Origin of the sequence: Pseudomonas sp. MYb118, assembly GCF_040947875.1 — a bacterium.
Lineage (GTDB): Bacteria > Pseudomonadota > Gammaproteobacteria > Pseudomonadales > Pseudomonadaceae > Aquipseudomonas.
This window is the reverse complement of record NZ_JBFRXN010000002.1, coordinates 3,298,454-3,355,468: the sequence shown is the minus strand read 5'-3', so window position 1 is coordinate 3,355,468 and position 57,015 is coordinate 3,298,454. Positions and strand designations below refer to the sequence as shown.

The 57,015-nt window shown below is 61.7% G+C and carries 53 protein-coding genes (2 of these 53 only partly in view); 30 read left to right on the top strand and 23 right to left on the bottom strand.

The window, feature by feature from the left end:
- Positions 1–526, bottom strand: the 5' portion of a protein-coding gene (locus ABVN20_RS21180) for an L-threonylcarbamoyladenylate synthase (RefSeq protein WP_368557638.1). Its footprint begins 104 nt before the window's first position; 526 of the gene's 630 nt are visible here — the first part of the coding sequence; its start codon is at positions 524–526; its stop codon lies off the left edge, out of view.
- Between the two features lie 13 nt (positions 527–539).
- Complete coding sequence (locus ABVN20_RS21175; protein ID WP_368557637.1) at positions 540–1,403, bottom strand: PHP domain-containing protein; 864 nt, start codon at positions 1,401–1,403, stop codon at positions 540–542.
- 87 nt (positions 1,404–1,490) lie between these two features.
- Between ABVN20_RS21175 and ABVN20_RS21170 the strand changes: the two genes are divergently transcribed.
- The 6 genes from ABVN20_RS21170 to ABVN20_RS21145 all read left to right on the top strand — a co-directional run bounded on the left by ABVN20_RS21170 (position 1,491) and on the right by ABVN20_RS21145 (position 5,755).
- A complete protein-coding gene (locus ABVN20_RS21170) occupies positions 1,491–2,087 on the top strand; it encodes a septation protein A (RefSeq protein ID WP_368557636.1) in 597 nt (198 codons plus the stop codon).
- Position 2,088: 1 nt separating this feature from the next.
- Entirely contained in the window at positions 2,089–2,388 is a 300-nt protein-coding gene (locus ABVN20_RS21165) for a YciI family protein (RefSeq protein ID WP_008156126.1), read from the top strand.
- A gap of 111 nt (positions 2,389–2,499) precedes the next feature.
- Positions 2,500–2,913, top strand: coding sequence for a translation initiation factor 2 (locus ABVN20_RS21160; protein WP_368557635.1), 414 nt, complete (start codon positions 2,500–2,502; stop codon positions 2,911–2,913).
- Positions 2,914–2,920: 7 nt separating this feature from the next.
- Positions 2,921–3,598: a response regulator transcription factor gene (locus ABVN20_RS21155; RefSeq protein WP_368557634.1), complete on the top strand. Its 678-nt coding sequence runs from the start codon at positions 2,921–2,923 to the stop codon at positions 3,596–3,598.
- Between the two features lie 158 nt (positions 3,599–3,756).
- Entirely contained in the window at positions 3,757–4,206 is a 450-nt protein-coding gene (locus tag ABVN20_RS21150; protein WP_368557633.1) for a Spy/CpxP family protein refolding chaperone, read from the top strand.
- Positions 4,207–4,414: 208 nt separating this feature from the next.
- A complete protein-coding gene (locus ABVN20_RS21145; protein ID WP_368557632.1) occupies positions 4,415–5,755 on the top strand; it encodes an ATP-binding protein in 1,341 nt (446 codons plus the stop codon).
- Positions 5,756–5,914: 159 nt separating this feature from the next.
- Here the strand turns inward: ABVN20_RS21145 and ABVN20_RS21140 are convergent, their stop codons facing one another.
- Positions 5,915–6,478 carry an NAD(P)H nitroreductase gene (locus tag ABVN20_RS21140; RefSeq protein WP_368557631.1) on the bottom strand — a complete coding sequence of 188 codons (564 nt, stop codon included), beginning with the start codon at positions 6,476–6,478 and terminating at the stop codon, positions 5,915–5,917.
- 121 nt (positions 6,479–6,599) lie between these two features.
- On the opposite strand from ABVN20_RS21140, the gene ABVN20_RS21135 reads away from it, so the two are divergent.
- Positions 6,600–8,054, top strand: coding sequence for a TrkH family potassium uptake protein (locus ABVN20_RS21135; RefSeq protein ID WP_368557630.1), 1,455 nt, complete (start codon positions 6,600–6,602; stop codon positions 8,052–8,054).
- Here ABVN20_RS21135 and ABVN20_RS21130 read toward each other — a convergent pair.
- Entirely contained in the window at positions 8,011–9,072 is a 1,062-nt protein-coding gene (locus tag ABVN20_RS21130; RefSeq protein ID WP_368557629.1) for an AraC family transcriptional regulator, read from the bottom strand. The genes ABVN20_RS21135 and ABVN20_RS21130 overlap by 44 nt on opposite strands.
- 160 nt (positions 9,073–9,232) lie before the next feature.
- Here ABVN20_RS21130 and ABVN20_RS21125 point away from each other — a divergent pair, with 160 nt between their 5' ends.
- A complete protein-coding gene (locus ABVN20_RS21125) occupies positions 9,233–9,544 on the top strand; it encodes an Mpo1-like protein (protein WP_368557628.1) in 312 nt (103 codons plus the stop codon).
- Between the two features lie 37 nt (positions 9,545–9,581).
- The gene (locus ABVN20_RS21120) at positions 9,582–10,172 is read left to right on the top strand and encodes an HD domain-containing protein (protein WP_368557627.1); all 591 of its coding nucleotides are present in this window, start codon (positions 9,582–9,584) and stop codon (positions 10,170–10,172) included.
- A 50-nt stretch (positions 10,173–10,222) separates the two neighbouring features.
- Here the strand turns inward: ABVN20_RS21120 and ABVN20_RS21115 are convergent, their stop codons facing one another.
- On the bottom strand, positions 10,223–11,038 hold the full coding sequence (locus tag ABVN20_RS21115; protein ID WP_368557626.1) for a UDP-2,3-diacylglucosamine diphosphatase: 816 nt from the start codon (positions 11,036–11,038) through the stop codon (positions 10,223–10,225).
- Positions 11,039–11,173: 135 nt separating this feature from the next.
- On the opposite strand from ABVN20_RS21115, the gene ABVN20_RS21110 reads away from it, so the two are divergent.
- Positions 11,174–11,938, top strand: a complete 765-nt coding sequence (locus ABVN20_RS21110; RefSeq protein WP_368557625.1) for an AraC family transcriptional regulator — start codon at positions 11,174–11,176, stop codon at positions 11,936–11,938.
- A 90-nt stretch (positions 11,939–12,028) separates the two neighbouring features.
- Positions 12,029–12,922 carry a DMT family transporter gene (locus tag ABVN20_RS21105; protein ID WP_368557624.1) on the top strand — a complete coding sequence of 298 codons (894 nt, stop codon included), beginning with the start codon at positions 12,029–12,031 and terminating at the stop codon, positions 12,920–12,922.
- Here the strand turns inward: ABVN20_RS21105 and ABVN20_RS21100 are convergent.
- The 4 genes from ABVN20_RS21100 to recQ form a co-directional block, all read right to left on the bottom strand.
- The gene (locus tag ABVN20_RS21100; protein WP_368557623.1) at positions 12,916–13,203 is read right to left on the bottom strand and encodes a SelT/SelW/SelH family protein; all 288 of its coding nucleotides are present in this window, start codon (positions 13,201–13,203) and stop codon (positions 12,916–12,918) included. The two genes, ABVN20_RS21105 and ABVN20_RS21100, sit on opposite strands and share 7 nt — an antisense overlap.
- Positions 13,204–13,247: 44 nt before the next feature.
- The gene (locus tag ABVN20_RS21095; protein WP_368557622.1) at positions 13,248–15,041 is read right to left on the bottom strand and encodes a FimV/HubP family polar landmark protein; all 1,794 of its coding nucleotides are present in this window, start codon (positions 15,039–15,041) and stop codon (positions 13,248–13,250) included.
- Between the two features lie 127 nt (positions 15,042–15,168).
- Positions 15,169–15,603, bottom strand: coding sequence for a MarR family transcriptional regulator (locus ABVN20_RS21090; RefSeq protein ID WP_368557621.1), 435 nt, complete (start codon positions 15,601–15,603; stop codon positions 15,169–15,171).
- Positions 15,604–15,732: 129 nt separating this feature from the next.
- Positions 15,733–17,859 (bottom strand): DNA helicase RecQ, encoded by a 2,127-nt coding sequence (gene recQ / locus ABVN20_RS21085; RefSeq protein ID WP_368557620.1) that lies wholly within the window; start codon positions 17,857–17,859, stop codon positions 15,733–15,735.
- Between the two features lie 399 nt (positions 17,860–18,258).
- Here recQ and ABVN20_RS21080 point away from each other — a divergent pair, with 399 nt between their 5' ends.
- The 3 genes from ABVN20_RS21080 to ABVN20_RS21070 all read left to right on the top strand — a co-directional run bounded on the left by ABVN20_RS21080 (position 18,259) and on the right by ABVN20_RS21070 (position 20,574).
- Positions 18,259–18,846 (top strand): UPF0149 family protein, encoded by a 588-nt coding sequence (locus ABVN20_RS21080; RefSeq protein WP_368557619.1) that lies wholly within the window; start codon positions 18,259–18,261, stop codon positions 18,844–18,846.
- Positions 18,847–18,886: 40 nt separating this feature from the next.
- On the top strand, positions 18,887–19,252 hold the full coding sequence (locus ABVN20_RS21075; RefSeq protein WP_368557736.1) for a YbaN family protein: 366 nt from the start codon (positions 18,887–18,889) through the stop codon (positions 19,250–19,252).
- A 146-nt stretch (positions 19,253–19,398) separates the two neighbouring features.
- A complete protein-coding gene (locus ABVN20_RS21070) occupies positions 19,399–20,574 on the top strand; it encodes a hypothetical protein (protein WP_368557618.1) in 1,176 nt (391 codons plus the stop codon).
- 68 nt (positions 20,575–20,642) lie between these two features.
- Here ABVN20_RS21070 and ABVN20_RS21065 read toward each other — a convergent pair whose 3' ends face one another.
- The 4 genes from ABVN20_RS21065 to ABVN20_RS21050 all read right to left on the bottom strand — a co-directional run bounded on the left by ABVN20_RS21065 (position 20,643) and on the right by ABVN20_RS21050 (position 33,246).
- A complete protein-coding gene (locus ABVN20_RS21065) occupies positions 20,643–22,928 on the bottom strand; it encodes an autotransporter outer membrane beta-barrel domain-containing protein (protein WP_368557617.1) in 2,286 nt (761 codons plus the stop codon).
- 214 nt (positions 22,929–23,142) lie between these two features.
- Complete coding sequence (locus tag ABVN20_RS21060; RefSeq protein ID WP_368557616.1) at positions 23,143–24,780, bottom strand: hypothetical protein; 1,638 nt, start codon at positions 24,778–24,780, stop codon at positions 23,143–23,145.
- Positions 24,781–24,828: 48 nt separating this feature from the next.
- A complete protein-coding gene (locus tag ABVN20_RS21055; protein WP_368557615.1) occupies positions 24,829–25,110 on the bottom strand; it encodes a hypothetical protein in 282 nt (93 codons plus the stop codon).
- 276 nt (positions 25,111–25,386) lie between these two features.
- Complete coding sequence (locus ABVN20_RS21050) at positions 25,387–33,246, bottom strand: retention module-containing protein (RefSeq protein ID WP_368557614.1); 7,860 nt, start codon at positions 33,244–33,246, stop codon at positions 25,387–25,389.
- A 591-nt stretch (positions 33,247–33,837) separates the two neighbouring features.
- Between ABVN20_RS21050 and ABVN20_RS21045 the strand changes: the two genes are divergently transcribed.
- From ABVN20_RS21045 to ABVN20_RS21035, 3 genes are read left to right on the top strand one after another with little or no spacing between them, the layout of a single operon-like run.
- Positions 33,838–35,196 carry a TolC family outer membrane protein gene (locus ABVN20_RS21045; protein ID WP_368557613.1) on the top strand — a complete coding sequence of 453 codons (1,359 nt, stop codon included), beginning with the start codon at positions 33,838–33,840 and terminating at the stop codon, positions 35,194–35,196.
- 18 nt (positions 35,197–35,214) lie between these two features.
- Complete coding sequence (locus ABVN20_RS21040) at positions 35,215–37,374, top strand: type I secretion system permease/ATPase (RefSeq protein WP_368557612.1); 2,160 nt, start codon at positions 35,215–35,217, stop codon at positions 37,372–37,374.
- Positions 37,375–37,383: 9 nt separating this feature from the next.
- Positions 37,384–38,739: an HlyD family type I secretion periplasmic adaptor subunit gene (locus ABVN20_RS21035; protein ID WP_368557611.1), complete on the top strand. Its 1,356-nt coding sequence runs from the start codon at positions 37,384–37,386 to the stop codon at positions 38,737–38,739.
- Between the two features lie 116 nt (positions 38,740–38,855).
- On the opposite strand, the gene ABVN20_RS21030 is transcribed toward ABVN20_RS21035, so the two are convergent.
- Entirely contained in the window at positions 38,856–39,452 is a 597-nt protein-coding gene (locus ABVN20_RS21030) for a tRNA-uridine aminocarboxypropyltransferase (RefSeq protein ID WP_368557610.1), read from the bottom strand.
- Positions 39,453–39,465: 13 nt separating this feature from the next.
- Positions 39,466–40,362: a LysR family transcriptional regulator gene (locus tag ABVN20_RS21025; RefSeq protein ID WP_368557609.1), complete on the bottom strand. Its 897-nt coding sequence runs from the start codon at positions 40,360–40,362 to the stop codon at positions 39,466–39,468.
- Positions 40,363–40,676: 314 nt separating this feature from the next.
- Between ABVN20_RS21025 and speB the strand changes: the two genes are divergently transcribed.
- The 6 genes from speB to ABVN20_RS20995 all read left to right on the top strand — a co-directional run bounded on the left by speB (position 40,677) and on the right by ABVN20_RS20995 (position 46,279).
- Positions 40,677–41,627, top strand: coding sequence for an agmatinase (gene speB, locus ABVN20_RS21020; RefSeq protein WP_368557608.1), 951 nt, complete (start codon positions 40,677–40,679; stop codon positions 41,625–41,627).
- Between the two features lie 9 nt (positions 41,628–41,636).
- On the top strand, positions 41,637–42,059 hold the full coding sequence (locus ABVN20_RS21015) for a nuclear transport factor 2 family protein (protein ID WP_368557607.1): 423 nt from the start codon (positions 41,637–41,639) through the stop codon (positions 42,057–42,059).
- Between the two features lie 52 nt (positions 42,060–42,111).
- A complete protein-coding gene (locus ABVN20_RS21010; protein ID WP_368557606.1) occupies positions 42,112–43,617 on the top strand; it encodes a cytosine permease in 1,506 nt (501 codons plus the stop codon).
- Between the two features lie 164 nt (positions 43,618–43,781).
- A complete protein-coding gene (locus ABVN20_RS21005) occupies positions 43,782–45,161 on the top strand; it encodes a sodium:solute symporter (RefSeq protein ID WP_368557605.1) in 1,380 nt (459 codons plus the stop codon).
- Between the two features lie 85 nt (positions 45,162–45,246).
- Positions 45,247–45,972: an MBL fold metallo-hydrolase gene (locus tag ABVN20_RS21000; protein ID WP_368557604.1), complete on the top strand. Its 726-nt coding sequence runs from the start codon at positions 45,247–45,249 to the stop codon at positions 45,970–45,972.
- A 55-nt stretch (positions 45,973–46,027) separates the two neighbouring features.
- Positions 46,028–46,279 (top strand): phosphopantetheine-binding protein, encoded by a 252-nt coding sequence (locus ABVN20_RS20995; RefSeq protein WP_368557603.1) that lies wholly within the window; start codon positions 46,028–46,030, stop codon positions 46,277–46,279.
- 75 nt (positions 46,280–46,354) lie between these two features.
- On the opposite strand, the gene ABVN20_RS20990 is transcribed toward ABVN20_RS20995, so the two are convergent.
- Together ABVN20_RS20990 and ABVN20_RS20985 are read right to left on the bottom strand one after the other, a co-directional pair.
- Positions 46,355–46,483, bottom strand: coding sequence for a PA1414 family protein (locus ABVN20_RS20990; RefSeq protein WP_007914492.1), 129 nt, complete (start codon positions 46,481–46,483; stop codon positions 46,355–46,357).
- A gap of 139 nt (positions 46,484–46,622) precedes the next feature.
- Positions 46,623–47,516, bottom strand: a complete 894-nt coding sequence (locus tag ABVN20_RS20985) for a LysR substrate-binding domain-containing protein (RefSeq protein ID WP_368557602.1) — start codon at positions 47,514–47,516, stop codon at positions 46,623–46,625.
- Between the two features lie 103 nt (positions 47,517–47,619).
- On the opposite strand from ABVN20_RS20985, the gene ABVN20_RS20980 reads away from it, so the two are divergent.
- Entirely contained in the window at positions 47,620–48,801 is a 1,182-nt protein-coding gene (locus tag ABVN20_RS20980; RefSeq protein WP_368557601.1) for an MFS transporter, read from the top strand.
- Positions 48,802–48,803: 2 nt separating this feature from the next.
- Here ABVN20_RS20980 and ABVN20_RS20975 read toward each other — a convergent pair whose 3' ends face one another.
- Positions 48,804–49,193, bottom strand: a complete 390-nt coding sequence (locus ABVN20_RS20975) for a DUF2177 family protein (RefSeq protein ID WP_368557600.1) — start codon at positions 49,191–49,193, stop codon at positions 48,804–48,806.
- A gap of 46 nt (positions 49,194–49,239) precedes the next feature.
- Positions 49,240–50,076, bottom strand: coding sequence for a S1 RNA-binding domain-containing protein (locus ABVN20_RS20970; RefSeq protein ID WP_368557599.1), 837 nt, complete (start codon positions 50,074–50,076; stop codon positions 49,240–49,242).
- A 356-nt stretch (positions 50,077–50,432) separates the two neighbouring features.
- On the opposite strand from ABVN20_RS20970, the gene ABVN20_RS20965 reads away from it, so the two are divergent.
- The 3 genes from ABVN20_RS20965 (at position 50,433) to ABVN20_RS20955 (ending at position 52,458) form a co-directional block, all read left to right on the top strand.
- Positions 50,433–50,612, top strand: a complete 180-nt coding sequence (locus tag ABVN20_RS20965; protein ID WP_368557598.1) for a hypothetical protein — start codon at positions 50,433–50,435, stop codon at positions 50,610–50,612.
- A gap of 197 nt (positions 50,613–50,809) precedes the next feature.
- Positions 50,810–51,526 (top strand): TorF family putative porin, encoded by a 717-nt coding sequence (locus ABVN20_RS20960; protein ID WP_368557597.1) that lies wholly within the window; start codon positions 50,810–50,812, stop codon positions 51,524–51,526.
- Positions 51,527–51,591: 65 nt separating this feature from the next.
- Complete coding sequence (locus tag ABVN20_RS20955; protein WP_368557596.1) at positions 51,592–52,458, top strand: DUF6279 family lipoprotein; 867 nt, start codon at positions 51,592–51,594, stop codon at positions 52,456–52,458.
- A gap of 146 nt (positions 52,459–52,604) precedes the next feature.
- Here the strand turns inward: ABVN20_RS20955 and ABVN20_RS20950 are convergent, their stop codons facing one another.
- Positions 52,605–52,994, bottom strand: coding sequence for a transcriptional regulator (locus tag ABVN20_RS20950; protein WP_368557595.1), 390 nt, complete (start codon positions 52,992–52,994; stop codon positions 52,605–52,607).
- A gap of 177 nt (positions 52,995–53,171) precedes the next feature.
- On the opposite strand from ABVN20_RS20950, the gene ABVN20_RS20945 reads away from it, so the two are divergent.
- On the top strand, positions 53,172–53,906 hold the full coding sequence (locus ABVN20_RS20945; RefSeq protein ID WP_368557594.1) for a DUF899 domain-containing protein: 735 nt from the start codon (positions 53,172–53,174) through the stop codon (positions 53,904–53,906).
- A 77-nt stretch (positions 53,907–53,983) separates the two neighbouring features.
- On the opposite strand, the gene ABVN20_RS20940 is transcribed toward ABVN20_RS20945, so the two are convergent.
- Positions 53,984–54,400 (bottom strand): DUF2846 domain-containing protein, encoded by a 417-nt coding sequence (locus tag ABVN20_RS20940; RefSeq protein ID WP_368557735.1) that lies wholly within the window; start codon positions 54,398–54,400, stop codon positions 53,984–53,986.
- 8 nt (positions 54,401–54,408) lie between these two features.
- Positions 54,409–54,837, bottom strand: a complete 429-nt coding sequence (locus tag ABVN20_RS20935; RefSeq protein WP_368557593.1) for an Sbal_3080 family lipoprotein — start codon at positions 54,835–54,837, stop codon at positions 54,409–54,411.
- 120 nt (positions 54,838–54,957) lie between these two features.
- On the opposite strand from ABVN20_RS20935, the gene ABVN20_RS20930 reads away from it, so the two are divergent.
- Positions 54,958–55,233: a hypothetical protein gene (locus ABVN20_RS20930; protein WP_368557592.1), complete on the top strand. Its 276-nt coding sequence runs from the start codon at positions 54,958–54,960 to the stop codon at positions 55,231–55,233.
- Positions 55,234–55,391: 158 nt separating this feature from the next.
- On the opposite strand, the gene ABVN20_RS20925 is transcribed toward ABVN20_RS20930, so the two are convergent.
- Positions 55,392–56,738 (bottom strand): DEAD/DEAH box helicase, encoded by a 1,347-nt coding sequence (locus tag ABVN20_RS20925; RefSeq protein WP_368557591.1) that lies wholly within the window; start codon positions 56,736–56,738, stop codon positions 55,392–55,394.
- A 192-nt stretch (positions 56,739–56,930) separates the two neighbouring features.
- On the opposite strand from ABVN20_RS20925, the gene ABVN20_RS20920 reads away from it, so the two are divergent.
- Positions 56,931–57,015: the beginning of a mechanosensitive ion channel family protein gene (locus ABVN20_RS20920; protein WP_368557590.1), read on the top strand. The gene runs 1,214 nt beyond the window's last position; 85 of the gene's 1,299 nt are visible here — the first part of the coding sequence; its start codon is at positions 56,931–56,933; its stop codon lies beyond the right edge, outside the window.

Here is a 57,015-nt window from a genome sequence, read left to right as displayed (position 1 = left end):
AACCGCCGTCGATGATCAGCTCCACCTGATGCTCCAGCAACTGGCGCATCTCGTAGGGGTCGCTCAGCGGGTCGGAGTCGCCCGGCATGATCAGCGTCACGCTCATCAGCGGCTCACCCAGCTCGGCAAGCAGCGCCAGGGCAATCGGATGGCTGGGCACACGCAGGCCGATGGTGCGTTTTTTCGGGTGCAGCAACAGCCGCGGTACTTCACGGGTGGCATTGAGAATGAAGGTGTACGGCCCCGGCAGGTGCGCCTTGAGAATACGGAAGGTGCCGGTGTCGATCTTGGCGAACAGCCCCAGTTGCGACAGGTCGCTGCAAATCAGCGCGAAGTTGTGCTTGTCGTCCAGTCCGCGCAGGCGGCGCACGCGTTCCACGGCAACCTTGTCGCCGATCTGGCAACCAATGGCGTAGGACGAGTCAGTGGGATAAATCACCACCCCGCCCTTGCGGATGATCTCGACAGCCTGTTTGATCAGACGCGCCTGCGGGTTTTCCGGATGAATCTGGAAAAATTGACTCACATTCTCTACCTGTTCAGACGACGGCAATAATTGGGTCATGTTTGAACCGACACCACAGTGGCGGCAGATCCTCCGGGAGCGGGCGATATTCGCCGATCTCGGACCAGCCTCCAGGGCCATGAAAATCACTGCCGGCGCTGACCAGCAGGCCAAACTCGCGAGCCAGGATGGCAAGACTGCCCACTTGCTCGGCGGGCTGATGGCCATTGACCACTTCGAGTGCCTGGCCTCCCGCTTGAATATAGTCAGAAATCAGCCGGCGACGCTTGCTGCGCGTGAAATCGTAGTGCCAGGGATGCGCCAGGCTGACCCAGGCATTCGACGCGCGCAGGGTTTCGACGGTTTCCTCCAGGGTCGGCCAGTGTTGCTTGACGTCCCCCAGCTTGCCGGCGCCCAGCCATTTGCGGAACGCCTCGGCGCGGTCCTTGACGAAACCTTCGCGCACCATCCAGTCGGCGAAATGCGGACGGGCCGGTGCGTTGCCGCTGTCGCCCAGCTCCTGCTGGATGGCACGGGCGCCTTCCAGTGCTCCCGGGAAGCCCTTGAGCGCCAGTTTGCGGCTTATTTCTTCAGACCGCAGCCAGCGGCCATCGTGCAATCGGGCGATGGCCTCGACCAAAGGCGGCGCCTCCACGTCAAAAGCGTAACCCAATATGTGAATGGTCGCGCCGCCCCAGGTGCAGGACAGCTCGACGCCATTGACCAGTTGCATCCCCAGCGCCGTCGCCGCACTGCGCGCCTCCGCCAGCCCCTCGACGGTGTCGTGGTCGGTCAGGGCCAGCACTCGCACGCCTTTCTCGTACGCACGCGCCACCAGGGCAGCAGGCGCGAGCGCGCCATCGGAGGCGGTGCTGTGGCAATGCAAATCGACATTCACGGGGATGTATGACCTCAAATCAGCTGGCGCTATCGCGCGCCCATATGTTTGTTATTATGCCGCCACATCCTGCTTCTGGCTGCCACTGTGAAACAATTCATCGACTTCATCCCGCTTCTGCTGTTTTTCATCGTTTTCAAAATTGACCCTCGCGTCGTCGACATCGCCGGTCATCAGGTCACTGTAGGCGGTATCTACAGCGCTACCGCGATGCTGATCATCAGCTCCCTGGTGGTCTACGGCACGCTGTTCATCAAGCAGCGCAAGCTGGAGAAGAGCCAGTGGCTGACCCTCATCGCCTGCCTGGTCTTCGGCAGCCTGACCCTGGCCTTCCACAGCGAAACCTTCCTGAAATGGAAAGCCCCGGTGGTCAACTGGCTGTTCGCCCTGGCCTTCATCGGCAGCCACTTCATCGGTGACCAGTTGCTGATCAAGCGCATCATGGGCCACGCGCTGACCCTGCCGGACCTGGTCTGGACACGCCTGAACATCGCCTGGATCGCGTTCTTCCTGTTCTGCGGCGCTGCCAACCTGTTCGTCGCATTCACCTTCCAGGACTACTGGGTCGACTTCAAGGTCTTCGGCAGCCTGGGCATGACGGTGCTGTTCCTGGTCGCCCAGGGCATCTATCTGTCGCGCCACCTGCACGATGCCGACACCACCACGCCAAAAACCGAGGACTGACATGCTTTACGCAATCATTGCCACAGACGTCGCCAACTCCCTGGAAGCCCGCCTGGCCGCACGCCCTGCACACCTTGAGCGCCTGCAAGTGCTCAAGGGCGAGGGCCGTATCGTACTGGCCGGCCCGCACCCTGCGGTCGACAGCAATGATCCGGGCGCGGCGGGTTTCACCGGCAGCCTGATCGTCGCCGAGTTCGATTCCCTGAGCGCAGCCCAGGCCTGGGCCGATGCCGATCCGTACATCGCCGCCGGTGTCTACGCCAACGTTTCGGTCAAGCCGTTCAAGCAAGTCCTGCCTTAAAGTCCCGCCGCGCGGTGAACCTTCCCGATTCATCGCGCTCTCAATCGCTCATTATTCTCGTTTGCCTGCCGACAACCTGCCCAATACTCGATTGGAATTTCAGGAGTTGCCATGCGCAAAGGTCCGTTGTGTGTGTTGTTGGTCACGTTGTCGATTGTGGCGCCCGCCCATGGTGAAGAAACCACCGAGGGCAGCCATTCGACACCGCTGTCCCTGAGCGCCGGCGCCCAGATCACCGATTTGCAGCAGCGCTTGAAGGCAAGCGAGGCACAACGGGAAGAGTTGAGCAAACAACTGCAAAATGCCGATGCCGAACGTGAGAGCGCCCAGCTGGCCCGGTTGCGCCAGGAGAACCAGCGCCTGAAGCTGCAACTCAAGGAAGCCCAGGCGAGCAGCCCGCTGCAACGCTTTCTCACCGACCAGCAACAGTGGTTCGTGATCGGTGCGGGAGTTGCGCTACTGGCCCTGCTCTGCGGTATCTTCGCCAGTGGTGCAAGTCGAAAACGTCGACAATGGCTAAATTGAGTGAGTCATGAGCGAGCTGTTACTAATTGATGACGATCAGGAGCTGTGTGAGCTGCTGGTCAGTTGGCTGAGCCAGGAAGGTTTTCAGGTTCGCGCCTGTCACGACGGCCAGAGCGCCCGCCGGGCCCTGGCCGAAACGGCCCCCGCCGCCGTGGTGCTGGACGTGATGCTGCCCGATGGCAGCGGCCTGGAACTGCTCAAGCAATTGCGCAGCGACCACCCGGACCTGCCGGTGCTGATGCTCTCGGCGCGGGGCGAACCGCTGGACCGCATCCTCGGCCTGGAACTGGGCGCTGACGATTACCTGGCCAAACCCTGCGACCCACGGGAACTGACCGCCCGCCTGCGCGCCGTGTTGCGCCGCAGCCACCCGGCGGCCGTGTCCAGCCAGCTCGAACTGGGCGACTTGTGTTTCAGCCCGGTGCGCGGCGTGGTCAGCATTGATGAGCGGGAATTCAGCCTGACCGTCTCTGAAAGCCGTTTGCTCGAAGCCTTGCTCAAGCAGCCCGGCGAACCGCTGGACAAGCAGGAACTGGCGCAGATCGCCCTGGGTCGCAAGCTGACCCTGTACGACCGCAGCCTCGACATGCACGTCAGCAACCTGCGCAAGAAAATCGGCCCTCACCCTGATGGCCGCCCCCGCATCGTCGCCCTGCGCAGCCGCGGTTACTACTACAGCCTTTGAACGCTGGCGCCGCCGGGCTCACGCTCGGCTGCGCATTTGTCAGCTCGCGGCGAAATCGTCTTTACCCAAGCTTTACGCTCCGCTGACTGCCGCTGACCTTGAACTCCGTAATCTGAACTCATCCGGAACGTACCGGGAACGAGACAAGGAGATTCACCATGCGCAAGACTCTTATCGCCCTGATGTTCGCTGCTGCCCTGCCTACCGTTGCCATGGCCATGCCTGAAGGTGCCGGCCCCATGGGTGGCCCGCTGGACGGCCCACGCCACGGCGGACAGATGCACGACATGCGCGGTAAAGGCCCGTACAGCCAGCTGGACCTGAGCCGCGAACAGCGCGAGCAGATCCGCAAGATCATGGGCGAGCAGATGCACCAGCGTAAGGAAGTGGTCGACAAGTACCTGGAGAAACTCTCGCCAGCCGACCAGAAAGCCATGAAGGACGAGATGGCTGCCAACCACAAGAAAGCCGAGCCCGATGTACGGGCGCTGCTGAAACCGGATCAACAGAAGAAATTCGACGAGATCCAGAAAAAACAGGCTGAGCGCCGCGCCGAATGGGCCGAATTCAAGGCCTGGAAAGCGCAACAACCGCAAAAAGCGCAATAATGCGTTAATCCGGACCCGGCGGCTGATACCGCCGGGTTTGTTTTTTTTGCTTTCTTGGCTAACGCCTGAAACTGTGGGAGCGAGCCTGCTCGCGATAGCGGTGTGTCAGCTTAAGCCTCTGCAAGCTGACACACCGCTATCGCGAGCAGGCTCGCTCCCAAAGTGAATAGGGGGGCCACATTCATCATCGTCTGCCTGGAGATTTTCTGTGCGTTCATTGTTCTGGCGTATCCTCGCCAGCTTCTGGCTGGCCATCGCCCTGGTTGCCGGGCTGTCCATTCTGCTCGGGCACATGCTCAACCAGGACGCCTGGATCCTCAGTCGCCATCCAGGCCTCAATACCCTGGCCGAGGAATGGACGCAAACCTACGAAGCCCAGGGCGAAGAGGCTGCTCAGGACATCCTCGAACAGCGTAAACGCCAGTACCACATCGACGTCCAGGTGTTCAACGAAAGCGGTGATCCGGTGGTGCGCGGCACCTTCCCGCGCCGTGCCGCCGCCTTCGAAGCCCGCCAGAACAACGATGACCGGCGCCTGCCGTGGCGCCGCGTGACCGACGAATACACCAGCGCCAAGACCGGTGACACCTACCTGCTGATCTACCGCATTCCCCACCCGGAACTGGACGCGTGGCACCGGGAAAGCCTGCTCTGGCCCCTCAGCGCATTGGGCATCGCCCTGGTGGTGCTGACCCTGTTCAGCCTGCTGGTGACCCTGTCCATCACCCGCCCGCTGAGCCGCCTGCGCGGTGCCGTGCATGACTTGGGGCAGACCGCTTACCAGCAGAACAGCCTGGTGAAACTGGCCAACCGACGCGATGAGTTCGGCGTGCTGGCCAACGATTTCAACCGCATGGGCGCACGCCTGCAAAGCCTGATCGGCAGCCAGCGTCAGCTCCTGCGCGACGTGTCCCATGAACTGCGCTCACCGCTGGCGCGCTTGCGCATTGCGCTGGCCCTGGCTGAACGCTCGAACCCCGAGGAACGGGAAAAACTCTGGCCGCGCCTGACCCGCGAATGTGACCGACTCGAAGCGCTGATCAGCGAAATCCTCGTGCTGGCACGGGTCGACGCCGACAACGCCAGTGCTGAAGAGGTGGACCTCAACGCCCTGCTCCATACCCTGCAAAAGGACGCACAACTGGGCTCGCCGGAACAGACCGTGCAACTGGACGCCGAAGACCACCTCAATCTCAGGGGCTGGCCGACCATGATCGAGCGCGCCGTGGACAACCTGCTGCGCAATGCCCAGCGCTTCAACCCGGTGGGACAGGCGATTGAAATCCAGGCGCAGCGCCAGGCGGAGCGCATCGTCGTCAGCGTGCGCGACCATGGGCCGGGGGTGGAAGACGAGCATTTGCATCAACTGGGCGAACCGTTCTACCGGGCGCCTGGGCAAACGGCAGCAGGACACGGCCTGGGGCTGGCCATCGCCCGCCGCGCGGCGGAACGGCACGGCGGCAGCCTGGTGCTGGCCAATCATCCGCAGGGCGGGTTTGTCGCGACGCTGGAATTGCCGTTGGTGCCGGGGGTGGTGGCGCAGCCGTAACACGACCGCAGCGATTTCCCCTGTGGGAGCGAGCCTGCTCGCGATAGCGATGTGTCAGCTAGTGCATTTGCAACTGAAAGACCGCTATCGCGAGCAGGCTCGCTCCCACAGGGGGTACTCCCACAGGATCTACTCCTACAGGATTTATTGCGGTGGCAGTCAGTTACCCGACCACGCACTGACAAACTTCGTCAGGTCTTCCTTCTCTGCCACGCGCGGCTCTTTCTGCGGGGTACCGAGGTAGAGGAAGGCAATCACCTGTTCGCCTTCGGCCAGCCCCAGGCCCTTGGCCACGTGCGGCGAGTACGCCAGGTCACCGGTGCGCCACACTGCGCCGATACCTTGCGCGTACGCCGCCAGCAGAATGCCATGGGCCGCGCAGCCGGCGGCCAGCAGTTGCTCGGACTTCGGATACTTGACGTGATCCTGCAAGCACGCGATCACCACGACCACCAGCGGCGCGCGCAATGGCCCGTTGCGCGCCTTGTCCACCGCCGCTTCCGACACATCGCTGTCCTGCAACTTCGCCGCTTCGGCCAGCAACTCGCCCATCTGCTCGCGTGCCGCGCCTTCGACGGTGAGGAAGCGCCAGGGCTGCAAGTGGCCGTGGTCCGGCGCGCGCATCGCCGCGTTGAACAGCACTTCACGCTGCTCGGCGGTCGGTGCCGGGTCAAGCAAACGTGGAACGGAAACACGGTTGAGCAAAGCGTCGAGAGCCTGCATCGGCCACCTCCTGAAAAAATTGTCCGGCTATTCTAGCGGTAAGCGTCCGGCAGTGCCGGTTTACATGCCCTGCCCCATGGGTAGAATGGCGCCCTTCCCCCTTTCAGCCCGAGCGGACTTCATGGCGTTGCCGACTTTACGAACCATTGGTTTCATCATCGGCCTCTTCCTGATCACGCTGGCGGTCGCCATGGTCGTGCCCATGGCCACGCTGATCATCTTCGATCGCACCAGCGACATGCCATCGTTCCTCTGGTCGAGCATGATCACCTTCCTGGCGGGCCTGGCACTGGTGATTCCCGGGCGTCCCGAACACGTGCACCTGCGTCCGCGGGACATGTACCTGCTGACGGTCAGCAGCTGGCTGGTGGTGTGTATCTTCGCCGCGCTGCCGTTCCTGTTGACCCAGCACATCAGCTACACCGACTCGTTCTTCGAAAGCATGTCCGGGATCACAGCCACCGGTTCCACAGTGCTCAATCACCTGGACAGCATGTCGCCGGGCATCCTGATGTGGCGCTCGCTGCTGCACTGGATCGGCGGTATCGGCTTCATCGGCATGGCAGTGGCGATTCTGCCGCTGCTGCGTATCGGTGGCATGCGCCTGTTCCAGACCGAGTCGTCGGACCGCTCGGAAAAAGTCATGCCCCGTTCGCACATGGTGGCGCGGCTGATCGTGGCGGCGTACGTCGGTATCACCATTCTCGGCAGCCTGGCTTTCTGGTGGGCCGGCATGAGCCCGTTCGACGCGATCAACCATGCGATGTCGGCGATTTCCACCGGCGGCTTCTCCACCTCCGACCTGTCCCTGGCCAAGTGGACACAACCGGCGGTGCACTGGGTGGCGATCGTCATCATGATCCTGGGCAGCCTGCCGTTCACCCTGTACGTGGCCACCCTGCGCGGCAACCGCAAGGCACTGATCAAGGATCAACAGGTGCAGGGCTTGCTCGGCATGTTGCTGGTGACCTGGCTGGTGCTCGGCACCTGGTACTGGTGGACGACGCAACTACACTGGCTGGACGCTTTGCGCCACGTGGCGCTGAACGTGACCTCGGTGGTGACCACCACCGGTTTCGCGCTCGGGGACTACAGCCTCTGGGGCAATTTCTCGCTGATGCTGTTCTTCTACCTGGGTTTCGTCGGCGGCTGCTCAGGCTCGACGGCGGGCGGGATCAAGATTTTCCGCTTCCAGGTCGCCTACATCCTGCTCAAGGCCAACCTTAACCAGCTGATTCACCCGCGTGCGGTGATCAAGCAGAAGTACAACGGCCACCGTCTCGACGAAGAGATCGTGCGTTCGATCCTGACCTTTTCGTTTTTCTTCGCCATCACCATCTGCGTGATCGCCCTGCTGCTGTCGCTGCTCGGCGTCGACTGGATGACCGCCCTGACGGGCGCGGCCAGTACCGTGTCCGGCGTCGGTCCGGGGCTGGGCGAAACCATCGGCCCGGCCGGCAACTTCGCCAGCCTGCCGGATGCGGCCAAGTGGATTCTCTCGTTCGGCATGCTGCTTGGCCGCCTGGAGATCATTACGGTGTTCGTGCTGTGTATTCCGGCGTTCTGGCGTCACTGACCCGGTTCGGCGCTTCCGCCAGCCGCACCCGGTACTCGCCGGGCGTGGTGTCGAACCAGCGGCGGAACGCTCGAAAGAAGTTGCTCGGGTCGGCAAAGCCCAGCAGGTAGGCAATTTCCAGCAGGGTCATGGTCGGCTGCGCGAGGTATTGCTCGGCCAGTTCGCGGCGGGTGTCATCGAGCAGGGTCTGGAAGCTGGTGCCCTCTTCCTGGAGCCGTCGCTGCAAGGTTCGCTGCGACAGGTGCAGCGTCTGCGCCACGGTATCGCGCTTGGGTTCACCCTGGGGCAGCAGGCGGCAGAGCACCTGACGGGCCTTGTGGGTCACGCGGCTTTCGGAGAACCGCGCCAGATACTCCCCGGCAAACCGGTCGTGCAACAGCGCCATGGCTTCGTTGGCGGTTGGCAACGGCGCCTCCATGTCGGCCCGTTCGAAAATCAGCGCGTCATAGGGTGCGTTGAACTCCAGCGGCGCGTGGAACGCCTGCCGGTAGGGCGCAAGATCGGCAGGTTCCGCGCCCTGCACCAGCACCTTGCGCGGGTGCAGGGTTCGCCCGCTCAGCCAGCCGCACAGCGCCAGTGCACAGGCCAGCGATGCTTCGGCGCTCTGTCGGGTCGGTGGCAGATGGTCACCGTGGACGGTCAGGATCAGCGCGTAACCCTCGTCCAGCAGACGGAAACTCAGGTCGGCGCTTTCGGCGATGATGCGCTGATAGCGCACCAGCCGCTTGAAGCCTTCGGCCAGGGTCTGGCTGGACATCAAGGCATAACCGGCCACGTGGAAGGAGGCCGGTCGCACCACCTTGCCCATGTTCAGGCCGATCGCCGGGTTGCCCGACAGCTCGACGGCGCGCTGCCACAGGCGTGTCATGGAGTCCTGCGGGAAGCGCGCGTCCGGATCTTCGAGCAACGCATAGTCGAGCCCCAGCTGTTTGAACAGAACCTTGCAATCCAGGCCGTCCATTTCCAGTGCTTTGACAATCCCCATCGCCCAGCTTGCAGAAGTCGTTCTTTCGCTCATGGCGTGTACTTACATGATGAGCCGCATGCTACGGCCAATTACCGAAGGATACTAAAGTGGCGCCTATTGTCACTGGCTGATGCCATTGATCACTCTAGACTCAAATAAGCTCCCCGCAGAACAACTTGCAGTCATAACAATAACCACAGAGATCGCAGTCGTGGAAAACGTCAAACATTTCAACAGCTTTGCCGAGTTTTACCCGTATTACCTGAGCGAGCACAGCAACAGTACCTGTCGTCGGTTGCACTTTGTTGGCACGACGCTGGTGCTGTTGATCGTGGTCCTGACCATCGGCCATGGCGCCTGGGCGTGGCTGCTGGCCCTGCCGCTGGCCGGCTACAGCTTTGCCTGGGTCGGGCATTTTTTCTTCGAGAAGAACCGCCCGGCCACCTTCCAGCATCCGTTCTACAGCCTGCTAGGCGACTTTGTGATGTACCGGGACATGATCCTGGGCCGCGTGCCGTTCTAACCGGAAATCCCTGCCCTGCAGAACAAGAGGATCGCTGATGAATGCCAATGCCCGTTTCACCCACATGCAGGACGGCACCCAGGAAGACTGGGCGATCATCGCCGCAGACTTCAGCGCCTACGCCCGACAGTTGCCGGCAAGGATCCTGGCGCACCTGAAGTTGCTGGAGGGTGACTTTGGCGGCTTCCCGGTGGATCGCCTGACCCACTCCCTGCAAACCGCCAGCCGCGCCTGGCGCGACGGCCGTGATGAAGAATACGTGGTCTGCGCGCTGCTGCACGACATCGGCGACACCCTGGGCTCCTACAACCACCCGGATATCGCGGCGGCGATTCTCAAGCCGTTCGTCAGCGCCGACAATCTGTGGATGGTGGAGAAACACGGGATTTTCCAGGGCTATTATTTCTTCCATCACCTGGGCATGGACCGGCATCTGCGCGAGCAATTCAGCGACCACCCGCAGTACCAGGCGACCATCGAGTTCTGTGCCAAATATGATGCGGCGGCGTTCGACCCGGCGTACGACACCCTGCCGCTGAGCTTCTTCGAGCCGATGATGGAGCGGCTGTTCGCGCAGCCCAAACAGTCGATCTACAAGGCGGCGATGGCGGAGCATGCGCCGGCCTGATAGACCGTGGTGACCCCATCGCGAGCAAGCCCGCTCCCACAAAAGGCAGGTCAGGCAGGCTCGGGGATTTTCAGGGCTTTCAATTCCGCTTCCCGCGCCTGGGCATCGGCCAGCCGGTACAGCTCGATCGAGCCGTCCCAGTGCTCGATCAGTGCCGTGCAGGATTCCACCCAGTCGCCACAGTTGAGGTAGTCCACCTCGCCGACCTTGCGGATCTCGGCGTGGTGGATGTGCCCGCAGACCACCCCGTGCAGTTCGCGCTTGACGCATTCGTGGGCGATGGCTTCTTCGAAGTCGCTGATGAAATTGACCGCGGTTTTCACCTTGTGCTTGAGGTACGCCGACAGCGACCAGTAACCGTACCCATAGCGGGCCCGCCAGTGATTAAGCCAGCGGTTGAGGGTCAGGGTGAATTCGTAGGCCGAGTCGCCGAGGAAGGCCAGCCAGCGGTGATAACGGGTGATCACGTCGAACTGGTCGCCGTGGATCACCAGCAGGTGGCGACCGTCGGCGGTCACGTGCACCGCTTCGTCGACCAGCTGGATGTTGCCCAGGATCAGTTTCGAATAGCGGCGCAGGAATTCGTCGTGGTTGCCAGTGACGTAGATCACCTCGGTACCACGCTTGCTCATGGTCAACAGGCGACGGATCACGTTGGTGTGCGCCTGGGGCCAGTACATGCCGCCGCGCAGCTTCCAGCCGTCGATGATGTCTCCGACCAGGTAGATCCGGTCGGCGTGGTAACTCTTGAGAAACTGCGACAGGTGTTCGGCCTGGCAATCCCGGGTGCCCAGGTGCACATCGGAAATCCACAAGGTTCGCACACGTTGCTTGCGACTGGGTTTGGCGAGCTCGGCGCTGGTCATGGGCAACCCTCTGCGATTGTTTTTGCAAGCTTGCGCCGATCCGGTTAATCGACCATGACAAGCGCAAGTCAGTCGTGTGACAGCGCACCCGACCGGCGTCGGTGTAGACTGTCGACCTTGTTTCGGAGACCTGCGATGAGACCCATCCTCACATTGCGCCAATACACCCACGACCAGATCGTCCATAGCCACGATCACGCGCAACTGGTGTTCGGGCTGTCGGGCGCACTGGATTTCGAAGTCGACGGCCATGGCAGCCAAGTGGTCGAGCAGCGTTTCGTGGTGGTTCCGTCCGGTTTTCATCATGCCTGTGGCAGCCCCAACGGCAGCCGCTGCCTGGTGCTGGATGTGCCGAGCGATAAGTGGGTGACGCAAAACCTTGGCGAACACGCCGATGCCAGCCGTCGCCTGCTGGACCACGCCGGCCCCCTGCCCCTGGATGCCGGGCAGCACCAGTTGGTCAACTGGCTGGCGAACAGCCCGGTCAGTGATCCGGTGATAGCGCAACAGGGCGCGGTCCTGTTGCTGGCCAGTCTGAACAGGAGCGAACCCGAGGTGATTGGCGGGCGGCGCCTGCCCTATGCCGAGTTCAACGCGCACATTGATCAAAACGCGGCCTATCCGCTGCAAGTGGCCGACCTTGCACGCCTCAGCGGCCTGTCCACGGCCCGGCTGCATGCGCGGTTCATCGCCGAATGCGGGCAGACGCCCATGGACTACATCCGCAGCCGACGCCTGCACATGGCCGTGCGCCTGTTACGCACATCGGCGCTGCCCATCGGCGAAATCGCCGTACGGGCGGGCTACAGTTCGCAAAGCGCATTCTCCGCGGCGGTGCTGCGTGAATTTGGCACGCCACCGGGCAAACTGCGACGCGAGGCTGGCGACAAAACTCGCTAGTTCGCCGACAGACCGAACGGGGACGATGGGTTTTAATGGAGCCACTGACGATGCCCGTCAGCCTGACTCCAGCGTTGATCAAGGATTGCAATGACTCCCCGTACCGCCCTTGGTGCCCTGCATATCGGTGCCCTGATGTTTGGCCTGACCGGCGTGTTCGGCAAACTCGCCGCCGCCTCCCCGGCCATCATTGTCTTTGGCCGCGCCGCCTTTGCGGTGCTCGCACTCGGCCTGTTCGCCCGCATCGCCCGCCAGACTCGCTGGCAGACCCTGAACGCCGGCGACTGGCGGCGCCTGCTGCTCGGTGGCTTGCTGTTGGCCGGCCATTGGGTGAGCTTTTTCATCTCGGTGAAAATCGGTGGTGTCGCCATTGCCACCCTGGGTTTTGCCAGTTTCCCGGCGTTCACCGTGATACTCGAAGGGCTGATTTTCCGCGAACGCATTCGCGCCAATGAAATCATCCTGGTGGTGTTGGTGAGTATCGGGCTGGTGTTGGTGACCCCGGACTTCGACCTCGCCAGTGGCGCCACCATCGGTCTGCTGTGGTCGGTGGCGTCCGGCCTGCTGTTTTCGCTGCTGTCGCTGACCAACCGCGCCAGTTCCGGCAAGATCCCGCCGGTTCAGGCGGCACTATGCCAGAACGTGGTGGTCGCGTTGTGCCTGCTGCCGGTCGCGGCGCCGCAATTGACCGAGGTGCGCCCCCTGGACTGGCTGTGGATTGCCTTGCTCGGGGTGTTCTGCACCGGCCTCGCCCACAGCCTGTTCGTGGCCAGCCTCGCGGTGATCAAGGCCCGGACCGCCGCCGTGGTGTTCGCCATGGAGCCGGTGTATGGCATCACCGTGGCCTGGTGGCTGTTTGATGAAAACCCGACGTTGCGCATGTTATTGGGCGGTGCCTTGATTATCGTCGCGATCGTGGTGTCCGCCCGCTTGTCAGGTGGCTCGAGCAAGCCTGCGGTGGCCGCCGAGGCCACCTCTCACTGAGTGCGGTCGTTGTGCCCGAGGTCGCGGTCCGGATCAATCTGATCACGGACCCGCTGCTTGAGTACCTTGGCTTCCGGGAAACCGCCGTCCACCTTGCGCTCCCAGATCTGCACGTCGTTGCAGGCGATGTGAAACACGCCACCGGTGCCGGGCACCAGCGACACCTTGCCCAGATCGTCGGCGAAGGTACTGAGCAGTTCCTGGGCCAGCCAGGCAGCACGCAACAGCCACTGGCATTGCGTGCAATAAGTGATGACGATTTCCGGTTTTTGCGTATTCATGACGGAGCAGATTCCTGAGTCAGGGGCGCCGTCATGATAGAGGCTCAGCGAATACCGGCCAACAGCGTCCGCGCGGTTTGCCTGAGCGGCTCGTCACCGTCCTTGAGCAGCTCGTTGAGCAGCATGGCGGCGCTGTCCAGGTCGCCATCGTCGATGCAGGTCTGGGCCTGTTCGAGTTTGTCGGCGTTGCTCGCCGCTGCGGGGTCGAGGTCCAGGGGTTCCAGCTCGATCGACTGGTTTTCATCACTGAAGCCATCGAGAAAATCATCGTCCAGCGCCTGTGCATCAGGGTCGGCGAGCCACTCCAGTTCGGATTCTTCCAGTGCGGGCTCTTGCGGCGAGTCGAACGGCAACACCTGCAGGTTCGAAGCGAACGGCGGCTCTTCGGCTTTTGTCGGAGCTGGCGAGGATTCGACCAGATCCCAGCTGGAATCCATCGACAGTTCATCCAGGTTCAACTGGAATTCGTCATCGGCCGAAGGCTCCACGGGTGCGGTGACCTCCCGCTGTTCGAACGCGGGTGTAACCAAAGGCACGGCTGCGGCCGCGGCGGCCGTCGCCGCCATCGCTGCTGCTGGCGCCACAGGCTGGCTCAACTTAGGGAAGCGTGCCCGCATGTCCTGAAGCTGTTGCGGGTCGAAGCCGGCCTCGCGCAGGCTGTTTTCCTGGGCGTCGTAGGCGGGCTCGTCGCCCTGCTTGCCAAGGACTTCCAGCAGTTGCACGGCAAGGTCCGTGCGGTGCGGCTCCTTGGCCAGGGCATCGCGCAGCAGCGCCGCCGCTTCGGCAAATCGCCCGTACGTCAGGTACAGGCTCACACCTTCCAGGACATCGCCGGTCGGCGCCTCCTCGTGATGTTCGTGAACCGGGTTGAGCATCTCCGGCTGTTGCAGCGAATCGAAAGCGGGGTCGAGCACCACCTCACGGCGCGACGGCGAAACCGGCGCGCCAACGGGCAATGCCTGGGCCTGCTGCTGGCGACGCCGAACGAACCCCATCACCAGCAACAGGCCGACCAACACCAGCAAGCCGAGGACCAGCCACCAGTTGATGCCCTCAGGCTCCGGCGTCACCACGGGCGGTGGCACCTGCTCAACTGGCGGCACGGCCGGTACGGGTTTGTCCTGCGCCAGGCGGGTTTCCAGGTCGGTGATCTGTTGCTTCTGGCCGGCGATCTGCTCGTCCTGGGCCTGAAGCCTGGCATTGAGTTCATCGACGGTTTTCTGCAATTGCTGGTTTTGCAGCACGCTGGCCGCCAACTGCTCGGCGGAATCATCGACCACGGGCGGCGCCGGCGGTGGGGCTTGAGTGACCGCAGCCGGTTTTTTCGCGGCGGGCGATGGCGCCGGGGCAGGAGTGACGCTGGGGAATGGCGAATTCGACGAGTGACTGGCCGGCTCATCGGCCACCGGCACGATACCCGGTGTACCCGGCGGGTCGATCAGCACCGTGTATTCGCGCACGACCCGGCCGTTGGGCTGGTTGAGTTGCACGAGAAAATCGAGGAAGGGTTCGTTGACCACTTTAGTGGAACTCACCCGGATAACGCTGCGGTTACCCCGCAGGATCGGGGTGAACTTCAGATCGTTGAGAAAGAACACCCGCTCGACGCCGGCGCGGCTGAACTCGTCGGCCGTTGCCAGGCTGACCGCCAGGTCGCCCTCCTCCAGACCCGCCGCATCCTCCAGAACGATGTCAGCCCGCAACGGCTGATTGAGCGCCGAATGCACGGTGATTTCCCCCAGCCCCAGCGCGGACGCCAGGGCCGAGTAAGTCAAAAATCCACCAGCCAGCAACCACCTGGCGCACCCTCGCCGTACTACGTGCCAACTTTCGAGCATGAGCATCCCTTAGATAACCAGAATCAACCGCACGTGTTCGTATATCCGGTACGAACACGATATCGCCCAGTAGTTCTTTATAGTCTGCTCAGCGGGGTATCTCAAAACACTGACACGCGGTTGTGCCTCAAGATTTTTCCAGGTTCGCCAGAATGTGCCCGTGAACCCGCATGCAGACCTTTAGGTCGGCTTCGTCGACACCTTGAAAAAGCTCGTGACGCAATTGGGTGGCAATGGTTTCGATCTGTTCGATCAACGGACGGGCCGGGGCACAGAGCACGATTTTTTTTGCCCGGCGGTCTTCCGCCACGGATTGACGCTGCACCAGCCCCTGGCTTTCCAGGCTGTCGAGCAGTCGCGCCAGGGTGGGTCCTTCGACGCCGACGCTCTGTGCCAGCTCGCGCTGAGTCGGGGCGGCGTCGAAACGCGCCAGGTGCAGCAGCACCAGCCAGCGCGCCTGGGACAAGCCCAGGCCGGCCAGGCGGCGGTCCAGTTCGGCGCGCCAGCCGCGAGACATCTGGGCCAATTGCATGCCAAAGCGGTGTTGATCGGTTAACGGCATAAAACACTCATGGTTAGACTGAAATAGATAAAACTAATTATTAGTCAGCTAAGCATGGCCTTTGGCTTGAGGCAAGGTTTGCTCTGTACTGAATCGTTACATCTGGAAACCGTAATCAAGATTTGCGCATCAGATCTCGAATTCCGATTGCAGCGCGGCACGTACGCAATACAACACGCCTTCAGGCACACGCCCGGCAAACAGCTCGGCGACCTCGGCAACCGAAGGCAGCTCGCCCTCGCCGTCGAGAAACGCGTCCTGCACTTCGCCCATCAGGTCTTCGGGCAGGTCCAGCGCCTGCTCCAGCGACAACTGCTGCTGGCCGATAGCTTCGGCCAGCATGGCGTAGACGTTCTTCTCCGAACATTGCAACTGACCGGCAATCTGCAGGGGCGTCATGCCGGCACGGGCCAGCGTGATCAGTTCGTGACGCACATCGGCCACCGCCTTCGGCGTCTCGACCTGACCGCCGAGCACTTCGAGGAACGCCTCGCCGTAGCGCTCCAGTTTGCGCGCGCCGACACCGCTGACCCGGGCCATTTCCGCCAGCGAGGTCGGCTGGCTGCGCAGCATTTCCAGCAGGGTCGAATCGGGGAAGATGACGTAGGGTGGCACGCCATGTTCTTCGGCGAGCTTGCGGCGCAGGGCGCGCAAGGCTTCCCACTGCTCGCGCTCTTCGCCGCGCACCAGTTGGCTCGCCTGGCTCTTGCTGCTTTTGGCGACGGTTTGCGGTTTGAGGTCGCGACGCAGCTCCAGGGTGACCTCACCCTTGAGCAGCGGTCGGCAACTGTCGCTCAGGCGCAGGCCGCCATAGCCGTCCAGGTCGATGTCGGCCAGACCGCGCGCCACCAGTTGGCGGAACAGCGAGCGCCACTCGCTCTCGCCCATCGCCTTGCCGACGCCGTACACCGACAGGTGCTGATGGCCGAAGCTGCGGATCTTTTCGTTGTCCTTGCCCAGCAACACATCCACCAGATGACCGACGCCGTAGCGCTGGCCGGTGCGGTAGATCGCCGACAACGCCTGGCGGGCAGGCTCGGTGGCATCCCAGGTCTGCACGCCATCGACGCAGTTGTCGCAGTGGCCGCATGGCTCGGGCATGTCTTCGTCGAAGTAGGCGAGCAAGGTCTGGCGACGGCAGCGGGTTTCTTCGCAGAGCGCAAGCATGGCATCGAGCTTGTGCTGCTCCAGACGCTTGTGGCGTTCGTCGCCCTCGGAGTTCTGCAACATCTGCTTGAGCATCACCACGTCTTGCAGGCCGTAGGCCATCCAGGCATCCGCCGGCAGGCCGTCACGGCCGCCCCGCCCGGTTTCCTGGTAGTAGGCTTCCAGGGATTTGGGCAGGTCCAGGTGCGCGACAAAGCGCACGTTGGGCTTGTCGATGCCCATGCCGAACGCCACCGTGGCGACCATGATCAGGCCTTCTTCGTTGAGGAAGCGTCGCTGGTGTTCGGCGCGGGTTTCATTGGCCAGGCCCGCGTGGTACGGCAACGCCGGGAAACCCTGCTCGGTGAGGAACACCGCGACTTCGTCGACCTTCTTGCGCGACAGGCAATAGACGATGCCGGCGTCGCTGCGCCGCTCGGCAAGGAACGCCAGCAACTGCTTGCGCGGCTGCTCCTTGGGGACGATACGGTAGAAAATGTTCGGACGGTCGAAGCTCGAAAGAAAGCGCTCGGCATTCTGCAAATGCAGACGCTCGACGATTTCCTCGCGGGTGCGCTTGTCAGCGGTCGCGGTAAGGGCGATGCGCGGCACATGGGGAAACAATTCCGCCAGTTGCCCCAGTTGCAGGTATTCGCGGCGGAAATCGTGGCCCCATTGCGATACGCAGTGGGCTTCGTCGATGGCGAACAGGGCGATGTCGAGGTTTTGCAGGAAGGCCAGCATGCGCGGCTGGACCAGGCGTTCCGGCGCCAGATAGAGCATTTTCACTTCACCACGGCGGATTCGCGCGGCGAGGTCGCGCTGCTGCTCGGCGCTCAGGGTGGAGTTCAACGAAGCCGCCGCAACGCCCAGTTCTTCGAGGGTCGCCACCTGATCGTCCATCAGCGCGATCAGCGGCGAGACCACCACCGCCAGGCCTTCGCGCAACAGCGCAGGCACCTGGAAACACAAGGACTTGCCGCCGCCGGTAGGCATCAGCACCAGGGCGTCGCCGCCGCTGGCTACGCGCTCAATGATCGCACCCTGACGGCCACGGAAACTGTCGTAGCCGAAGATGTCCTTGAGGACGCGTTGAGCCTGTTCGAGCATAGAAACTCCAAAAATCACCGAAACATCCCTGCAAGGCTGGTTCAGAACCGCCATCGCTGCACTGCCAAATGGTAAGTGCGCATTGCATGACGCTATGCAGACCAGCGCCGACGCCAGCAGGGCATCACAAAACGCGGGAGTATACCCGAGGGCTCGCGTGCGCAGGGTGCCGCTGAGAAGGGCAATACAAAATGCGCCCTCATGGCAAACCCTGTGGGAGCGAGCCTGCTCGCGATGGCGGCAGATCAGCCAGCGATCTGTCAGCAGTTGTACCGCTATCGCGAGCAGGCTCGCTCCCACAAGAGCTGGATTGCGGGACAAATACGCCGCACGGCTGGCCTGTGTGCTCAAGAAGGCCTAGAATTCCCGCATCTGTTTACTTCCCAAGGTAGTCCTTTAATGTCCTTCGCTGAGCAACTTACCCGCCTGCAAGTCTTCCTCGATGCCGATGAGCTGCATGACGAGGCGCTGGACTACGTGGCCGCCCACGGCTACCTCACTGCGTTGTCGATCTGCTCCGAGCAGGTGCCGGACCGCGAGTGGATCGACGCGCTGTTCGCCGAAGAGCCGCATTACGCCGACGACACCGAGCGCGAAGCGATCGAGTCAACCCTGCTGGCCCTCAAGGCGCACATTGCCCGGCAGCTGGCGTCCGATGAAGAATTCGAACTGCCGTGCGAGCTGGACCTGGGCGATGACCCGGACGACTCCGATCTGCGCGGCTGGTGCATCGGCTTCATGGAAGGCGTGTTCCTGCGCGAAGCGGCCTGGTTCGAAACCGCCGAAGACGAAGTCAGCGAAATGCTCCTGCCGATCATGGTCGGTTCCGGTCTGTTCGACGAGCAACCGGAGTTCTCCGACATCGCCGCCGACGCCAACCTGATGGACGATATGATCGTGCAGATCCCGGAAGCCCTGACCGCGCTGTACCTGCTGTGCAACGCACCAGACGAAAAACCGGCGATTCTCAAGCCACGCCACCACTAAGGTCCTGCCTGTGGACAACCCCATAGGCAACCGCTCCCTGATGTTGCGCTACGTGCTGCTGGCCATCGGCTGGCTGAGCGTAGCGCTGGGGGTGATCGGGATTTTCCTGCCTGTATTGCCCACCACACCTTTCCTGCTGCTGGCGGCCGCCTGCTTCGCCCGCAGCTCACCACGTTTCTACAACTGGCTGGTGGAACATCCACGGCTGGGCCCGTGGATTCGTGACTACCTCGACGGCAACGGCATTCCACTCAAGGGCAAGGTCTACGCCATCGGCCTGATGTGGGTGAGCATTCTGCTGTCCTGCTACCTGGTGCCGCTGCCCTGGGCTCGGGGTTTCATGCTGACCAGCGCGGTGCTGGTGACGATTTACATCCTGCGGCAGAGAACCCTGCACAAGCCCTGATCGCCCCATCGGCGAGATTCATTCGCTGCCCCTGCGCATATCCATTCATCGGAAACTGCTGAAAACCTGTTATTTCTGACAGTAGGCAAGGCTCGGCCCGAGGCCTTAAATCACTCCGTACATTCACCTTGTCCGGAGTCATGGTCATGACCGCGCTCTCAAGCAATCCCTCACAGAACCCCGAAACCGCGTTGTTCAGAATCACCGATATCCAGGATGAGACCAACAAATCCATCATGTACGGAACGCTGTACACGTCAAAGTACAAAGTGCTCGGTTCTGGTGCCGAGCCGAACAAGCTCATCGAGGTGTTCAACATTGATGAGAAGGTGGGCCAGACAACCAGCGACAGCCTCGGTGAATGGGCGACCCCATTAATCGACGTGACAAAGCTGGGCTGCTACGGAATTCTCGCCGTGGGCAAATGGGGAATCGAGCCTATCGCCCTGGAGGAAAACTTTACGGCAGGCACCCGCGACCCGATCATCGGCGAAGTGCTGGATGCAGAGGGCAAACCGATTGCCGATAACGCCTCCCTTCGTGGAACGGCGGTCACCGTTAAAGGCAATGCCGTCCCGCGCCAGAATGCCGAATTGTTCAATGGTGATACTTCGATTGCCACCGAGCCGGTGAATCAGTGCGGGGAAGTCGAGTTCGCCCTGGACGGGCTGGTTCCCGGCACCTACCGCATCAAGATCAAGGCCGGCAACGGCAATGAGTCGCGCGTCTTCACCTTTACCCTGCTGGCCGCCGCCGTGGCGCCAACCCTGGTCAAGGTGACAGATGCACAGGGGAACGAGATCCCCAAAGATTCCACCACCTTCCAGACCACCGTGATTGTCGAAGGCGCCGGGGAGAAAGGCGACAAGATCGGGATTTACAACGGCACAACGCTACTCAAGGAAGGCACCGTGGACGTCACGACAGGCCTTTACAGGATTCAGATTGACGCCCTTACTCCGCAGGCCTACAGCCTGACCGCCGTGAACGACGCGGGCACCTCCGCCCCGTGGCCCTTCACCGTGGCCGACAGCGACGCCCCCACCGACACGCGTGTCCATGACTCCGAAAAGGAAGTCGTCGATGGAGGCACCACCCTCTTCAGTTGGGTACTGCTCAGAGGCAAGACCGAGCCGGACGGGACTATCAAGGTCAAGGTCAACGGCACCGTCGCCCCGAAAGAACACCAGGCCAACCAGGATGGCGTCTGGACGACGTTGCTCACGGGCCTGGAAGTCGGCAAAACCTACGTCGTCAGCGCAGTCAGAGCCGACAACCCGGCCGCCGAATCGAACACCGTCAGCTTCAGCCGGATAGCCTGACGGCCTCTGCCGCCCATCAACCGGACGAAAAAAAATCGCTTATCCAGCGATTTTTTTTCCCCGGCGATTTACCACTGGTAACTCACGCCGAAGGTCGCCGCCACCGGCTGTTCGATGTGCTTGCCCTTGGCATAATCGACGCCGACATCCAGCCGCAGCTTTTCCGACAACGACACCGTCACGCCGGTACCGACCTCGACACCGCTGCCCGACAGATCGTTGTTGATCTGATTGCCGTTGACCTGCACGTCGTTGTCATTCGAGGCGAACTCGTGGATCACCGCCACACGCCCGTAAGGCCGCACCTGAGTGTTGCCCAGTTGCAGATTTCGACCGGCCATGACCCCAAGCTTGGTGCGAAACGAATGGGTGCGGTCGCCCTCTGCTTCCATGCCGTTGTCCAGCCGGTAGTCCTTGCCCTGGATCACCGCCGCCGACACCTGGACCGAGGGTTTGGCGAACCAGTGATTGCCCAGGTCGAGATGACGCCCCGCCTCGACCATCGCACTCACGGCGGAGTTGTCATAGTCGCCCTTGGACCGCTGGCCATCGCTCATGGTGACTTTGGCTTCATTGCGAAAGCGGTTGAACTTCAGGGCCGCATCGACATAGTAACCATTCTGTGGGTTCAACCAGCCGAGGTAAGGACCGAAGTAGAAACTGTCGACCGTGGCCGAGGTGCCGCGATCGAGGTCCAGGTCTGACTGGCTGTAACCGGCCATGACACCGCCGCGCCACAAACTGTCGCCCAATCGGGCATCCGCACCCATGGAAAAGCCTTGCTGTTGCTGGCTGTAACCCACTCCGGACGAACCACCGGCGACATTCCACTTGTTGCCATAGGGCCGAATCCACAGACCGTACAGGTTGTCGTCGGCCTGCAACTCGCCCATGCGGTTTTCCAGGGATTTCAACTCGCCATAGGACACGGTCATGGCGGTTTGATACAGCGCCACCACCGACTGCGCACCGGCGCTCAGGCGGGTGGTCGGGTTCAGATAGAACTCGGTACCGCCACCGGCGCCGGGCCGCTCGGCCAGATCATATTCGAACGCCCCCACATCGACCCGTCCGCCCAGCAAGGAGAAGGCCGCCTGGTTGTTGCCGATCTGCACCAGCGTCAACTGATGGGGCGCTGTCGCGTCCTTGCCCGACGCGGTGACCGCCAGTTCATAGCTACCAGTGGCGGTCGCGGCCTTGAGCAGGTCGCTTTCACCGGTGGCGAAGTTGCCCTGCATCGCGATGATGCCGCTGCCCTCAAGCGAATTCACGTCCAGCACACGATGCTCCCGGCTGGCGCCCGGCGCACCGAAGTTCACCGTGCCGTCATTGAGTGACAGGGTGTCGATGCTGTCATCGCCGACCATGGTCAGGCTCGAGCCACTGTTGAGGCTGAGGTTACTGTCGTTCAAACGACCGGTGAACGAAGAGCCGTTGTTCAGCGTGACATTGGCGGTGGAGCCGTCTTCACGCAGGATGTCGCCCACCATCGAGGCCCCGTTGAATGACAGATCGACGGTGCTGTTCTGCAGCACTTGCACGTTGCCTTCCAGGGCACTGCCGACCACATTCATCGCCGCCGAAGAAGCGCCCTGCACCGTCAACAGGTTACCATCACCAGCCCGCAGCACGGAACCGTTCTGCACCTGGATGGTTGCGCCCTGCACGCCGCCTTCCACCAGGATCGCCGGGCCGCTGCGCCCTTCCACGGTGGAGCCGTCGAGCAGCAGCGAATTGCTGCCGGCGCCATTGGCATCGTTGGTCATTTTCACGCCGGCCAGTTCGCCGCTGATCAGCGAACCGGCGAGTGCGCGCACGTCGCCGCCACGGCTGTCCAGCCCGACGCTGTCGGCATTGGTGCCACGCAACGTGCTGTTGACCAGGGTCAGGGTACTGAGTCCGGTGACCAGCCCGCCCGCCTCGCCGCCGGTAAAGGTGCTGTCGGTGGCGGTGACGGTCGAGCCCTGGGTGGCGGTCGGCGCACGACTGAGCCACAAGGCCTGGGTGCCGGCGGTGACCGTGGCGGCGCGGATGTTGGCCTGGGCTTCGGCTACCAGAATTCCGTGGAATCCCGGGTTGCCGGTCACGGTGGCTCCGTCGATGTTCAGGGTCGAACCACTGCGGATGCTCAGGCTCAGGGTATTGGCGCCACCCACGGCATTGAGCACTCCGCCGTCCTGGACGAAGTAGTCGGTCAGCGGGTCGGCCGGGCCGATGGTGACGTTCTCGCCAGCACCGATGATGACTGCAGCCATGGCCGACGGCGTGAGCAAAAAAAAGGCCGGCACGAACGCCAGCACTGTGAACCTGCCGGCAGCGGCAGGCTTGCGAAACATGGAAAGGTCGAAGCTCATAGATATGTCCTTCTCGTCTTCTCGTCTCCCTGGATGACAATGGAGAACGTTGAGGGCTGCGGACGATACAGAGACTTCCTACACAAAAATGTAGGACTAATCTCTCTTAGCATGAAAAAAACTACTGCTATAAAAAGGCGACTGACAGCACTGCGCGTATCCGATGCGGATGCATCGGATACGCGCCACTCCAGTGGCCGTCGAGGGCTGATAGTCAAGGGTGTGGAGGGATTGGCACGGTGATGTCGCAGACGTCCGAACCCACACTCATGTTGATACGAGTGACAGGGCTGACGGCGGCGGCGAGTTCTCCCGCAATTGTCACCCGGTATCTGAATATCCCCCAGGCGTTGTAGGTGTTGATCAAGTAGGGGTCAAATTCGACATACGCATACATGGTCTGGGCCGCCTGTTGGGCATTCGGCGTGAAATCACCATCGAATTGAGTGTCGGGAATCAGAGTCGAATCATCGCCAGAGTCGTCACCGTAACCGGCGTAAGTGAATTCAACTTTCACGTTCGCCAGGCGGGTGTCTGCAGGAATAGCGATGACCCCCACGACTTTGCCGTCCGCGCGCTTCCTCAAGGAGCTACAAACAAAAAAGTTGAACGTGGGATCGAGAAACTGGAAGGTAGGAACACCCAAGGTAATAGGCGTCGTGTTGACATCCGCAAGTCCCGTCAAAGACTGAGACACGTTGGTGTTCACAGCATGTGTCGCCCTATAGCTGATTTGTGTGTCTTTATTGTCTGGAATGTCACCCAAAAACAACCACAACATGGTCAGCTCTACCGGATCCGGTGGTGTCGATCCATCCGCTGGATATGCATACCTCCCACCCGGACCCGGTATGGCACGACCGGCATAGTACCCTTGAATAACGTCCCCCTGATTAAAGTTAGGATGTAACGGAACTAAAAACCTGACAGCTAAATCACTCTGTTTATCCGCCGCCGTGAGTTTATTTTTAGTATTAGAGACAGGCCCCCAAACTTCAGGAGCAAGCGAAGTTTTGTCTGCGGAGGTCGGGTCGGTAAGGTTAAAGTCTCCGAATGGCATCCTCAAATCATAATCGACCTCTTTCTCAATTTTAGCTGCGGGAAAGAAAAACCCATGGCGTTCAATTTGATACTCGAATTTTATCGTCCCTTCATTACCCTGGGTGACCAGGAGATTCAAATCAGGATTGGTCAGGAATGGAATTTCGACGATTTTTCGCCGAGGCAAGGCGACGCCGTCGATGAAAAGGTGGAACCAATCTTCCTGGAAATCAGCATTCGAGTAAGGGAGATCCAGCCCGACCTTGATGCCACCTACCGATGCAAAATGGTGGGCCAGCAACACATCGCCAGGATCAGGGGCCTGCGGAACATTCAAGGGTACTGTCACGCCGGGTCGTGGTTTATCGAATACAAACACTTCGACGGTTGGCGACGGAGTCGCTACCACATTCGGGTAGGTATGACCTTTGCAAAAAATAACGTACTTCCCGCTGTAGGTTGAAATGTGAGTAGCCTTCAAGTCGAATATCAATGGTTTGCCCAATTGATTTTCATCAACAGTTATTGAGCCGATGACTTGGGTATTGTCCGGATCCCTGCCCATATGGCATTCAACTGTGTCGCCCAATTTCATATTTGGGTAGTCAAAACTGATGGGCACTGGACCGCTTGCAAAATCATCCGCCGCCAAGCCGCGTTGCGCCACAAAAGGCGGCAGTTCAGCTGGATCGTCGAAGTTTTGTGCATCTTTTTGAACCGTATAAGTCACGGACAGCGCGTCCCCGACATTCCCGCCAAAATTAAGCATGAAGGTAACTACGTGATCACCCTCGATATCTTTTGCCGGCAAGGTCATCTCGATTGAGATCTCAGTTGGATCAGGGGTATCGGCGCCATATCAATCACCCGCTGGAGTGGCGTCCAATAACAGGTCAATGACAAAAGGGGTGACAGGAGGCTCATTCTGCTTGTCAAACTCCGGAATCCTCCAGTTATGCGGCTGGTTAAAGAGACTTGATGGAAGATACAAAGGCCCATCCGCCTTCAGCGCCGGCAGAAAGGGGTTGATAGGATCAGGGTAAGGCGCCGCATGTGGGGCTAACTGGATTTTTGCCAGATACGCTCGATAGTTCCTGTCTTTCTGAGCGGCGCTAACGGAAAGGTTCTGTTTTACAGACATGTCGATGCTCCTTCGAAGTTGAGCTCCGCTGCCTTGTCGTTGGCTGATCCAACGCCGGGCAAAGCTCACCGGCCTGATGACTAACCTGGATCGAGGAGTGTCTGGACACCGCTGGCACTCACCTCGCTGAATTGATTTAACGGCAGCCATAAAAGGCTGGCTACTGTCAGAAATCACAGGTTTTGCTACCGCCTGTCGGACACTTGCCGAACCGCGCCCATAAAAAAACCCGCCACCCCCTCGGCAGGGGTGGCGGGTTTTTCTTTCGGCTTCAGATCACACGGTGTCGACCTTCAACGAGTGGTCACTGAGCATGCCATTGATGATGGTGGCCGTGTCTGCGCCGTTGATCACGCCTCCCGCGCCCGGTGTCACGCCGTAATGGCTGGCCAGGTCGACACCGGCCAGGTCGATGGTCTGGTTCGCCTGGCCGCCGGCCAGGCTGCTGACATCAATGCTGGTGACCAGTGAGTCGCCGCTGCCGGTGACTTTGAAGTGCAGGTAATCATCGAGCGACGCCGCCGTGCCGTTCTCGCCCTGCAGCAACTGCGACAGGTCGAGTTTGTCGATGCCCGGATTGAAGTCGGTGACCACATCGTGGCCGCTGTTGCCTTGCAGCCACTGGAAGGTGTCTGCACCGGCGCCACCGGTCAGGGTGTTGTTGCCCATGCCGCCGATGAGCAGGTCATCGCCGCCACCGCCGTTGAGCACATCGTTGCCGAGGCCACCGACCAGCACGTTGTTGCCGTGATCGCCGAGGAGCGTGTCGTTGTAATCGGAACCGATGAGGTTTTCGATACCGGTCAGTTTGTCGATGCCGGCACCCACGGTGTTCTGCGGTGTCAGCAGGCTCAGGTCGACCTTGACCCCGGCGGTGGCATGGGCGTAGCTCGCGGTGTCGATACCGCTGCCACCGTCGAGCAGGTCGTTGCCCGCGCCGCTGTACAGCAGGTCGTTGCCGGCCTCGCCATGCAGCTCGTTGTTGCCGGCACCGGCGGTGAGCACATCGTTGCCGTCGCCGGCGTTGATCACGTTGTTGCCCGGGCCTGCCACCAGTACGTCATCGCCGGAGGTGCCGGTAAGGGTGTGACCTTCCTGATAAGTGATGGACACGTCGGCGTTGCTGCTGCCGCCGTGGCCGTCATTGGCGGTGTAGGTGCCGTGGTAGTCCGGGGTGGTGTCATGGGCACCGGAGTAATCGACCGTCATGGTCAGCTTGTAGGTTTCCGCGCCTTTGCCACTGTTGCCCGGCCCCCCGTCGTCGATATTGGTCACGCGGATCTGGTAGGTGCCGTCTGCCAGCGCATTGATCGTATGACCGTCAGCGATGGTCTGGAAGGTGCCGCCGTTGAGCGAATACTCCAGCGTGATTTTACCGAACGCCAGGTTGTGATCCAGGTTGAGGGTTTCGCCCTGTTTCAAGCTGACGGTGAGGCGGTCCTGGTCATTGCTGTTGTTATTGCTGACGGCACCCAGTGCGCCGCTGACCACCAGCATCGCCGTCATGGCGGTCGCGTTGGCGACGAAAGCGCTGCGGGCGAGGGTCAAGGTCTGGGCATTGTTGCCGGTGAAATTGACGTTCGGATTACTGCCGGTGAAGTCTGCCCCCTTCGCCACCCAACCGGTGTTGAACGTGGTCGGCGAGGCCGTCAGCGGGTTGCCGTTCGGGTCGCTGTCGTTGGCCAGCAACGTATCGGCCGGCAACGTGATGTTGCCCGACAGCACGTTGGTGATGACGTGATCGGCAACCGCCACCGGTGGCGCGTTCGGCACGACCTTGACCACCAGCGTGGAGTTGGCCAGGTCACCGTCGTTGTCACTGAGGGTGTAGCTGATGTTTTCAGTGATGACCGTCTTCGTGGCGGTTTGCGAGGAGTAGGTATATTCGCCGGTGTCGAGGTTGACCAGCAGGGTACCCTTGCCGTTGGTGGCAATGCTCAGGGTGTTGTTGACGGTGTTGAACGTACCGTGATTGGCGCCGCCGCTGAAATTCAGCGAGCCCTGATTGTTGTTGCCTTTGGGGTCGAAGGTGTAGGTGGTGCCATCGACCGTGATCGACTTGACGAAACCGCCGTCGGCGCCGAACGAACCGCCCTCGCCCAGCAGCGAACCGGTGACCGGCGCGCCGGTCACGGTACCGGACAGCACTGCGTTGAGCTGATTGAGGTCGGTCACCACGGTTGCATTGGTGTTGCTGCCTTGACCGACACCGGCGCTGCCGTCGTAAGCCAGCGGATCCAGGTTGGAATTGCTGACACCGCTGCCCAGGCCAATGGCATAGCTCTCGATGTGATTTTGTTCGAGGAACGACTTCCAGTTCGCTTCGTCGGTCTTGCCGATGTCGCCCTCGTTGGGTTTACCGTCGGAGAAGAAGTAACTGACGTTCTGCGCCCCGGTGAGTTTGCCGCTGGTGCCGAACGCATCTTTCGCCACCGCCACGGCGGCATCGTAGTTGGTGTTACCGCCTGCTGTCAGGCCGGCGATGATCGCCTTGGCGCCGGCTACATCGACCCAGATGGGTGTCTTGTCCGAGGCATCGCTGTTGAACGTGACAATCTGCACCTTCACGTCGCCCAGGTCATCGTATTTGTCGAGCAAAGCGTTGAGCGCCTGCTTGGCCAGATCCAGGCGTGACAGGCTGCCAACGCCGGAGGCGTCTTTCATGCTGCCGGACACGTCGATCACCAGCAGCAGGTTGGTGTCGACCTCCGCTGCCGCCACGGAACGCTCGGCGGGAACGGCCTTGGGCACGTCATCGACGATGTTGACCTTGATCGTGCTGATGCTGGTGTTGCCCAGGTGATCGGTGGCCTTGTAGGTGAAACTGTCGCTCAGGACGTTTGCGCCATTGTTCGCCGACGGGCTGGTGCTGGCTGGCGACGTCAGCGTGTAGGTGTAGGTGCCGTTCGGGTTGAGCAGGATCTGGCCATAACTGCCATGGTCGCTGCCGACCAGGGTGTAGGTGATCGTGCCCGAACCACCGGTGACGGAGCCGACCAGGGTGCCGGAAGCGGTTTCGCCGGTGTGGTTCGGCTCGCTGCCGGTGACCGTGCCAGCCGCCAGGTCCTGGCCGTCCTTGTTCAGGTCCAGCGCTTTTTCGTAGACGGTGATCTCGTTATCGACAGAGGCGGTGAGGCAACTGTTGATCACATCGACGGTGATGGTCGTGGTGCTCTCGTCACCATCGGCATCGCGAATGGTGTAGGTGAAGGTGTCGCTGGCGCCGGAGCCGTTCACCGCATTCGGGTTGCTGTGGTACTCGGCATTGCCCTGGGCGTCGAGGATCAGGTAGCCGTAGGTGCCGTTGATCTGCGTGCCGACGCCGGTGTGGGTCGGAGTCGAAGTGTCCGAACCGAAACGTACACCGACCACGCCACCACCGGCGGCATAGCCATCGGCGCCGCTGACGTCGTTGTCCAGCACGTTGCCGGAAATGATGCCACCCTCGCCCACCGAGGCCTTGTCCGCATGAGCCGTTGGCACATCATCGACGATGTTGACGGTGATGGTGCTGGTGACCGTGTTCCCCTGGGAATCGGTGACCTGATAGGTGAAGGTTTCGGTGACCGTATTGGCGCCGTCGTTCGCGTGTGGCGTAGTCCCCGCTGGCGAAGTCAGGGTGTAGGTGTAAGTGCCGTTGGGGTTGATCAGGATCTGGCCATAGGTGCCGGTTGCGCTGCCCACCAGTGCGTAGGTGTAGCCGGCGCCGCCGGTGACTGTGCCGACCAGCGTGCCGGTCGCGGTTTCGCCGGTATGACCGGGCTGGCTACCCTCGACCGTGCCGGGTGCCAGGTCCTGGCCATCTTTGGTCAGGTCCAAGGCATTTTCGTAGACGGTCACAGAGCCAGTACCGACCACGGTGAGGCAACTGTTGATCACATCGACGGTGATGGTGGTGGTGCTCTCGTCGCCATCGGCATCGCGAATGGTGTAGGTGAAGGTATCGCTCTCGCCGGAGCCGTTCACCGTGTTTGGATAACTGTGGTACTCGGCATTGCCCTGGGCATCGAGGATCAGGTAGCCGTAGGTGCCGTTGATTTGGGTACCGACGCCGGTGTGAGCTGGAGTCGAAGTGTCCGAGCCCGCACGTACGCCCACCACGCCACCACCGGCGGCATAGCCATCGGCGCCGCTGACGTCGTTGTCCAGCACATTGCCGGAAATGATCCCACCCTCGCCCACCGAAGCCTTGTCCGCATGAGCCGTTGGCACGTCATCGACGATGTTGACCGTGATGGTGCTGGTGACCGTGTTCCCCTGGGAGTCAGTGACCTGATAGGTGAAGGTTTCGGTGACCGTATTGGCGCCATCGTTCGCATGCGGAGTGGTACCCGCCGGCGAGGTCAGGGTGTAGGTGTAAGTGCCGTTGGGGTTGATCAGGATCTGGCCATAGGTACCGGTCGCGCTGCCCACCAGTGCGTAGGTGTAGCCGGCGCCACCGGTGACCGTGCCGACCAGCGTGCCGCTCGCCGTTTCGCCGGTATGACCGGGTTGGCTGCCTTCGACTGTGCCTGGTGCCAAATCCTGACCATCTTTGGTCAGATCGAGCGCATTTTCATAGACCGTCACCTCACTGCCTTTCACCACGGTGAGGCAGCTGTTGATCACATCGACGGTGATGGTCGTGGTGCTCTCGTCACCATCGGCATCGCGGATGGTGTAGGTGAACGTGTCGCTCTCGCCCGAGCCATTCACCGAATTCGGATAACTGTGATACTCGGCATTGCCCTGGGCGTCGAGGATCAGGTAGCCGTAGGTGCCGTTGATCTGCGTACCGACGCCAGTGTGGGCTGGGGTCGAAGTGTCCGAGCCCGCACGCACGCCGACCACACCACCACCGGCGGCGTAACCATCGGCACCGCTGACGTCGTTGTCCAGCACGTTGCCGGAGATGATGCCGCCCTCGCCTACCGAAGCCTTGTCCGCATGGGCGGTCGGCACGTCATCGACGATGTTGACGGTGATGGTGCTGGTGACCGTGTTCCCTTGGGAATCGGTGACCTGATAGGTGAAGGTTTCGGTGACCGTGTTGGCGCCATCGTTCGCCTGCGGCGAGGTGCCTGCCGGTGAAGTCAGGGTGTAGGTGTAAGTGCCGTTGGGGTTGATCAGGATCTGGCCATAGGTACCAGTCGCGCTGCCCACCAGTGCGTAGGTGTAGCCGGCGCCACCGGTAACCGTGCCGACCAGCGTGCCGCTCGCCGTTTCGCCGGTATGACCGGGTTGGCTGCCTTCGACTGTGCCTGGTGCCAAATCCTGACCATCTTTGGTCAGATCGAGCGCATTTTCATAGACCGTCACCTCACTGCCTTTCACCACGGTGAGGCAGCTGTTGATCACATCGACGGTGATGGTCGTGGTGCTCTCGTCACCATCGGCATCGCGGATGGTGTAGGTGAACGTGTCGCTCTCGCCGGAGCCATTCACCGCATTCGGATAGCTGTGGTACTCGGCGTTGCCCTGGGCATCGAGGATCAGGTAGCCGTAGGTGCCGTTGACCTGCGTGCCGACGCCAGTGTGAGCTGGGGTCGAAGTGTCCGAGCCCGCACGCACGCCGACCACGCCACCACCGGCGGCATAGCCATCAGCGCCGCTGACATCGTTGTCCAGCACGTTGCCGGAAATGATCCCACCCTCGCCCACCGAAGCCTTGTCCGCATGAGCCGTTGGCACATCATCGACGATGTTGACGGTGATGGTGCTGGTGACCGTGTTCCCCTGGGAATCGGTGACCTGATAGGTGAAGGTCTCAGTGAGGGTGTTGGCACCGTCGTTCGCCTGCGGCGAGGTGCCTGCCGGCGAAGTCAGGGTGTAGGTGTAAGTGCCGTTGGGGTTGATCAGGATCTGGCCATAGGTGCCGGTCGCGCTGCCCACCAGTGCGTAGGTGTAGCCGGCACCACCAGTGACCGTTCCAACGAGGGTGCCGGTCGCGGTTTCACCGGTATGTCCCGGCTGGCTGCCCTCGACCGTGCCCGGCGCCAGGTCCTGGCCATCCTTGGTCAAATCCAGCGCTTTTTCGTAGACCGTCACTTCGCTGCCGCTCACTACGGTGAGACAACTGTTGATCACATCCACGGTGATGGTGGTGGTGCTCTCGTCACCGTCGGCATCGCGGATGGTGTATGTGAAGGTATCGCTGGCACCCGGACCATTCACGGTATTCGGATAGCTGTGGTACTCGGCATTGCCCTGGGCATCGAGGATCAGGTAGCCATAGGTGCCGTTGATCTGGGTGCCGACGCCGGTGTGGGCCGGGCTCGAAGTGTCCGAACCGAAACGCACGCCGACCACGCCGCCGCCCGCCGCCAGGCCATCGGCGCCACTGACGTCGTTGTCCAGCACGTTGCCGGAAATGATCCCGCCCTCGCCCACCGAAGCCTTGTCCGCGTGGGCGGTGGGCACGTCATCGACGATGTTGACGTTGATCTGCCCGGTGGCGGTGCTGCCATCGGTATCCGTCGCCACCACGTCGAAGCTTGCGGAAATGCTGTTGGTGCCATCGGCGTTCGGGTGGCTGCTGTTGTCTTTCAGGGTGTAGCTGTAACTGACGACGCCGGTCGCCGGGTCATAACCGGTGATGACGAATTGCGCACCGCTGTTGGTCAGGATCGACTGCGGGAAGCCTGCGGGCACGCCACCGCTGATCACCGCGATGCCGCCTACGGTCAGGGTCTGCAAGCCGTCGGCCGCGTTGACGGTGAACGTGCCGGTCTGGGTCAGCGCCGCCGCATTCGGGTCGGTGCCGTCAGTCAGGTTTTTCTCGTAGACGGTGATCTCGCCACCTGTCACGTCGAGGCCACCGAGGCTGACGCCATGGTTCTGGACATTCAGCACCAGTTGGGCGGTGCTGCTGTCGCCATCGGCATCGGTGAGCAAGTAGGTGAACGTTTCGGTGCCGCTGCCGCCTTCGTGCAAGGCCTGGAAACCCGGTGCGCCGGGGTTCAGCGTGTAGGTGTAGGTACCGTTGGCATTGAGCACCAGGGTGCCGTAGGTCCCGGTGAACGTACCCGCGGTGATGGGCCCGCTGCTCGGTCCGGTCGGCACGCGGTCGGCGCCCTGCACGTCGTTGGTCAGGACGTTGCCTTCCAGCGCCGGGTGATTCGAGGTGGCGGTGCCGGCGTTGGTGTCATCCACCGCCCTGGGCACGTCATCGGTGATGTTGACATCCAGCGAGCCGGTGGCGGTATCGCCGTCGCTGTCGCTGGCGACCACGGTGAAGTGTTCGCTGAGGTTGTTCGTGCCGTCACCGGCCGAATGGGTTTCGTTGCCGTTGAGGGTGTAGCTGTAGCTCACCACGCCGGTGGCCGGGTTGTAGCCGGTCACGGTCAGGGTGTTGCCCAGCGGCGTGCTGATCGACTGCGGAAAACCGGCGATCACGCCGTTGCTGATCACGTTGATGCCACCGACGCTGAGATTGCTCAGCCCATCGGGTGCAAGCACCGAGAACGTGCCGTTCTGGGTCAGCGCCGCCGGGTTGTTGAGCGAACCGCTGCTCAGGTTCGCTTCGTTGAGGGTCAGCTCGCCGCCCTCCACCGAGAGTCCGCTGAGGGTGACAGGGTTGTCGGGGGTATCCGGCGTGTCGGGCACGATCGGGGTAATGGGCGCATCCGGTCCACCGTTGTCCGGATCACCGGCCAGGCGTACCAGCGGGAATTCGGGAACGCCGTTGAAGCCTGCCGTCGGGAAACCGATGGTCGGATCGACCCGTCCCGCCACTTCCTGCAGCATCACGAAGCTGTGGCCGCCACCCAGGGCACCGCCCCCAGGGTTGCCTGGCGTGCCAGGGCCTGCCGCGGTGGCTTCCGCAGTTTGCGTCGGGTCATCACCCGCGGCGATGGCTTTTTGCAGTTGCTCAACGTCGGTCAGTTGCGCCTGGGTGGGCGTGGCCGCGTCAGCCGTGTCCACGTGCGGGACCTTGTCGGCCAGCAACTGGGCATTCATCTGCAGGCTGCTGCCCCGCCCCAGTGTCAGCTCCTGGCCATTCTGCAAGTGCACGGCCACGGCGCCATCGGCTCCGGTCACCAGTTGATCGCCGGCAAACAGTCGATCCCCCTCGATCAGCGCGCGGCGAGTGCCGTCGCCGGACTCGGCGAATACCTGACCAATGACCTTACTGACGATCCCGATGAGCGTAGCCATGTGCATTTCCTCCGCCGCCAACAGCTGTTGGCATCCTGTCGTTCGCGAAAAAATGCGGATGGCGTGAGCGGGGCCCGGCGGCTCGTCTGCCGGGCAGCGGCTTGCTCTTTCAAGCCACTGCCCTGGCGACGTTCTCGCCCGGCGTTTCGCTCGTGGCCTGGGGGTTCGCATCAGCATAAAACCCAATGTAATCAATCACATTGGGTTGCTATTGCGAATCCGTCCCTCCTGCGAGCATTGCGTAACGATTTTGAAGCAGTGAGTGACAAAAAACCGTCGCTCAAAAATCGCTCCGCATCCCTCCCCTCCAGCACTTCTTCGCCCTATGTCGAAAAGTCGATGGAACTTTCCCTGAACCCTAGATAAGCTCCCTAACGCTCATAAATCAAGGGTTTTCGCTGTGAACAATGTGCTGGATTTTTTCCAGTGCATAAGTTTTTTTTGGAATAGAAATTATGAAAAAAACTTCTAAGCTTCTCCCAAGAATGTTCTTAGCTCTGATGTTACAAGTATGAAACGCTTTTACCCATAAATGTCGTCAATTATTTGGCGACTGAGAAAGCACTATTAGGATTTCAGGGAGATGTACCCATGCGCCAGTTGACCCCTCTTTGCAGTTCGATTGTCTTGGCCATGGCCTGCATCTCTCAGGCTCACGCCATCACCATGACCGAGGCGATCCAGAGCACCATCGCCACTCACCCGGAACTGGCGTCGCGGGTCGACAGCCGCCTGTCGGCGGATGAAGACGTGAAAGTCGCCAAAGGCGGTTTTTACCCTTCGGTGGACCTGAATGCCGCGTACGGGCGCGGGTACAGCGACAACACCAACACCCGGGCCTTCGGCGATCACAACACTCGAATTCTCAACTACACCCAGTCGGAGCTGCGCCTGCGGCAGATGCTGTTCGACGGTTTCAACACCTCCAACGAGGTCGAGCGCACCAAGGGCGTGGTCAACTCCCGGGCCTACTACGCGCAGGGCACCGCCCAGGACCTGGCCCTGCGCACCATCGAGGTCTACCTCGAAGTGCTCAAGCGTCGCGAGCTGGTGACGCTGGCCAAGAACAACCTTCAAGCGCACTTGCGGGTCAACGACCAGATCGGCCTGCGCACCCAGCGCGGTATTGGCAGCAACGCCGACGCCGATCAGTCCGTGGCCCGTCGCGCACTGGCCGAGAACAACCTCGACACCGCCGAAGTCGATCTGGCCGATGCCGAAGCGAATTTCTTCGCTGTGGTTGGGCGCATGCCCGATGAACTGGAAACGGCACCCTCGATCCGCGGCGAAATGCCTGCCTCGATCCAGGACGCGCAGCAGAGCATGGTCGACAACAACCCGTACCTGAAATCGGCCCAGGCCGACGTGCAATCTGCCGAGAGCCAGTACGAAGTCGCCAAATCGCCGTTCTACCCGCGCTTCGACGCCGAGGCAGCTGTGGGCGCAAACAACAACATCGCCGGTGAAGAAGGCCACGATAACGAATGGCGGGTCGGCATCGTGATGAACTACAACCTGTTCCGCGGCGGCAGCGACAAGGCGCGACTGGCCTCCGATGCGCACAAAATCAATCAGGCGCTGGACATCCGCAACAACGCCCTGCGCCAGCTCAACGAGAACATTCGCCTGGCTTGGAACGCCATGCTCAATGCGCGCAAGCAAACCCCGACTGCTCGTGAATACGCGGAAACCACCACTCGCGTACGCGCCGCCTATCAGGATCAGTTCGGCCTTGGCCAACGGACCTTGCTGGACGTGCTCGACAGCGAAAACGAACTCTACAATGCCAACCGCCGCTATACCGAGGTACGCTACACCGAGGAGTTCTCGATGTATCGCGTCCTGGCAAACATGGGCGAGTTGTTGAGCAAGCAGCGCGTGGTGCTGCCCGCCGATGCGGTCGCCCGAACCGAAGTGAAAAGCGAAGCCCGTCTGCCTGAGTTGAGATAACGCAATGGAGCGATCCCTGTGACCAGCATGGAACCGGGCAATGCCGGTGTCGATCCGCGTCTGAACTTCGATGACCCTCTTCTGGACGGTCTGCTGATTCTCTGCAAACTCCATGGCGCGACGGTCAGCCGCGCCAGCCTCAGTGCCGGGCTGCCAATGGCACACCAACGCATGAGCCCGGACCTGCTGCCCCGCGCGGCGGCCCGGGCCAGTTTGCAGGCGCGCCTGCTGCGTCGCGACCTGGAAGACATCTCCCCGCTCAACCTGCCGGTGTTGCTGATCCTCAACAACGGTCGCACCGCTGTCCTGCGCCGCTACGGCGAGGATGGCCGTATGCTGATCCTGCCGAGCGAAGCCGATGGCGGCGAGCAGTGGGTCAGCCGCGAGGAGCTCACGGAAAACTACAGCGGCCAGGCCTTGTTCGCCCGTCCACGCCATGAACTGGAGGACTTGCGCTCGCCGCTGGTGCCGCGGGTCGAGGCGTGGTTTCGCGACACCCTGAAACTGTCGAAGTGGCTGTATGGCGATGCCATCCTCGCCAGTTTCCTGATCAACCTGCTGGGGCTGATGGTGCCCCTGTTCGTGATGCAGACCTACGACCGGGTGGTGCCGAACCAGGCCACATCCACGCTGTGGGTGCTGTCCATCGGCCTGCTGATCGGCACCGGTTTCGAGCTGGCGCTGCGGGTAGTCCGCGCGCACTTGCTGGACACCGCCGGCAAGAAAACCGACGTCATCCTCTCGGCCACGCTGTTCGAGCGCATCACCGGCATGTCGATGAAGGCGCGTCCGGCGACCATCGGCGGCTTTGCCCAGAGCATCCATGACTTCCAGGGCCTGCGCGAATTTCTCACCGCCGTGACCCTGACCAGCCTGATCGACCTGCCTTTTGTCGTGCTGATGCTGGCGGTGATCGGTCTGCTCGGCGGCTGGCTGGTGGTGATTCCGCTGTTCGCCTTTCCGATCACCATTGTGTTTGCCATGGTAATCCAGGCGCGCCTGCGCGACACCGTGCAAAAAAGCCTGACCCTGGGCGCCGAACGCCAGGCGCTGCTGATCGAAACCCTCGGTGGCCTGGAAACCCTCAAGGCTTGCAGCGCCGAAAGCGAGCGCCAGCACAAATGGGAAAGCACCCACGGCGCCCTCACCCGCCTCGACAGCCACGCGCGCAACCTCTCGGCGCTGGCCACCAACGGCACGTTGTTCATCCAGCAGTTCTCCGGCATGGCGACCATCGTCGCCGGCGTGTACAGCATCATCGCCGGCAACATGAGCGTGGGCGCGCTGGTGGCGTCGTACATGCTCGGCAGCCGCGTGCTTGCGCCGCTTGGGCAGATCGCCGGGTTGATCACCCGCTATCAGCAAGCACAACTGACCATGAAAAGCACCGACGCGCTGATGGGCCTGCCCCAGGAGCGCGACGCCCGGCAGCGCCCGCTGGAGCGTACGCAACTGCAGGGTGCGCTGGACGTCAGTGGCGTGACCTTTCACTACAACGGCCAGAATGCGCCGGCGCTCAACAACATCAGTTTCAGCTTAAAGCCCGGTGAGCGGGTGGGCATCATCGGTCGCAGCGGTTCGGGCAAAAGTACCCTGGGCCGGTTGCTCATGGGCTTCTTCGAACCCAATGAAGGCCAGCTGTTGCTCGACGGCCTGGACCTGCGGCAACTGGACGTCGCCGACCTGCGCCAGCAGATCGGTTACGTCGCCCACGACCTGCCGTTGCTGGCGGGCAGCCTGCGCGACAACCTGACCCTCGGCGCGCGCTACATCAGCGACTCGCGCATGCTGGAAGTGGCCGAGCTGACCGGCGTCACCGACCTCGCACGCCAGCATCCACATGGCTTCGACCGGCCGGTGGGCGAGCGCGGGCAGTTGCTGTCCGGCGGCCAGCGCCAGGCGGTGCTGCTGGCCCGGGCATTGCTGCTCGACCCGCCAATCATGCTGCTTGATGAACCCACCAGCGCGATGGACAACAGCAGCGAAGACGCCCTGCGGCAAAAACTCCACGGCCTGGTCCAGGGCAAGACCCTGCTGCTGGTGACGCATCGCACCTCGATGCTCAGCCTGGTGGATCGGCTGGTGGTGCTGGACAACGGGAGGATCGTCGCCGACGGTCCGAAAGAAGCGGTCATCGACGCATTGCGCAAGGGCCGTATCGGCTCTGCGGCCGTCTAGGAGGCCGCCATGGCATCTTCACAAAGTTCACGGGGTTACTTCGACAGCTTCAGCAAAAGCGCCGAAAGCGAGTACATGCCGGAAACCGCCGGCGCCTCGCTGCAGGATTCGCCGCGCTGGTCGCGCATCACCGTTTGGCTGGCGGCGGCGCTGATCATCAGCGCGGTGGTCTGGGCCAAGTTCGCGGTCCTCGACGAAGTCACCATGGGTGAAGGCAAGGCAATTCCGTCGAGCAAGGTCCAGGTGATCCAGAACCTCGAAGGCGGCATCGTCACCGAGATCTTCGTGCGCGAAGGGCAAATGGTGAACAAGGGCGACACTTTGCTGCGCCTGGATGACACGCGCTTCCTGTCGAACAAGGGCGAAAGCGAGGCCGACCGTTATGCGCTGACCGCCCAGGTCGAACGCCTGTCCGCCGAAGCCGAAGGGCGGCCGTTCAAGGTCTCGCAGGAAGTGATCGACAAGGCGCCGCAAGTCGCCGAGGACGAGCGCTCGCTGTACGAGCAACGCCAGCGCCGGCTGGCCAGCGAACAACGTACCCTGACCGAACAACTGCGGCAGAAGACTCAGGAACTGGCGGAGTTTCGCTCCAAACAGGGCCAATACAGCTCCAGCCTGGCCCTGCTGCAACAGGAAATGAACATGTCCACGCCGCTGGTCGGTACGGGCGCGGTGTCACCGGTGGAAATCCTGCGGCTCAAACGCAGCGCCGTGGAAATTCGCGGCTCGCTGGACGCCACTACCCTGGCGATCCCGAGGGCGGAAGCGGCGATCAACGAGATCAAGAGCAAGATCGACGAGTCGGTGCAGACCTTCCGCTCGGAAGCAGCGAAGGATCTCAACGAGAAACGCACTGACCTGTCGAAAATAACGGCATCGAGCATCGCCATTGATGACCGCGTGAGCCGCACCACGGTGGTGTCGCCGGTGCACGGGATCATCAAGGTGCTCAAGGTCAACACCATCGGCGGCGTCGTTCAGCCGGGCAGCGACATGGTGGAAATCGTCCCCATCGAAGACAACCTGCTGATCGAAGCCAAGGTGCGCCCACAGGACGTGGCGTTCCTGCATCCGGGCCAGAAGGCCATGGTCAAGTTCACCGCGTATGACTACACGATCTACGGCGGCTTGAGCGCCAAACTGGAGTTGATCGGCGCCGACACCATCACCGATGACAAGGGCAACAGCTTCTACCTGATCCAGGTGCGCACCGACAAGAACCACCTGGGCGGCGATGTGAAACCGCTGCTGATCATCCCGGGGATGGTGGCGACGGTGGATATCATCACGGGTGAGAAGAGTGTGCTGGATTACCTGCTCAAACCGGTGCTGAAGGCCAGGACCGAGGCGATGCGGGAGCGGTGATTTGTGTTGTCAGTACTGGCCTCTTCGCGGGCAAGCCCGCTCCCACAGGGGGCTTGCGGCGCACACAAAACCTGTGGGAGCGGGCTTGCTCGCGATGGGGCCAGACGGGACAACAACTATTTCGCCTCATGGTTACGCTGAAAAACCTCCTCCCCCATCGCCGCAATCTGCCCCTCGATCAACGCCTCGAACGGTCTGAGCAACGGCGCAAAATCCCCCGGCGCCTCCAGCACCTGCAACGCCTGCACAATCGCCTCCACCGTCGATAACGCCCCCGGCCCCGGCGCCTTGCGCAGCCGGTAGCGCGACACCGCGCCGGCGGCCAGCGTCACCCTGGGCAGCGCCGCCAGCAACGGATTGAGGTGCAGCATCTTGCGCGCCTTGCGCCAGGTGCCGTCCGGCACCACCAGCAACCACGGTTCATCACCCGTCTGGTAAGCCTGCATCGGTTGTGCATCGTCGCCGGGAAACAGCAAACGCGCCTGATACCCCGGCACGTTCAACAACCGCGGCAGATCCTCGAACACCTCGCCGACGACCAACTCGGCGTTGTTCAACCCCAGCGCCGCCAGGCGTGCGGTGTTCAGCGCGTGGTTCACTTCGCTGGGGTGTTGCAGCAGCAGGACCCGGGTGCGGCTGTCCAGGCTCGGGATCAACGCACACAGGCAATGGGTTTGCGGGCGCAGGCAGCGCGGGCACTGGATTCTCGACATCGTGGATTTGCCCTCACGCGGCCTGGTTGAGTTGCGCCTTGAGCAGGTCGCGGAACGTCTGGATCAAAGGCTCGCGGCTGCGGCCCCGGCGAATGATCATGGAGAACGGCGCCTGGTAGCCGAAGGTCGCCGGCAGCAGCACGCGCAAATCGCCCTTGTCCGCCCAGGCCTGGGCGTAGTGCTCCGGCAGGTAACCGATGTAGGCGCCGGACAGCACCAGAATCAGCTGCGCTTCCATGCTTTCCACGGTCGCGGCACTGTGCTTGAAACCATGGCGCGCCAGCTCCGCTCCACTCCAGTAACCCCGCCCGACCATGCGTTGCTGGGTGATGAGCTGCTCGGGGATACGCCGCTCGGAGAACAGCGGATGGCGACTGCTGCAATACAACCAGTGCTGTTCGCGGTACAACGGCATGTAGACCAGTCCGCTCATGCGCGTGGAAAACGCGCCGATAGCCAGGTCCAGGCGGTTGTCCTGCACACCCAGTTGCAGTTCGTACGGGCTCATGACCGACAGGTGCAGGTGCACGGCCGGGTGCTCCTGGCTGTAGGCGCCGATGGCCTCGGCGAAGGGCAAGGCCTTGTCACTGACAGTGGAGTCGATCACCCCCAGGTTCAGCGTCCCGCGCAGCTCGCCCTTGAGCGCCGCCGCGTACTGCTCGAACCCTTCGAGTTCACCCAGCAGGCGCAGGGTTTCCTGATGGAACAGCTCACCCTTGCTGGTCAGGCTGAACCCGCCACGGCCACGATGGCACAGCACCAGGCCAAGGGCGGCTTCGAGCTGGCTCATGTAGGTACTGATCGCCGACGTCGACAGGTTGAGTTCCTGCTGGGCGTTGGCGAACCCCTGGTGCCGGACCACGCTGACGAAGATGCGCAACAGTTTCAGGTCGGGTAAAGCGTTGGCCATGAAAGGGCTCCTGTTGTGCAGACACCGCCCATTGTGGGAGCGAGCCTGCTCGCGATGGCGGTGTTTCAGGCTCCAGTGATACTGATAGGAGAACCGCTATCGCGAGCAGGCTCGCTCCCACAGAGAAGCGCAGATTGCGTTGGTGGGAAGTCTATCGCCCTCCCCGTCATTAGTTTAGAAAAATCTGAACTAAGTATTTGCCCGTAGCGATTCTTCCGCCCCACTACATTTCGCAGAATCCGCCCACAACGGTGCCCGAGCCTCGCAGGCCGAGCCACCGGCATAAATAAAACAACGACGATGAGGCCTCACCCGTGGACAAGATTCTCCACCAACCACTGGGCGGCAACGAAATGCCGCGCTTCGGCGGCATCGCCACCATGCTCCGACTTCCCCACGTACCCACCGCTGCCGGCCTGGACGCTGCCTTCGTAGGCGTGCCGCTGGACATCGGTACTTCGCTGCGCCCCGGCACCCGCTTCGGACCGCGCGACATCCGCACCGAATCGGTGATGATCCGTCCGTACAACATGGCCACCGGCGCCGCGCCGTTCGACTCGCTGTCGGTTGCCGACATCGGCGACGTGGCGATCAACACTTTCAACCTGCTGGATGCCGTACGCATCATCGAGGAAGCCTACGACAACATCCTCGAACATGACGTGATCCCGATGACCCTGGGCGGTGACCACACCATCACCCTGCCGATCCTGCGGGCCATCCACAAGAAGCATGGCAAGGTCGGCCTGGTGCACATCGACGCCCACGCCGATGTCAACGATCACATGTTCGGCGAGAAGATCGCCCACGGCACCACCTTCCGTCGCGCCGTCGAGGAGGGCCTGATCGACCCGGACCGCGTCGTGCAAATCGGCCTGCGCGCCCAGGGCTACACCGCTGACGACTTCAACTGGAGCCGCAACCAGGGCTTCCGTGTGGTCCAGGCCGAAGAGTGCTGGCACAAATCCCTGGCACCGCTGATGGCTGAAGTGCGCGAAAAAGTCGGCGGCGGTCCGGTGTACCTCAGTTTCGACATCGACGGCATCGACCCGGCCTGGGCCCCTGGCACCGGCACCCCGGAAATCGGTGGTCTGACGACCATTCAGGCAATTGAAATCGTCCGTGGCTGCCAGGGCCTCGACCTGATTGGCTGCGATCTGGTAGAAGTCTCGCCCGCTTACGACACCACCGGCAACACCTCGCTGCTGGCCGCCAACCTGCTGTACGAAATGCTCTGCGTACTGCCTGGCGTGGTCCACCGCTGAGGACTTGCCATGACTGCACGTGATCAGGTTCTGCAAGCGGCCGCCGAACTGGTAGCCGCCTTTGCCCGTAACGATCGCGAGGCTTACTTCGGCGCCTTCAGCGCCGATGCCAGCTTCGTGTTCTACACCCTCGAACAGCCCCTGCTGTCGCGCGATGCCTACCAGGCGTTGTGGGACAGCTGGCGCGCCGAGGATGGCTTCGAGGTGGTGTCGTGCACCTCAAGCAACGCTGTCGTCAGCCTGCAGGGTGACGTGGCGATTTTCATCCATGACGTGGCCACCGAGCTGCGCATGCAAGGGGAGCAACACTTCAGCCAGGAGCGCGAGACGATTGTTTTCAGAAAACAAGCGTCTGGCCAAGAACAACAAGGCCTGTGGCTGGCCTGTCACGAACATTTGTCCGCAATGCCGGAAGGGCTGCCAACACCTTAGCCAAACGGTGACGCTCACAGTGATGAGCGCGCCTTTATGATCGGAGCAGATCATGAATAACAACAACAACGACCAAAGCCTTACGCAGATTGAAACCCACGGGGTCGAACAGATCCCGGACAACGAGCGCACCGCGGGCCCCACGGACCTGTTCCGGATGATCTTCGGTGGCTCCAACACCTTCGCCACCGCCGTGCTCGGCAGCTTCCCGGTACTGTTCGGCCTGTCTTTCCAGGCAGGCGTAGCGGCGATTGTGCTGGGCGTGCTGCTCGGTTCGCTGATCCTCGCACCCATGGGGCTGTTCGGCCCGCTCAACGGCACCAACAACGCCGTGTCTTCCGGTGCGCACTTCGGCGTGCACGGGCGGATCGTCGGCTCGTTCCTGTCGTTGCTGACCGCCATCGCGTTTTTCTCGCTGTCGGTATGGAGTTCGGGGGATGCCCTGATCGGCGGCGCCAAGCGCCTGGTCGGCCTGCCGGAAACCGACCTGACCCTGGGCCTGGCCTACGGTCTGTTCGCAATCCTGGTGCTGACCGTGTGCATCTATGGCTTCCGCTTCCTGCTGTGGGTCAACAAGATCGCGGTGTGGAGCGCCAGCCTGCTGTTTCTGCTGGGCGTGTTCGCTTTCGCCGGGCCTTTCGATGTGAACTACGCCGGCACCGTGAGCTTCGGCCAACCGGGCTTCTGGGCAGCCTTCATCGGCGCGGCGCTGGTGGCCATGAGCAACCCGATTTCCTTCGGTGCGTTCCTCGGCGACTGGTCGCGCTACATCCCGCGTCATACCCCCAAGGCGCAGATCATGGTGGCCGTGGTGCTCTCACAGATCGCCACGTTCATCCCGTTCCTGTTTGGCCTGGCGACCGCCACCATCGTGGCGATCAAGGCACCGGACTACATCGCTGCCAACAACTACGTCGGTGGCCTGCTGGCGGTGTCGCCGAACTGGTTCTTCCTGCCGGTGTGCCTGATTGCGGTGATCGGCGGCATGTCCACCGGCACCACTTCGCTGTATGGCACCGGCCTGGACATGTCCAGCGTGTTCCCGCGCGTGCTGTCGCGGGTCAAGGCGACGTTGCTGATCGGGGTGATGTCGATCGCCTTCATCTTCATCGGGCGCTTCGCCGCCAACCTGGTGCAGAGCGTGTCGACCTTCGCCGTGCTGATCATCACCTGCACCACCCCGTGGATGGTGATCATGATCATCGGCCTGGTGATGCGTCGCGGCTTCTACTGCCCGGATGACCTGCAAGTATTCACCCGCGGCGAGCAAGGCGGCCGCTACTGGTTCGCCCACGGCTGGAACTGGCGCGGCCTGGGAGCCTGGATCCCCAGCGCACTGGTGGGCCTGTGCTTCGTCAACCTGCCAGGGCAATTCGTCGGCGTGCTCGGCAACCTGGCCGACGGCATCGACATCAGCCTGCCGGTGACACTGGGCCTGGCCTCGGTGGTGTACCTGGTGCTGCTCAGCCTGTTCCCGGAACCGGCGGCGGTGTATGGACCGGGGGATGTTCGGAGCAAGGGTGCGGCTGCGGATACGGCTTTGCGTCAGGTGGCCTGATTACTCATCAACTGTGGGAGCGAGCCTGCTCGCGATGACGGCGGCACAGTCAACAGCAATGTGACTGACAAATCGCTATCGCGAGCAGGCTCGCTCCCACAGTAGAGCCACCTCATAGAATTTCTTTGTTTCACCATAAAAAAGACAATCGGAGAAACGCCATCATGGCATTGGATTTATTCGTCGTTCTCATTTACGCCGCTGCGATGCTGGTTCTCGGCTACTTCGGCATGCGCAAGGCCAAGACCAACGAAGAGTTTCTGGTCGCGGGCCGCAACCTGGGGCCGACCCTGTACATGGGCACCATGGCCGCCACCGTCCTGGGCGGCGCGTCCACGGTCGGCACCGTGCGCCTGGGCTACGTGCATGGCATTTCCGGTTTCTGGCTGTGCGCCGCACTGGGTTGCGGGATCGTGGCGCTGAACCTGTTTCTGGCCAAACCGCTGTTGAAACTGAAGATCTACACCGTGACCCAGGTGCTGGAGAAACGCTACAACCCGATGGCCCGCTCCGCGAGCGCGGTGATCATGCTGGCGTACGCGCTGATGATCGGCGTGACCTCGATCCTCGCCATCGGCACCGTGCTGCAAGTGCTGTTCGGCCTGCCGTTCTGGATCTCGGTGCTGCTCGGTGGTGGCGTGGTGGTGGTCTACTCGGCCATCGGCGGCATGTGGTCGCTGACCCTGACCGACATCGTCCAGTTCATCATCAAGACCGTCGGCCTGATGTTCATCCTGTTGCCGATCTGCCTGTACCGCGTCGGCGGCTGGGATGAGCTGGTGACCAAACTGCCGGCGGCGAGCTTCAGCTTCACCACCATCGGTTGGGACACCATCATCACCTACTTCATGATCTACTTCTTCGGCATCCTGATCGGCCAGGACATCTGGCAGCGGGTGTTCACCGTCAAGACCGCCAAGGTCGCGCAATACGCCGGCACCGCCGCCGGTATCTACTGCATCCTCTACGGCCTGGCCTGCGCCCTGATCGGTATGGCTGCGCATGTGTTGATCCCGGACCTGGACAACGTCAACAACGCCTTCGCCGCCATCGTCAAACTGTCCCTGCCGGACGGTATCCGTGGCCTGGTGATCGCCGCCGCACTGGCAGCCATGATGTCCACCGCCAGCGCCGGCCTGCTGGCTGCCGCTACCACCCTGAGTGAAGACCTGCTGCCAAAACTGCGCGGTGGCAAGCAGTCGAGCCTGAGCCTCAACCGCCTGGTGACCCTGCTGACCGGCGTGGTGGTGCTGGGTATCGCCCTGGTGGTGAACGACGTGATCAGCGCCCTGACCCTGGCGTACAACCTGCTGGTGGGCGGCATGCTGATCCCGCTGATGGGTGCCATCTTCTGGAAACGCGCTACTACCGCCGGCGCCATCGCCAGCATGGGCATGGGTTTTGCCACTGCCCTGCTGTTCATGGTCAAGGACGGCCTGGACGCCAACACCCCGATCTACTACAGCCTCGCGGTAGGCCTGGTGAGTTTTGTCGTGGTGAGCCTGATGTCCCGCCGTCCAGCTGCAGTGGCCAGCGCCATCTAAGCTCAATACACGGTTACGATGCTTTCTTCGACGAGTGTGGCGTCGGTTGCCACACTCGTTTTTTTTCGCCCGGAGAAACCCCTTGATGAAGATTGTTTCCCGCGACCAGTGGTTCGAGGTCCAGCCGCTCAGCGACGGCATCCGCCTGATCCACGAGCCGTACATCCGCCCCTTCTACCGCTGCAACCTCTGGCACATCCAGGGTCGCGACAAGGACCTGCTGCTCGACAGCGGTTCCGGGCTGGTCAGCCTGCGCGAACAACTGCCGTGGCTCACCGAGCGGCCGCTGGTGGCGGTGGCCAGCCACTGCCATTTCGATCACATCGCCGGCCACCACGAATTCCCCGAACGCCTGGTGCACCCCGCCGAGGCCGACATCCTCGCCGCACCCGATGGCGAAAACGACTTGAGCCGCGCCTTCGTTGGCGATGACATGTTCGAGGCGCACCCCGACTGCCCGTTGTGCTACGCCGAGTACCGGGTCAAGGCCGCCCCGGCCACCGGCACGATCGAGGACGGCGACGTGCTCGACCTGGGCAATCGCGTGTTGCAGGTACTGCACACCCCCGGTCATTCGCCGGGCGGCATCAGCCTGTATGAAGCCGCCAGCGAAACCCTGTTCAGTGGCGACATCATCTACGACGGGCCGCTGATCGAAGACGCCTACCACTCCAACCTCGACGACTACGCCCGCAGCCTGCAACGCCTGCGCGCGCTGCCGGTGCGGACGGTACACGGTGGCCATTTCGGCAGTTTTTCCGGGGAGCATTTGCGCAACATGATTGACGAGTGGCAGCGCTCGCACGACTGAGGCCTGCTGTACTCAAGGTCGGGGCCACACCTGTCATGCCCCGCGAAGAACGCTCATGAAAAAAGCTGCCGTGCGTGCCGCCGTGCATCGCTACATCAGCCGGCTGTTGGAAGACCAGGAGGACTTCGACGACAACGCCAGCCTGATGGAATTGGGATTGGACAAAGCCGATATCGAAGACCTGATCTTCCATCTGGAAGATGAACTGGGGCTGACGGCGTTTACCGCAGAGGAGGACCAGATGCTCAGGAACGCCAGGACGGCGAATGATTTGAGCCGGTTTTTGCTCGCCATCGGGCGGCATTAATCAGCTGTCGGGCACCCGAGGCAGGACCAGCCTCGCGGTGCTCGGTCGCGGCTACCGCCATTGCATATCGAGCGCTTATCGGCGGCGCTGCTGGCGTCGACGCTGTTCGTCGTCGGTACGGATCGGCACGGGTTGCAGTGGCGGTTCGATCAAACCGAGTGCGACACCGAGGTCGTGCAGCCAGTTCTGGATTTTCTCTTTCATGTTGCCCCCTTCAGGGTAATGCCGGGTGGCTAAAATTCTGTAGCCCCTTCGCACTGATAATAGTCCGAAGTCCTACGCAATGCGCAGCAAAATCCGCAATGATCTGTTACTGAATTGATCCAAATACCTGACCGTTAGTTCAAGCCGTGGCCTGGACGGGCACCGCTGCCGCTGGAAAGTCCATTTGCTGTTGCTCGATCCACGCGTTCAGGTTGGCGCCCACCATGCCCTTGCGCCACATCAGCCAGGTCGTCGCGCTGGCGAAGGGCTCGGCCAACGGGTGCACCGCGACGCTCTCACGCCCCGGCAGGCTGGCGAGCATCGACTCGGCCATCAACGCCACCCCGGAACCGGCAATCACACAGGCGAGCATGCCCTGATAGGACTCGATCTCCATCGCCCGCCCCATGGCCGCGTGATAATGCGCGAACCAGGCTTCCAGGCGCATCCGGTAGGAACAGCCCTGGCGAAAGGTGAACACCGCCCGCCCCTGCACATCCAGCGCACTGCGGACCGGAGGATGATCGACCTCGCTGATCAGCACCAGGCGCTCGTCGCACAAAGGCACGCCGTCGAGCCCGGCCAGTTCCAGCGGGCCGTCCACCAGCGCGGCATCGAGGCGGCCGGTCAGCAGGCCTTCGAGCAGTTCGCCGCTGGGGGCGGCCTGCACTTGCAGGTTCACCGCCGGGTAGGTGCGGTGGTAGCGGGCCAACAGCCGTGGCAGGTGGATCGCCGCCGTGCTGTACATCGTGCCCAGTACGAAATCCCCCGCCGGTTGCCCGCCCTGCACCGCCGCTTGCGCTTCGTCATGCAGGCTGAACAGCTTGGTCGTGTAATCCAGCAGGACTTTTCCCGCTGGCGACAGTTGCAAACGCTGACGCTCGCGCAGGAAGAGTTCTACACCCAGCTGCTCTTCGAGCTGCTTGAGTCGGGTCGACAGGTTCGACGGCACCCGATGCAGGCGCTCGGCCGCACGGGTCACCGAACCTTCCTCGGCCACTGCCTGGAAGATGCGCAATTGGCTGAATTCCACGACTTTCTCCAAATCAGAACAAGTTACTCACTATTATTCATTTTTAAAGAAAGTCAATCAGTCCTAGCCTGACGGTCATTGATCCTCTGCCGGAATCCAGACCATGTCTCCCCTGATTCGCTTACTCGCCAGTTTCATCGCACTCATGATGGCCATGGGTATCGGGCGCTTTGCCCTCACTCCGCAGATGCCGCACCTGCTCAGCGAAGGTCAGATCGACCTGACCGCCGCCGGTTTGATTGCCGCCGCCAACTACCTGGGCTATTTCGTCGGCGCGGTCGACGCGATGTTCTCCCGTCGCCCGCAACAAGTGCGCCGGCGCTTGCTCGGTGGTTTGTGGCTGTGTGTGCTGCTGACCCTGGCCTCGTTCTGGGCCAACGGCTTCTGGTCGCACCTGCTGCTGCGCTTCGGCACCGGCGTGGCCAGTGCCTGGGTGCTGGTGATGATCACCGCGTTGAGCCAGCCGCTCGCGGCTGCCGCTGGCCGCCCGCGCCTGGGTGCACTGGTGTTCGCCGGCCCTGGCCTGGGGATTTTCCTCACGGGGGTGCTGGCCCTGGGTTCGAACCTGTTGCAGCAGACTTCCGCCACCTTGTGGCTGGTGTACGCGGCGGTCGGTTTGCTGATGCTGCTGATGATCCTGCCGTTCCTGCCGCAACCGGCCACCAGCGCGGTCGTCACGCCGAACACCGCCCGATCCGGCAACCCGGGCATCGGCCGCCTGGGCCTGATCTACGGCCTGTACGGTCTGGGCTACATCATCCCGGCGACCTTTCTCTCGCAAATGGCCAACGCGCAGTTCCACGGGCAATGGCAAGCGGATCTGTTCTGGCCGTGCTTTGGCCTGGCGTCGGCGCTGGGCGTGGTGCTGGTGAGCCTGCGTCGGCACAACCCGAATGCCACCCGCCATTGGCTGATGGCCACGTTGTGGTTACAGGCAGCCGGGGTGTTTGCCTGCCTGCTGGGCAGCGGTCTGGGCCTGGCGCTGGGTGTGCTGCTGTGCGGTGGGCCGTTCCTGGCCTGCATGCAACTGGTGATGCAACGCTCGCGGGAACTGGCGCCCCATGCCACCCAACGCAACGCCGGGCTGTTGACCGCCTGCTTTGCCGTGGGCCAACTGGCCGGCCCCTTGCTCGCCGCGTCGAGCAGCCATTTCAGCGGGGGCTTGCAACCGGCCCTGATCATCGCCGGCAGCGGCCTGCTCATCGCCGGCGGCCTATCGTTCGGCTCAGTCAGCGCCGAACAGGGGCCGTGCGTCACCGAAAGCGCTTCAGGCGTCCACCGTTGACGTCAGGCTTTGCGCGCCGCCAGATAACCGACGACGCAGGCAATGCACGTCGCGACGGCACCCCAGGCCATGTCCAGCACAACCAGTTGCACCGGCCAGCCATGCAGGGTGGCCCAATTGCTCAGGTCATAAGTGCCATAGGCGACCAGACCCAACAAGGCGCCATGGCGAGCCGCGCGCTGCCAGGTACCGGCCGGCAACACCACGAAGACCACGCAACCGACTGCGTAAAGGAGATAGAACAGAGTGGCCGGAACCAGCAGCGGCTGGTCGAGCAGCATCGTGCCCAACAGCGCCCGGTAGGTGGGCGCCATCAACGCCCCGAGCCAGATGCCATCGAGCACGAGCATCGCCAGCAAGCTGCCGGCGTACGCAAACAGAAACTTCTTCATCGCCGTGCCACCCCATGTGATCGACTTATATGGGGCAGGCGCAGGCTCAACTTAGTTCAATGCGGTCGGCATGAATGACGATCTGGCCATTCTTGTACAGCGCGCCAATGGCCTTCTTGAAGTTGCCCTTGCTGACGCCGAACAGACTGCTGATCAGCGCCGGGTCGCTCTTGTCGCTCACGGCCAGGGTGCCGTTGTTTTCACGCAACTTGGCGAGGATCTTCGAGTTGAGGCTGCTGGCCGCTTCCTGGCCAACCGGTTGCAGGCTCAGGCTGACTTTGCCGTCGCTGCGCACTTCCTTGATAAAACCCTTCTCGCGCATGCCCGAGCGCATGAACTTGAAGATTTCGTTCTTGTGGATCAGGCCCCAGTGCTTGTTGTTGATGATCGCCTTGAACCCCATGTCGGTGGCTTCGGCAACCAGCAAGTCAACTTCCTGACCCGCCGTGTAGTTGGCTGCGGTCTTGTCCAGATAGCGGTCCAGACGCGCCGTCGCGGTGATGCGGCGGGTGTGCTTGTCGAGGTAGACGTGCACCACCACATACTCGCCGGCCTGCATCTGGCGCTTTTCTTCGGAAAACGGCAGCAACAGGTCCTTGGGCAAACCCCAGTCGAGGAAAATGCCGATGCTGTTGACTTCAACAACTTTCAAACTGGCAAACTCACCGACTTGAACTTTCGGTTTTTCGGTCGTAGCGATAAGTTTGTCATCGCTGTCCAGATAAACGAAAACATTCAACCAGTCTTCATCTTCGCTGGGAATATCTTTTGGGATATAACGATTAGGCAGAAGAATTTCGCCATCCGCGCCACCGTCCAGATATAAACCGAAGTTAGTGTGTTTAACCACTTGCAAACTGTTGTAACGCCCGACTAAAGCCATTTCCAATACCCTCATTGCGTGGGCGGCATTCTACCCGTTTTTACGCACGGCGCCCGGCCCTGATCCCGCCATTCGCGAAAAGGCGCTGCGGGCCTTGATTTTGCGGGGTCGGCTGATGCGCATCCGGCCACTCGTCAGGCCGCCACGGCCACATTGCCTGATGCAGGCAGGCGGCAAAGCGCTCTTGAGCCACGATTGTTCTTATTTAAAACAGCAGCTTAGAGGCATATTCAGCGAACAACTTTCAATCAATTCGTGGTCACTGATATCGGCTTGCAGGATATTTGCCGAGCAATTACCGGGCATTTCCTGTACGATGGCTGGCCATATTAATTTCCGACAGGTAATTGGCCGCCATGCGCGTTAAAGCATCCCAAAGCAAAGTAAAGCCTGCTCCAGCCGTTGAAACCAGCGAGTCGATCAACGATCAGATTGCCGCTTTTCTCAAGTCCGGTGGCCAGATCCAGCAAATTGCCAAAGGCGTCAGCGGCCAGACCTTCGCCCCGTCCAAGCAGATCAGCCTGGGCAAGAAGTAACACCCCGCTTCAACGTGGTCCCTGGGCGCTTTGAGCTTCGAAGCGCTTGACCCACCCGCTACACCCCGCGAAACACTCCGCTAGCGCAAAAAACGACGAACGGCCATCGACGCCGGGCATTCGTCGGTATGCTTGCACGCGTCTAAATCAAGCATTTCATCAGGTTTTCGAATTCCTGCGCGGTCATGGAGCGACGCATGCTCAAGCCCTCTGTTTTCCTGCTCGTCAGTCTGCTGTGCTGTTCAGCGGCCAACGCGCAGATTTTCCAGCGTGAACTGGGGGACTTCGACCTCAAGCTTGGCACCACGCCAAGTCGCAGCATGGCCCAGGGACTGGTCAAGCCTTCGGCCACCGGTTCGTTCCATGGCGGCCTCGATCTGAGTCATGACAGCGGTTTCTATGCCGGGCAATGGTCACCCAGTGTGGGGTTGACCCCTGGCAGTAACCTCGAAGTCGACTCCTACATGGGCTTCAAGCAACCCTTCGACCAGACCCTGGGCTACGAAGTCGGGATGATTCATTACAGCTACCCGAAAGTGGACACCCTCGATTCCCACGAGCTCTATGGCGGCCTGACCCTGCTGGGCAGCCGTTTCGGCGCGGCGTTCAGCACCGACCCGGACAAACAGAACAGCACCCTGTTCGCCGACCTCGGTGGCAATCAGCCGTTCGGCATCGGGATCAGCATGAAATACACCACCCACCAGCTCAACACTCCGGTGTCGGTCGACGGTGGGTATGTCAGCAGTTTCACCGATTGGTCGCTGAAATTTTCCCGCCCCTTCATGGGCATCGACCTCGACCTGATCTACAGCGACTCAAGCCTCAGTGGCAGCGATTGCAGCGCCTATTCCGGGCGCAACAGTCAGTGCGACGGGCTGGTGACCCTGAAGGCCGAACGCGCCTTCTATTGATTGGCTGAACTGCCGGGGCCATCCTGCGTTCACATGAGAACCCAGGCTTTCGCAAGGACTCGCCCATGTCGCGCTGGTTGAAGTGTCTCGCCGTCATCCTCACCCTGAGTCTCGCCCTGGGCGCGTGCAGCCGCGTGGGCCTGGCCTATCGCAACCTCGACGTGATCATTCCCTGGACGCTCAGCGACTACCTGGACATGAACGGTGAGCAGAAAGGCTGGTTCAACGAACGCCTGAAGGAACACCTGAGCTGGCACTGCACTACGCAGCTGCCCAGCTACCTGGACTGGCTCGACCGCCTGCAAACCATGGTGGCGACCAACCAGGTCACCGACGCCGCCCTGCAGACCCGCACCCAGGAAGCCAAAGAGGCGATCGCCCAGACCGCCCGGGAAATCACTCCGTCCGCGATCGAGTTGCTGCAAGGGCTGGACGACAGGCAAGTGGCCGAGATGAACGAAGCGTTTGCCAAGGACTTGCGCAAACGCCAGCAGGAATACCTCAAACCGTCCCTGGCGCAGCAGATCGAAGATCGTAGCGAACGGATGGAGAAACGCCTGAATGACTGGCTCGGCCCGATCAGCCCGGCCCAGCAACAGCGCGTGGTCAGTTGGTCGAATGCCTTGGGTGATCAGAATACCCAGTGGATCGCCAATCGTGCCCATTGGCAGAAGCAGTTCAGCGCAGCGGTTGCCCAGCGTAAAGGGCCTGAATTCCCACAACGCATCGAGACGCTTCTGGTCAATCGCGAGAGCCTGTGGACGCAAGATTACCGCAAGGCCTACGCCAACACCGAAGCCCAGGCGCGCAGCCTGATCGTCGACCTGATGGCCGAGAGCACCCCGACCCAACGCCAGCGGTTGCAGAAAAAGATCGAAGGGGTGCGCAAGGACTTCAATGAGTTGAAGTGCCTGAAAGCGGCGCAGAGCTGAACCCAGCCGTACACACACTACCGTGGGAGCGAGCCTGCTCCGGGCGGCGTTCCGACGATGCGGTGTGTCAGCCGATACAAGTGTGGCTGACACACCGCATCGCGAGCAGGCTCGCTCCCACAGGAGGGCGCAGTGGGACAAGGTTTTCAGGCGATCTGCGCCTTCGATGCCACTTCGTCGAATGTCACCTCGTCCAGCGCATCTTCCTGGTCATCCAGCACTTGCCGTGGATGATCGTTACCGGGAATGCTGCTGTCGATCAGGCTCAACAGCCTCGAACCGCGCATGGTCAGGATGTAATTGGAACCACTGCCGCCCTCTTCCTCGGGACGGGGTTCGATGTAGCCACGCTCCAGCAGCAGCTTCTCATACTCACCCGCCACCGCCTTGAGGTGGTCGAGGTTTTCCGTCTGCTCGCCTTCCGTGGCTTTTTCCGCTGCGTACTGTTCGGCGTAAGGCCGTGGCGTGAAGCTCGGTGCGCCGTTCTGCACTTCGTGCAGCAGGCGTTCGATCAGATCCCAGTTATAAGTCGTCATCCTGTTCAACCTCCAAAGCCCGTGAGTGAATTGGCCTTCATTGGTTGTGACCGGTGGCATGGGCAGCCGTTCAGCCGGTTTCCTCGTCCCTACCGACCGGCGGTATGTCGATTCGGGCGCGGGCGAAACGACTAGGCTGTGTCAGTCACCTCCCAGCGTTGCGCAGGAGAAAACCCGATGAACGTACAGAACCACGCGGTGGTGTCGCGAGAAGAATGGCTCGCCGCCCGCAAACAACACCTGGCCCGCGAAAAAGCCTTCACCCGCGAGCGGGACAAACTCAGCGCCGAACGGCGCGCCCTGCCGTGGGTGAAGATCGACAAGGACTACCGCTTCCAGGGCCACGACGGCGAGCTGAAACTGGCGGACCTGTTCGGCGGTCGCAGCCAGCTGATGATCTACCACTTCATGTTCGCCGAAGGCTGGGACGAAGGCTGTTCCGGTTGCTCGTTCCTCTCCGATCACATCGACGGCGCCAATCAGCATCTGGCCCATCACGACGTTGCGGTCGTGGCGGTTTCCCACGCACCGCTGGCCGAATTCCAGGCGTTCAAGCGGCGCATGGGCTGGAAATTCGACTGGGTATCGTCAGCCGGCTGCGATTTCAACTACGACTTTGGCGTCTCGGCCCGGGCGGAGGATGTGGCCGCCGGCAAGGCCACCTACAACTACGAAAAATCCGACGGTGCCGAAGAAGAACTTCCGGGCCTCAGCGTGTTTTATCGCAACGATGCCGGGGAAATCTTCCACACCTACTCCACCTATGCCCGCGGTCTCGACCTGCTGGTGGGCGCCTACAACTTCCTCGACCTGACGCCCAAGGGCCGCAACGAGGAAGAAATCATGGAATGGGTGCGACATCACGATCGCTACGACGACAAAGCGCCTTCGAGTTGCTGCCACGGCGGGTAGAGCGCCCTTTGCCACAAACGAAAACGGGCGACCAGAAGGTCGCCCGTTGCACCGGCCTGCGCCGTTGCTTCACCGGTTTACTTCACCGGTATGTACCCATAGCGCTTGACCATGGACTTGCCGTCCTTGTCGCGCACCCGGACCATTTCCACCATGTTCTCCTGGGTGTACTCGACGAAGTACTCCTTGCCTGGCTCGACCAGCAGGTTGAGGTAGACATTGCGTGAATTCGCGCTTTGCCCGGCGGAAACCTTGTGGATACCGGGGCTGGCCAGCACCCAGGAATAGGTCTGCTCGTTGAGCCCGACCACCGCGCTGTCATTGATGCTGAACACGCTGTCGTAGAAGCTGCCCTGGATCACCTGGGTGCGCATCATGTAGATACGCCCCTTGCCCTCGGGCGGCGCCGGCGGTTCGAAGAACGGCTGGCTGGAGCGGGTGTGGCCGCAACCGGTCAACAACAGCAGGAGCAACAGGGCCGAGCCATATTTGATTGCCTTGCTCATTTGGCTTGCCCCAGCAGTTGGTTGATCAGCGGTGCCATCTTCTCCTCGACCGTGCCGAATTTCGACAGGGAGAGACCACCATTGTTGGTCAGGTTGTATTTGGTGTAACCGATCTGCTGGTCACCCTTGTACAGGCGCAGGCTGGCATCGGACAGGTACGCGGTGAAATCCCACGAACGAATGGCGGTGTATGTCAGGCGATATTCGCAGCTCGCAGGCACCGGCGCGGCATACAGGCGGCTGTCGATGTGGTGTTGGCGCAACAGCGTTTGCACGCCGTCGACGAAATCACCCACTACCACTTTCGGGTTTTCCTCGATGCACAGCTGGGAGATCTTGTACGAAGGTGCGATGGGCTCGACCTGGACGTTGGTGCAACCGGCCAAGGCCAGCAGAAGACTTGTCGTGATAACTCGGCGAAGCATTTCCAGTCCCTGAAACAGCATGATATCAAAGTGATGCCGCATACTAATGGATGGCGCGGAACTTTCCCACTCCCAGAGCCCTCAACCGGTTAACTGCCCAAACGGAACCGAGGCCACGCCATGAAGACCCTGCTGAAAATCACCCTCGCCGCCACCCTCGCCTGCGCCCTGCCCGCCTGGGCCTGCACCCCCGAGGAAGCCACCGCCAAACGCGAACAGCTCGCCAGGGAAGTCACCAAGCTGACCGAGCAGAACCCGGCCAAGGCTAAGGAAATCAACGACGAGTTGCAGAAGATGGACCTGGGTACCGCCAGCGCGGATTTGCCGGACAAGTGCCAGTTGATCGATCAGCGCTTGAAGGAGCTGGGTACGGCGGAGAAGAAGGCCGAAGGCTGATGATTGGCGCCACATAAAAAACCGGACAGAGATGTCCGGTTTTTTTGTTTTACCTGTAGGAGCGAGCTTGCTCGCGATGGGGGTGTGTCAGATTGCATCTTAGGTGACTGATACACCGCATCGCGAGCAAGCTCGCTTCTACAGGTACAGGGTATTACTTACTCGGAAGCCGGCGCCTCAGGCTTACGCCGCTTGAGCGGCGCCATCCCATCCTTGCTCACCAGCGACGGCGCTTCGGCTTTCGGCCGGTTGGCGCTCTTGCGCTTGGTCGGGGTCTTGGCGGCGACTTTTTTCTTGTCACCCTTGGCGTCGGTCTTTTTCTTCTTCACACCGGCCGCCTTGCCCGAAGCCTTGACCTTCTTCGGTCCACCGTAGGTGCCTTTGACTTCCTTGATGGTACGGCGCTCGAAGTTCTGCTTGAGGTAGCGCTCGATGCTCGACATCAGGTTCCAGTCGCCATGGCAGATCAGCGAGATGGCCAGGCCCTGGTTGCCGGCACGGCCGGTACGGCCTATGCGGTGCACGTACTCGTCGCCGCTGCGCGGCATGTCGAAGTTGATCACCAGGTCCAGGCCGTCGACGTCCAGGCCACGGGCGGCCACATCGGTGGCCACGAGGATTTTCACCCCGCCCTGTTTCAGGCGGTCGATGGCCAGCTTGCGGTCCTTCTGGTCCTTGTCGCCGTGCAGCACGAACGCCTTGTATTCCTGCGCCACCAGGCGACCGTAGATGCGGTCGGCCATGACCCGGGTGTTGGTGAAGATAATGGCCTTCTGGTAGGTCTCGTTGGCCAGCAACCAGTTGACGATCTGCTCTTTGTGCTGGTTGTGGTCAGCGGTGATGATCTGCTGGCGGGTGGTTTCGTTCAGCTGGCTGACCGCGTTGAGCTGCAGGTGCTCAGGGTTGTTCAGGACCTTGGCGACCATCTCGCGCAGGCCCGAGCCACCGGTGGTGGCGGAGAACAGCATGGTTTGCTGGCGGTTCGGGCATTCGTCGACCAGACGCTGCACGTCGTCGGCAAAGCCCATGTCGAGCATGCGGTCGGCTTCGTCGAGGACCAGCACTTCGACTTCCTTGAGGTCCAGGTTGCCCGCGTTCAGTTGCTCGATCAGCCGGCCCGGCGTACCGATCAGGATGTCCGGCACCTTGCGCAGCATGGCGGCCTGGACCTTGAAGTCTTCACCGCCGGTGATCAGACCGGACTTGATGAACGTGAACTGCGAGAAACGCTCGACTTCCTTCAAGGTCTGCTGCGCCAGCTCGCGGGTCGGCAGCAGGATCAGGGTCTTGATGCTGACACGGATTTTCGCCGGGCCGATCAGGCGATTGAGGATCGGCAGGACGAAAGCGGCGGTCTTGCCGCTGCCGGTTTGCGCCGTCACCCGCAGGTCACGCCCCTGGAGCGCCAGCGGAATAGCCGCTGCTTGCACAGGCGTAGGCTCGACAAATTTAAGCTCGGCCACGGCTTTGAGCAGGCGTTCGTGCAGGGCGAATTCGGAAAACACGGGTGCTACCTCGAAGAAATGCAAAAAATCAGCTGCATAGGTTACCGGTTTCGAGCGCGAAGGCCGAGTTTCTTTATGAAATAGGCAGTAAACAGTGGCTTTTGTGTTGCGTCGTTTGTCTCCAAATGTCATCCAAAGCGGCTTAAATGCTCTAATCGCCGCCACGCGTCCTACACAGAACCGGTTTTACCTATGGATATTCAACAGCTCTGGATCAACATTCAGGACCTCTGGGGGGCGCTCGACCAGCACCCGCTCCTGCGTTCCGGCCTCGGCC

Bases quoted from the DNA above. Each gene is read 5' to 3' on its own strand.
- ABVN20_RS21165 (WP_008156126.1), top strand. From the start codon at position 2,089: ATGCTTTACGCAATCATTGCCACAGACGTCGCCAACTCCCTGGAAGCC.
- ABVN20_RS21160 (WP_368557635.1), top strand. From the start codon at position 2,500: ATGCGCAAAGGTCCGTTGTGTGTGTTGTTGGTCACGTTGTCGATTGTG.
- ABVN20_RS21155 (WP_368557634.1), top strand. From the start codon at position 2,921: ATGAGCGAGCTGTTACTAATTGATGACGATCAGGAGCTGTGTGAGCTG.
- ABVN20_RS21150 (WP_368557633.1), top strand. From the start codon at position 3,757: ATGCGCAAGACTCTTATCGCCCTGATGTTCGCTGCTGCCCTGCCTACC.
- ABVN20_RS21140 (WP_368557631.1), bottom strand. From the start codon at position 6,478: ATGCAGGCTCTCGACGCTTTGCTCAACCGTGTTTCCGTTCCACGTTTG.
- ABVN20_RS21135 (WP_368557630.1), top strand. From the start codon at position 6,600: ATGGCGTTGCCGACTTTACGAACCATTGGTTTCATCATCGGCCTCTTC.
- ABVN20_RS21130 (WP_368557629.1), bottom strand. From the start codon at position 9,072: ATGAGCGAAAGAACGACTTCTGCAAGCTGGGCGATGGGGATTGTCAAA.
- ABVN20_RS21120 (WP_368557627.1), top strand. From the start codon at position 9,582: ATGAATGCCAATGCCCGTTTCACCCACATGCAGGACGGCACCCAGGAA.
- ABVN20_RS21115 (WP_368557626.1), bottom strand. From the start codon at position 11,038: ATGACCAGCGCCGAGCTCGCCAAACCCAGTCGCAAGCAACGTGTGCGA.
- ABVN20_RS21110 (WP_368557625.1), top strand. From the start codon at position 11,174: ATGAGACCCATCCTCACATTGCGCCAATACACCCACGACCAGATCGTC.
- ABVN20_RS21105 (WP_368557624.1), top strand. From the start codon at position 12,029: ATGACTCCCCGTACCGCCCTTGGTGCCCTGCATATCGGTGCCCTGATG.
- ABVN20_RS21100 (WP_368557623.1), bottom strand. From the start codon at position 13,203: ATGAATACGCAAAAACCGGAAATCGTCATCACTTATTGCACGCAATGC.
- ABVN20_RS21095 (WP_368557622.1), bottom strand. From the start codon at position 15,041: ATGCTCGAAAGTTGGCACGTAGTACGGCGAGGGTGCGCCAGGTGGTTG.
- ABVN20_RS21090 (WP_368557621.1), bottom strand. From the start codon at position 15,603: ATGCCGTTAACCGATCAACACCGCTTTGGCATGCAATTGGCCCAGATG.
- recQ (WP_368557620.1), bottom strand. From the start codon at position 17,859: ATGCTCGAACAGGCTCAACGCGTCCTCAAGGACATCTTCGGCTACGAC.
- ABVN20_RS21080 (WP_368557619.1), top strand. From the start codon at position 18,259: ATGTCCTTCGCTGAGCAACTTACCCGCCTGCAAGTCTTCCTCGATGCC.
- ABVN20_RS21075 (WP_368557736.1), top strand. From the start codon at position 18,887: ATGTTGCGCTACGTGCTGCTGGCCATCGGCTGGCTGAGCGTAGCGCTG.
- ABVN20_RS21070 (WP_368557618.1), top strand. From the start codon at position 19,399: ATGACCGCGCTCTCAAGCAATCCCTCACAGAACCCCGAAACCGCGTTG.
- ABVN20_RS21065 (WP_368557617.1), bottom strand. From the start codon at position 22,928: ATGAGCTTCGACCTTTCCATGTTTCGCAAGCCTGCCGCTGCCGGCAGG.
- ABVN20_RS21055 (WP_368557615.1), bottom strand. From the start codon at position 25,110: ATGTCTGTAAAACAGAACCTTTCCGTTAGCGCCGCTCAGAAAGACAGG.
- ABVN20_RS21050 (WP_368557614.1), bottom strand. From the start codon at position 33,246: ATGGCTACGCTCATCGGGATCGTCAGTAAGGTCATTGGTCAGGTATTC.
- ABVN20_RS21045 (WP_368557613.1), top strand. From the start codon at position 33,838: ATGCGCCAGTTGACCCCTCTTTGCAGTTCGATTGTCTTGGCCATGGCC.
- ABVN20_RS21035 (WP_368557611.1), top strand. From the start codon at position 37,384: ATGGCATCTTCACAAAGTTCACGGGGTTACTTCGACAGCTTCAGCAAA.
- ABVN20_RS21030 (WP_368557610.1), bottom strand. From the start codon at position 39,452: ATGTCGAGAATCCAGTGCCCGCGCTGCCTGCGCCCGCAAACCCATTGC.
- ABVN20_RS21025 (WP_368557609.1), bottom strand. From the start codon at position 40,362: ATGGCCAACGCTTTACCCGACCTGAAACTGTTGCGCATCTTCGTCAGC.
- ABVN20_RS21015 (WP_368557607.1), top strand. From the start codon at position 41,637: ATGACTGCACGTGATCAGGTTCTGCAAGCGGCCGCCGAACTGGTAGCC.
- ABVN20_RS21010 (WP_368557606.1), top strand. From the start codon at position 42,112: ATGAATAACAACAACAACGACCAAAGCCTTACGCAGATTGAAACCCAC.
- ABVN20_RS21005 (WP_368557605.1), top strand. From the start codon at position 43,782: ATGGCATTGGATTTATTCGTCGTTCTCATTTACGCCGCTGCGATGCTG.
- ABVN20_RS21000 (WP_368557604.1), top strand. From the start codon at position 45,247: ATGAAGATTGTTTCCCGCGACCAGTGGTTCGAGGTCCAGCCGCTCAGC.
- ABVN20_RS20995 (WP_368557603.1), top strand. From the start codon at position 46,028: ATGAAAAAAGCTGCCGTGCGTGCCGCCGTGCATCGCTACATCAGCCGG.
- ABVN20_RS20990 (WP_007914492.1), bottom strand. From the start codon at position 46,483: ATGAAAGAGAAAATCCAGAACTGGCTGCACGACCTCGGTGTCGCACTC.
- ABVN20_RS20980 (WP_368557601.1), top strand. From the start codon at position 47,620: ATGTCTCCCCTGATTCGCTTACTCGCCAGTTTCATCGCACTCATGATG.
- ABVN20_RS20975 (WP_368557600.1), bottom strand. From the start codon at position 49,193: ATGAAGAAGTTTCTGTTTGCGTACGCCGGCAGCTTGCTGGCGATGCTC.
- ABVN20_RS20970 (WP_368557599.1), bottom strand. From the start codon at position 50,076: ATGGCTTTAGTCGGGCGTTACAACAGTTTGCAAGTGGTTAAACACACT.
- ABVN20_RS20965 (WP_368557598.1), top strand. From the start codon at position 50,433: ATGCGCGTTAAAGCATCCCAAAGCAAAGTAAAGCCTGCTCCAGCCGTT.
- ABVN20_RS20960 (WP_368557597.1), top strand. From the start codon at position 50,810: ATGCTCAAGCCCTCTGTTTTCCTGCTCGTCAGTCTGCTGTGCTGTTCA.
- ABVN20_RS20955 (WP_368557596.1), top strand. From the start codon at position 51,592: ATGTCGCGCTGGTTGAAGTGTCTCGCCGTCATCCTCACCCTGAGTCTC.
- ABVN20_RS20950 (WP_368557595.1), bottom strand. From the start codon at position 52,994: ATGACGACTTATAACTGGGATCTGATCGAACGCCTGCTGCACGAAGTG.
- ABVN20_RS20945 (WP_368557594.1), top strand. From the start codon at position 53,172: ATGAACGTACAGAACCACGCGGTGGTGTCGCGAGAAGAATGGCTCGCC.
- ABVN20_RS20935 (WP_368557593.1), bottom strand. From the start codon at position 54,837: ATGCTTCGCCGAGTTATCACGACAAGTCTTCTGCTGGCCTTGGCCGGT.
- ABVN20_RS20930 (WP_368557592.1), top strand. From the start codon at position 54,958: ATGAAGACCCTGCTGAAAATCACCCTCGCCGCCACCCTCGCCTGCGCC.